Annotated in this window: 57 protein-coding genes and 2 pseudogenes; 26 read left to right on the plus strand and 33 right to left on the minus strand. The window is 62.0% G+C overall.

Translation table 11 applies throughout. The features are described from left to right. From B5E66_RS03730 to B5E66_RS03775, 10 genes are all read right to left on the minus strand, one after another. A partial coding sequence (locus tag B5E66_RS03730) for a TPM domain-containing protein (protein WP_087228845.1) occupies positions 1-754 on the minus strand: 754 nt, incomplete at its 3' end. Next, a complete protein-coding gene (locus B5E66_RS03735) occupies positions 751-1,473 on the minus strand; it encodes a LemA (RefSeq protein ID WP_087228848.1) in 723 nt (240 codons plus the stop codon). The genes B5E66_RS03730 and B5E66_RS03735, both read right to left, overlap by 4 nt. 1 nt (position 1,474) lies before the next feature. Next, positions 1,475-2,629, minus strand: coding sequence for a toxic anion resistance protein (locus tag B5E66_RS03740; protein ID WP_087228851.1), 1,155 nt, complete (start codon positions 2,627-2,629; stop codon positions 1,475-1,477). A 45-nt stretch (positions 2,630-2,674) separates the two neighbouring features. Beyond that, positions 2,675-3,298, minus strand: coding sequence for a 5-bromo-4-chloroindolyl phosphate hydrolysis family protein (locus tag B5E66_RS03745; protein ID WP_087228854.1), 624 nt, complete (start codon positions 3,296-3,298; stop codon positions 2,675-2,677). Positions 3,299-3,413: 115 nt separating this feature from the next. After that, on the minus strand, positions 3,414-3,899 hold the full coding sequence (locus B5E66_RS03750) for a DNA-deoxyinosine glycosylase (RefSeq protein ID WP_087228857.1): 486 nt from the start codon (positions 3,897-3,899) through the stop codon (positions 3,414-3,416). After that, positions 3,896-4,777, minus strand: coding sequence for an HAD family hydrolase (locus B5E66_RS03755; protein ID WP_087228860.1), 882 nt, complete (start codon positions 4,775-4,777; stop codon positions 3,896-3,898). The genes B5E66_RS03750 and B5E66_RS03755 overlap by 4 nt, the downstream gene beginning before the upstream one ends. Before the next feature lie 15 nt (positions 4,778-4,792). Further along, positions 4,793-5,563 (minus strand): tRNA threonylcarbamoyladenosine dehydratase, encoded by a 771-nt coding sequence (locus B5E66_RS03760; RefSeq protein WP_087228863.1) that lies wholly within the window; start codon positions 5,561-5,563, stop codon positions 4,793-4,795. Beyond that, positions 5,560-6,771 (minus strand): CCA tRNA nucleotidyltransferase, encoded by a 1,212-nt coding sequence (locus tag B5E66_RS03765; RefSeq protein WP_087228866.1) that lies wholly within the window; start codon positions 6,769-6,771, stop codon positions 5,560-5,562. The genes B5E66_RS03760 and B5E66_RS03765 overlap by 4 nt, the downstream gene beginning before the upstream one ends. Next, complete coding sequence (locus tag B5E66_RS03770; protein WP_087228869.1) at positions 6,768-7,682, minus strand: ribonuclease Z; 915 nt, start codon at positions 7,680-7,682, stop codon at positions 6,768-6,770. Before B5E66_RS03770 ends, B5E66_RS03765 begins: the two co-directional genes overlap by 4 nt. A 19-nt stretch (positions 7,683-7,701) precedes the next feature. After that, a complete protein-coding gene (locus B5E66_RS03775) occupies positions 7,702-8,184 on the minus strand; it encodes a YbaK/EbsC family protein (RefSeq protein ID WP_087228873.1) in 483 nt (160 codons plus the stop codon). Between the two features lie 440 nt (positions 8,185-8,624). On the opposite strand from B5E66_RS03775, the gene B5E66_RS03780 reads away from it, so the two are divergent. From B5E66_RS03780 to B5E66_RS03790, 3 genes are all read left to right on the plus strand, one after another. After that, positions 8,625-9,968: an MATE family efflux transporter gene (locus B5E66_RS03780; protein ID WP_087228876.1), complete on the plus strand. Its 1,344-nt coding sequence runs from the start codon at positions 8,625-8,627 to the stop codon at positions 9,966-9,968. Between the two features lie 41 nt (positions 9,969-10,009). After that, positions 10,010-10,630, plus strand: coding sequence for a cytidylate kinase-like family protein (locus B5E66_RS03785; RefSeq protein ID WP_087228879.1), 621 nt, complete (start codon positions 10,010-10,012; stop codon positions 10,628-10,630). 215 nt (positions 10,631-10,845) lie between these two features. Then, positions 10,846-11,406: an ECF transporter S component gene (locus tag B5E66_RS03790; protein WP_087228882.1), complete on the plus strand. Its 561-nt coding sequence runs from the start codon at positions 10,846-10,848 to the stop codon at positions 11,404-11,406. A 53-nt stretch (positions 11,407-11,459) separates the two neighbouring features. On the opposite strand, the gene B5E66_RS03795 is transcribed toward B5E66_RS03790, so the two are convergent. Continuing rightward, positions 11,460-12,353 carry a LysR family transcriptional regulator gene (locus B5E66_RS03795; protein ID WP_087228885.1) on the minus strand — a complete coding sequence of 298 codons (894 nt, stop codon included), beginning with the start codon at positions 12,351-12,353 and terminating at the stop codon, positions 11,460-11,462. A gap of 167 nt (positions 12,354-12,520) precedes the next feature. Between B5E66_RS03795 and B5E66_RS03800 the strand changes: the two genes are divergently transcribed. Both B5E66_RS03800 and B5E66_RS03805 read left to right on the plus strand, forming a co-directional pair. Beyond that, positions 12,521-12,757, plus strand: a complete 237-nt coding sequence (locus B5E66_RS03800; RefSeq protein WP_087228888.1) for a hypothetical protein — start codon at positions 12,521-12,523, stop codon at positions 12,755-12,757. A gap of 16 nt (positions 12,758-12,773) precedes the next feature. Next, on the plus strand, positions 12,774-13,769 hold the full coding sequence (locus tag B5E66_RS03805; RefSeq protein ID WP_087228892.1) for an alpha/beta hydrolase: 996 nt from the start codon (positions 12,774-12,776) through the stop codon (positions 13,767-13,769). A 47-nt stretch (positions 13,770-13,816) separates the two neighbouring features. On the opposite strand, the gene B5E66_RS03810 is transcribed toward B5E66_RS03805, so the two are convergent. Next, positions 13,817-15,172, minus strand: a complete 1,356-nt coding sequence (locus tag B5E66_RS03810) for an MATE family efflux transporter (RefSeq protein WP_087228895.1) — start codon at positions 15,170-15,172, stop codon at positions 13,817-13,819. Positions 15,173-15,536: 364 nt separating this feature from the next. On the opposite strand from B5E66_RS03810, the gene B5E66_RS03815 reads away from it, so the two are divergent. Together B5E66_RS03815 and B5E66_RS03820 are read left to right on the plus strand one after the other, a co-directional pair. After that, positions 15,537-16,154 (plus strand): flavodoxin family protein, encoded by a 618-nt coding sequence (locus B5E66_RS03815; protein ID WP_087228898.1) that lies wholly within the window; start codon positions 15,537-15,539, stop codon positions 16,152-16,154. A 120-nt stretch (positions 16,155-16,274) separates the two neighbouring features. Continuing rightward, entirely contained in the window at positions 16,275-17,207 is a 933-nt protein-coding gene (locus B5E66_RS03820) for a tRNA dihydrouridine synthase (RefSeq protein ID WP_087228901.1), read from the plus strand. Positions 17,208-17,259: 52 nt separating this feature from the next. On the opposite strand, the gene B5E66_RS03825 is transcribed toward B5E66_RS03820, so the two are convergent. Next, positions 17,260-17,505, minus strand: a complete 246-nt coding sequence (locus B5E66_RS03825; RefSeq protein WP_087228904.1) for an IreB family regulatory phosphoprotein — start codon at positions 17,503-17,505, stop codon at positions 17,260-17,262. A 173-nt stretch (positions 17,506-17,678) separates the two neighbouring features. On the opposite strand from B5E66_RS03825, the gene B5E66_RS03830 reads away from it, so the two are divergent. The 8 genes from B5E66_RS03830 (at position 17,679) to B5E66_RS03865 (ending at position 23,183) form a co-directional block, all read left to right on the plus strand. Then, complete coding sequence (locus tag B5E66_RS03830) at positions 17,679-18,086, plus strand: holo-ACP synthase (protein ID WP_087228907.1); 408 nt, start codon at positions 17,679-17,681, stop codon at positions 18,084-18,086. 155 nt (positions 18,087-18,241) lie between these two features. Further along, positions 18,242-18,595 carry a type II toxin-antitoxin system PemK/MazF family toxin gene (locus B5E66_RS03835; RefSeq protein ID WP_087228910.1) on the plus strand — a complete coding sequence of 118 codons (354 nt, stop codon included), beginning with the start codon at positions 18,242-18,244 and terminating at the stop codon, positions 18,593-18,595. Between the two features lie 409 nt (positions 18,596-19,004). Beyond that, positions 19,005-19,220: an ACGX-repeat peptide gene (acgA, locus tag B5E66_RS03840; protein ID WP_087228913.1), complete on the plus strand. Its 216-nt coding sequence runs from the start codon at positions 19,005-19,007 to the stop codon at positions 19,218-19,220. A 92-nt stretch (positions 19,221-19,312) separates the two neighbouring features. Further along, positions 19,313-20,353 (plus strand): radical SAM/SPASM domain protein, ACGX system, encoded by a 1,041-nt coding sequence (acgM, locus tag B5E66_RS03845; RefSeq protein ID WP_087228916.1) that lies wholly within the window; start codon positions 19,313-19,315, stop codon positions 20,351-20,353. Then, the gene (locus B5E66_RS03850; protein WP_087228919.1) at positions 20,350-20,937 is read left to right on the plus strand and encodes a nitroreductase family protein; all 588 of its coding nucleotides are present in this window, start codon (positions 20,350-20,352) and stop codon (positions 20,935-20,937) included. The genes acgM and B5E66_RS03850 overlap by 4 nt, the downstream gene beginning before the upstream one ends. 5 nt (positions 20,938-20,942) lie before the next feature. Next, positions 20,943-21,566 (plus strand): 4Fe-4S binding protein, encoded by a 624-nt coding sequence (locus B5E66_RS03855; protein WP_087228922.1) that lies wholly within the window; start codon positions 20,943-20,945, stop codon positions 21,564-21,566. Beyond that, positions 21,563-22,351, plus strand: coding sequence for a protein-ADP-ribose hydrolase (locus tag B5E66_RS03860; protein WP_087228925.1), 789 nt, complete (start codon positions 21,563-21,565; stop codon positions 22,349-22,351). The genes B5E66_RS03855 and B5E66_RS03860 overlap by 4 nt, the downstream gene beginning before the upstream one ends. Further along, positions 22,296-23,183: an SIR2 family NAD-dependent protein deacylase gene (locus tag B5E66_RS03865; RefSeq protein ID WP_143406923.1), complete on the plus strand. Its 888-nt coding sequence runs from the start codon at positions 22,296-22,298 to the stop codon at positions 23,181-23,183. The genes B5E66_RS03860 and B5E66_RS03865 overlap by 56 nt, the downstream gene beginning before the upstream one ends. A gap of 412 nt (positions 23,184-23,595) precedes the next feature. Here B5E66_RS03865 and B5E66_RS03870 read toward each other — a convergent pair. Further along, a pseudogene (locus B5E66_RS03870) lies at positions 23,596-23,895 on the minus strand (phospho-sugar mutase); the annotation flags it as partial. A gap of 33 nt (positions 23,896-23,928) precedes the next feature. Further along, positions 23,929-25,047, minus strand: coding sequence for a GDSL-type esterase/lipase family protein (locus B5E66_RS03875; RefSeq protein ID WP_087228931.1), 1,119 nt, complete (start codon positions 25,045-25,047; stop codon positions 23,929-23,931). 258 nt (positions 25,048-25,305) lie between these two features. Here B5E66_RS03875 and B5E66_RS03880 point away from each other — a divergent pair, with 258 nt between their 5' ends. The 9 genes and pseudogenes from B5E66_RS03880 (at position 25,306) to B5E66_RS03915 (ending at position 32,940) form a co-directional block, all read left to right on the plus strand. After that, positions 25,306-26,301, plus strand: coding sequence for a LacI family DNA-binding transcriptional regulator (locus tag B5E66_RS03880; protein WP_087228934.1), 996 nt, complete (start codon positions 25,306-25,308; stop codon positions 26,299-26,301). 271 nt (positions 26,302-26,572) lie between these two features. Next, a complete protein-coding gene (locus B5E66_RS03885; RefSeq protein WP_242958077.1) occupies positions 26,573-27,682 on the plus strand; it encodes an ABC transporter substrate-binding protein in 1,110 nt (369 codons plus the stop codon). A 143-nt stretch (positions 27,683-27,825) separates the two neighbouring features. Further along, positions 27,826-28,317 (plus strand): carbohydrate ABC transporter permease, encoded by a 492-nt coding sequence (locus B5E66_RS03890; RefSeq protein WP_342394993.1) that lies wholly within the window; start codon positions 27,826-27,828, stop codon positions 28,315-28,317. Positions 28,318-28,422: 105 nt separating this feature from the next. Next, positions 28,423-29,193 (plus strand): annotated as a pseudogene (locus B5E66_RS03895) (glycoside hydrolase family 130 protein); the annotation flags it as partial. A gap of 102 nt (positions 29,194-29,295) precedes the next feature. Next, positions 29,296-30,012 carry an AGE family epimerase/isomerase gene (locus B5E66_RS03900; RefSeq protein ID WP_087228938.1) on the plus strand — a complete coding sequence of 239 codons (717 nt, stop codon included), beginning with the start codon at positions 29,296-29,298 and terminating at the stop codon, positions 30,010-30,012. Continuing rightward, the gene (locus B5E66_RS03905; protein ID WP_087228941.1) at positions 29,999-31,573 is read left to right on the plus strand and encodes an alpha-galactosidase; all 1,575 of its coding nucleotides are present in this window, start codon (positions 29,999-30,001) and stop codon (positions 31,571-31,573) included. The genes B5E66_RS03900 and B5E66_RS03905 overlap by 14 nt, the downstream gene beginning before the upstream one ends. A gap of 268 nt (positions 31,574-31,841) precedes the next feature. After that, positions 31,842-32,207 (plus strand): hypothetical protein, encoded by a 366-nt coding sequence (locus tag B5E66_RS13075; RefSeq protein WP_158098315.1) that lies wholly within the window; start codon positions 31,842-31,844, stop codon positions 32,205-32,207. Between the two features lie 41 nt (positions 32,208-32,248). Beyond that, positions 32,249-32,428, plus strand: coding sequence for a hypothetical protein (locus B5E66_RS13080; RefSeq protein ID WP_158098316.1), 180 nt, complete (start codon positions 32,249-32,251; stop codon positions 32,426-32,428). Positions 32,429-32,448: 20 nt separating this feature from the next. Next, positions 32,449-32,940 carry a glycoside hydrolase family 113 gene (locus tag B5E66_RS03915; RefSeq protein WP_087228947.1) on the plus strand — a complete coding sequence of 164 codons (492 nt, stop codon included), beginning with the start codon at positions 32,449-32,451 and terminating at the stop codon, positions 32,938-32,940. 133 nt (positions 32,941-33,073) lie between these two features. Here B5E66_RS03915 and B5E66_RS03920 read toward each other — a convergent pair whose 3' ends face one another. The 13 genes from B5E66_RS03920 to B5E66_RS03990 form a co-directional block, all read right to left on the minus strand. Beyond that, a complete protein-coding gene (locus B5E66_RS03920; RefSeq protein WP_087228951.1) occupies positions 33,074-33,721 on the minus strand; it encodes a cytidylate kinase-like family protein in 648 nt (215 codons plus the stop codon). A 13-nt stretch (positions 33,722-33,734) separates the two neighbouring features. Next, on the minus strand, positions 33,735-35,192 hold the full coding sequence (locus B5E66_RS03925) for an amidohydrolase (protein ID WP_164474859.1): 1,458 nt from the start codon (positions 35,190-35,192) through the stop codon (positions 33,735-33,737). Positions 35,193-35,198: 6 nt separating this feature from the next. Beyond that, a complete protein-coding gene (locus tag B5E66_RS03930; protein ID WP_164474860.1) occupies positions 35,199-36,344 on the minus strand; it encodes a M20/M25/M40 family metallo-hydrolase in 1,146 nt (381 codons plus the stop codon). A 21-nt stretch (positions 36,345-36,365) separates the two neighbouring features. Further along, on the minus strand, positions 36,366-37,361 hold the full coding sequence (locus B5E66_RS03935) for an ABC transporter ATP-binding protein (protein WP_087228955.1): 996 nt from the start codon (positions 37,359-37,361) through the stop codon (positions 36,366-36,368). A 3-nt stretch (positions 37,362-37,364) separates the two neighbouring features. After that, positions 37,365-38,354, minus strand: coding sequence for an ABC transporter ATP-binding protein (locus tag B5E66_RS03940; RefSeq protein ID WP_087228958.1), 990 nt, complete (start codon positions 38,352-38,354; stop codon positions 37,365-37,367). A 12-nt stretch (positions 38,355-38,366) separates the two neighbouring features. Continuing rightward, positions 38,367-39,275 (minus strand): ABC transporter permease, encoded by a 909-nt coding sequence (locus tag B5E66_RS03945; protein WP_087228961.1) that lies wholly within the window; start codon positions 39,273-39,275, stop codon positions 38,367-38,369. 13 nt (positions 39,276-39,288) lie between these two features. Continuing rightward, positions 39,289-40,230, minus strand: coding sequence for an ABC transporter permease (locus B5E66_RS03950; RefSeq protein ID WP_087228965.1), 942 nt, complete (start codon positions 40,228-40,230; stop codon positions 39,289-39,291). An 84-nt stretch (positions 40,231-40,314) separates the two neighbouring features. Continuing rightward, complete coding sequence (locus B5E66_RS03955) at positions 40,315-41,967, minus strand: ABC transporter substrate-binding protein (protein WP_087228968.1); 1,653 nt, start codon at positions 41,965-41,967, stop codon at positions 40,315-40,317. A gap of 232 nt (positions 41,968-42,199) precedes the next feature. Further along, the gene (locus tag B5E66_RS03965) at positions 42,200-43,711 is read right to left on the minus strand and encodes a recombinase family protein (RefSeq protein ID WP_002575864.1); all 1,512 of its coding nucleotides are present in this window, start codon (positions 43,709-43,711) and stop codon (positions 42,200-42,202) included. A 94-nt stretch (positions 43,712-43,805) separates the two neighbouring features. Further along, entirely contained in the window at positions 43,806-43,997 is a 192-nt protein-coding gene (locus B5E66_RS03970; protein WP_321118048.1) for a hypothetical protein, read from the minus strand. 4 nt (positions 43,998-44,001) lie between these two features. Continuing rightward, on the minus strand, positions 44,002-44,946 hold the full coding sequence (mobV, locus tag B5E66_RS03975) for a MobV family relaxase (protein ID WP_002575862.1): 945 nt from the start codon (positions 44,944-44,946) through the stop codon (positions 44,002-44,004). Positions 44,947-45,119: 173 nt separating this feature from the next. Next, the gene (locus B5E66_RS03985) at positions 45,120-45,515 is read right to left on the minus strand and encodes a replication initiator protein A (protein WP_002575861.1); all 396 of its coding nucleotides are present in this window, start codon (positions 45,513-45,515) and stop codon (positions 45,120-45,122) included. A gap of 111 nt (positions 45,516-45,626) precedes the next feature. After that, positions 45,627-46,040, minus strand: coding sequence for a cysteine-rich VLP domain-containing protein (locus B5E66_RS03990; protein ID WP_002575860.1), 414 nt, complete (start codon positions 46,038-46,040; stop codon positions 45,627-45,629). Between the two features lie 228 nt (positions 46,041-46,268). Here B5E66_RS03990 and B5E66_RS03995 point away from each other — a divergent pair, with 228 nt between their 5' ends. Continuing rightward, positions 46,269-46,532: a hypothetical protein gene (locus B5E66_RS03995; protein WP_002575859.1), complete on the plus strand. Its 264-nt coding sequence runs from the start codon at positions 46,269-46,271 to the stop codon at positions 46,530-46,532. 78 nt (positions 46,533-46,610) lie between these two features. After that, a complete protein-coding gene (locus tag B5E66_RS04000; RefSeq protein WP_002575858.1) occupies positions 46,611-47,411 on the plus strand; it encodes a helix-turn-helix domain-containing protein in 801 nt (266 codons plus the stop codon). A gap of 80 nt (positions 47,412-47,491) precedes the next feature. Here B5E66_RS04000 and B5E66_RS04005 read toward each other — a convergent pair whose 3' ends face one another. The 5 genes from B5E66_RS04005 to B5E66_RS04040 all read right to left on the minus strand — a co-directional run bounded on the left by B5E66_RS04005 (position 47,492) and on the right by B5E66_RS04040 (position 55,109). Further along, positions 47,492-48,712 carry an MFS transporter gene (locus B5E66_RS04005; protein ID WP_002584949.1) on the minus strand — a complete coding sequence of 407 codons (1,221 nt, stop codon included), beginning with the start codon at positions 48,710-48,712 and terminating at the stop codon, positions 47,492-47,494. Positions 48,713-49,868: 1,156 nt separating this feature from the next. Beyond that, positions 49,869-50,801: an AEC family transporter gene (locus tag B5E66_RS04025; protein ID WP_087228972.1), complete on the minus strand. Its 933-nt coding sequence runs from the start codon at positions 50,799-50,801 to the stop codon at positions 49,869-49,871. 72 nt (positions 50,802-50,873) lie between these two features. After that, positions 50,874-51,743: a PRD domain-containing protein gene (locus B5E66_RS04030; RefSeq protein WP_087228975.1), complete on the minus strand. Its 870-nt coding sequence runs from the start codon at positions 51,741-51,743 to the stop codon at positions 50,874-50,876. Positions 51,744-51,783: 40 nt separating this feature from the next. Beyond that, positions 51,784-53,238, minus strand: coding sequence for a glycoside hydrolase family 1 protein (locus tag B5E66_RS04035; protein WP_087228978.1), 1,455 nt, complete (start codon positions 53,236-53,238; stop codon positions 51,784-51,786). Continuing rightward, positions 53,235-55,109, minus strand: a complete 1,875-nt coding sequence (locus B5E66_RS04040; RefSeq protein ID WP_242958078.1) for a beta-glucoside-specific PTS transporter subunit IIABC — start codon at positions 55,107-55,109, stop codon at positions 53,235-53,237. Before B5E66_RS04040 ends, B5E66_RS04035 begins: the two co-directional genes overlap by 4 nt. Between the last annotated feature and the right edge of the window lie 434 nt (positions 55,110-55,543).

Here is a 55,543-nt window from a genome sequence, read left to right on the forward strand (position 1 = left end):
GGCCGCGGCGGGGCGCCCGGGGCCCTCTGGGCGGCCGGGGCCCGCGGAAGTTGCTGCCCAGGCACCAGCCGAAGCAGAAGGGGAAGAAATTTCCCATCACGCTGCGGGCCACCATGATCACCGCCAGCAGAAAGATAAAGCCGAGCACGATCGCCCCAAAGGCCTCCGAGACCCGGGTCAGCAGGTCCGGTTCGGGGGCGGGGGCGCTGCCGTCCCCGGTCAGGCTGACCCCGTACACATCCGCGACGGCGTCGGCCACCGCCGCAGCACAGGTTTGGACCGCGCCGTCGTAATCTTTGGCGGCAAAGTCGCTCTCCATGGTCTGGGCCAGAGGGCTGGCCTGCCGCTCCACCGTGGTGTTGCGGAAGCCGTCCCCGTAGGTGAGGTAATAGTCGCCGTCGGCGTAAAGGGGGGACTCCATCACCAGCAGCAGAAGGATGCCGTTATCCTGGTCCTGATTCCCGACGCCCCAGGTGTTGAAGGCCTCCAGGGCGTATTCCTCGGTGGTGGCGCTGCCGGTGTAGTCCACCGTCAGCACCCCGATCTGAGCCCCCTGGCAGCTGGCTTCCAGCTGGCCGTTGAGCTGGTCGATGTACGCGGCGGTGTCATCCGACAGCACATTGGCCGCGTCCACCACGCACTGATCCGCCGGCAGGTCGGGCAGGCTGACGGCGGCACAGGCAGGCGCCGCCGCCCCTGCCGCCAGCACCAGGGCCAGGCCCCATGCAGCGGGCTTTTGCAGAAGTTTTTTCATCCGAACACCTCGATCTCATCCACACCGAACAGCCCCTTGAGCACACTGGCCCAGGGCCCGCCGGTTTCATTTTGATAGTCCATCACGGCCTGGTTGTAGTGCAGGCTGCCCAGGATGGTGCCGGCACTGTTGAACAGGCCATACTGGGTGCCCACCGCCCCCATATTCAGGGGGTCGTCGGCCAGGGCCTGCATCTCCCCGTACAGCAGGTCGATGGCACTGCCCAGCGCCTCGTTGGCCCGATACATCTCGGACATCCCGGCGCCGCCGCTGTCCAGAGCCTCCTGGCAGGCGGTAAATCCGTCCAGGGCCACCTGGGCCGCCGTCACCGCGCTGCTCTCCGCCCCCAGGCCGGGGGTGTTGAGGGCGCTGGTGATGACGTTGGCGGCGGTGTTGGCCCGCTCGGACAGTTCGTCGTTCAGGTTGTAGCCGTTGTCGCCCGGCGCGCCCACCGTGTACCAGCTTCTGGCTTCATGGTAGCGGCCCCGCAGCTTGACGCCGCCCAGGCCCGCCGCAGCCCCTGCCAGCACCGCCACTGCCAGCACCAGGGCGACGGCCCGGGTGCGCAGAGGGGCAGGCAGGGCCTTTTCCATTTTGGCCAGTTTTTTCTGCAAAGGGGTCAGAGCCGGAGCCGCAGTCTCCCGGGGAGCGCTGCGGTAACTGGAAGCGTCAAAGCCGCCGGGGGCCTGACGTCCGGGTTCAAAATCTGCATTTGCCATATCAGCCGCGGATCTCCATCATCTTTTGTTTCAGTTCGTCCTCGATGCGGGTCAGCTCCTGCTGGGCCGCCTGGCGCTTGGCCCGGCCCTCGGTCTGGATCTTGTTCAGCTCGTCCAGCGTCTCGATGAGGCTCTTGTTGGTCTGCTGCAGCGTCTCGATATCCACCACGCCGCGCTGGGACTCCCGGGCCGTCTCGATGGTGCCCATCTTGAGGGCCTCGGCGTTTTTCTTCAGCAGGTCGTTGGTCATGTTGGTCACCGCCCGCTCGGCCTCCATGGCCCGCTGGCTGTGGGCCAGGCCCAGAGCCAGCACCATCTGGTTCTTCCACAGGGGGATGGTGTTGACGATGGTGGACTGGATCTTCTCGGCCATCATGGTATTGTTGTTTTGCAGCAGCCGGATCTGGGGGCCCATCTGCAGGCTGATGTTGCGGGTCAGCTCCAGATCATAGAGCTTTTTCTCAAACCGCTCGCACTGATCGGCCAGGTCCCGGGCCGCCTGGGCGTCCTCGGGCAGGCCGCTGCGTTTGGCCTTGTCCATGGCCTGCTGCAGCTCCTGGGCCCGCACCTGCTCCAGCTTTTTCTTGCCCGCCAGGATATACATGGACAGCTCTTTGAAATAGGCCATGTTCAGCTCGTACATCTTGTCCAGCATGGCGATGTCCTTGAGCAGCTGCACCTGGTGGCCCTCCAGCATGGCCTGGATGTTCTCCACGTTGGTCTCGGCCTTGTTGTACTTGGTCTTGAGCTGGTCCAGCTGGTTGGACTTTTTCTTGAAGAAGCCAAAGATCCCCTTTTCCTCCTCGGCGGCGTCGAAGCTCTTCAGCTCGCCGATCAGGTCGGTGATCATCTCCCCCACCTCGCCCAAGTCTTTGGTGGACACCTTGGCCAGCGCCGCCTCCGAGAAGTCGCCGATCTTCTTCTGGCTGGCCGCGCCGTATTGCAGCACCTGCTGGCTGTTGGTGATGTCGATCTTCTCGGCGAAGTCGTCCACCATCTTCTGCTCCTCGGGGGTCAGGCGCACCTCCTGCTGGGGAGGCTGGGCCGGCTGCTGCTGTTCCTCCTGGGGGACGGCCAGGTCGGCCGCGGGGTCCAGCGTCAGGGAGGGGGTGGCGGGGGCGTCGAAGTCAAAGTTCAAAGTGTTGTTGTCTGCCATACAAGATTCGTCCTTTCTCAATGTTCATACCGCAGGTCAGGCCCTTTACAGGCCCTGGTTCTTCATCAGAGTCTCCAGCACCGCCAGGTCCGCCGACAGGTCCATGCTCTCCGAGGCATAGAGGGCGTCCAGCTGGTTCTCAAAGGCGGTGGCAATGGTGCCCACGTTCTTTTCCACCTGCGCCCGGACGGCAGCGGCGTTTTCGCCCCGCACCCCCTGGCGGGCCATGGCGGCGTACTGCTCCAGCACATGCACCGCGTCAGGCAGGTAATAGTTGGCGAAGCGGCGCACCTGCTTGGCCTTGGCGGGGGCGGCCTCCACCACCTCGATGATGGAGCGGCCCGCCTTTTCCATCCGGTCCATGGCGGCGGACAGCTCCGGGTCGGGCAGCGCGTCGTTGAGGGCGTGGAGGGTGTCCAGTTTCTGCTGGATGTCGGCCAGCATCTGGTCCACGTCCCCGCTGCCGGTGTGGAAGGGGACCTCCCGCAGGATGACCTGGGGCGGACAGACCCGCCTGGCCGCCAGGAACACGGCCGCTGCGCCGGCCAGCGCCACCGCCAATGCCCACAGTTTGTACACCGGCAGCAGCGCGCTGAGCACCAGCCCCGCCGCAGCCGCCGCATAAAATGGCAGGACGCTGGGCTTTTCGGTGCGGATGATCTTACTCATGGTCCTATCTCCTTTGGGGCAAAAAAGCCCTGTCAATACCATAATAAAGCCTTTTGGCAAAAACGCAAGGCCTTGGGCAAAGATTTTACAGGTTGGAAATGATTTTACACAGCCCTTACAAAAGGTACGGGCCCAGAGCCTCTCCCCAGGCCTCCCGCAGCCGGGCAAGGCTCCATGCGGCGTTGGCGGGGCTTGTGCTGGGCAGGCGCGCCGCCGGTATGCCGCTGACCGGCTGCATATACCGGACATACAGCCTGTGGGCCTGGGCCCCGTTGCAGAACACCGCCCGGATGGGGGCGCGGGCCAGCAGGGCCGCGATATCCTCGGGGACGGCGTCCCGGATGGAGGCATCCGACGCGCCCTGGATGGTGCAGCTGGCCAGCACATCCCACAGGGCCAGGCCGTGGCGCAGGATGATGCCGCGCTTGGCCTCGACGTCCTCCCGCCGGGGCGCCGGCTCGCCGGTCAGGGCGGCCAGCAGCGGCCAGAACCGGTTCTGGGGGTGGCCGTAATAGAACCCCATCTCCCAGCTTTTGGGGCTGGGCCAGCTGCCCAGGATCAGCGCCCGGCTTTGCGGGCCATACACAGGGGCGAAGCTCACGGGCGGAACACCCCTCCCCAGGCCGAACCCAGGTCGCAGCCGGAAGGCTCCGCCCGCGGTCCGTCGAACCACAGCTCCTCGATCAGGGCGGCCAGGCCGTCCTCCCGCACATCCCCGATGACGCGGTCGGCGGCGGCCAGGGCTGCGGGGCTGCCGTTGGCCATGCAGCAGCCCAGCCCTGCGGCCTGCAGCATCCCGATGTCGTTGTCCGAATCCCCGGCGGCCACCGCCTCCTCCAGGGACAGACCCATGGCGGCGCAGAGGCTGGCAAGGCCCGCCCCTTTATCGACGCCGTCCCGCACCACATCGTAGCAGCACCAGCCGTTGGCGTTCCGGCCGCCCACCCGCATCATGTGCAGCTTCAGGTGGCCATATTTGCGCTGGAAGGCCTCCACCGCCTCCTCCGGACAGACCATGAAGGCCGCGTGGGGCATATCGATCAGGTGGCGGTCCTGGTCTTCCCCGTCCACACAGGCCAGCCCCGGGCTGCCCATCTGTTCGTAGCGGCTGCGCAGGGCCTCATAGCCGCAGTAGGCATAGTACCCATCCCGGAAGTTGAATTGCAGCAGGTAGTCGTAGTCCTCGCAGAAGTCCACCAGCGCGTACATCTCCTCGTTGGTGAGGGGGCGCTCATAGACGGCGGCGCCGCTGCGGTCCACCACATAGGCGCCGTTGCAGGTGATGGCGTAGTCAAAGCGGATGGCCCCCAGCTGGCCCGGGTTTCTGACGGCGGGCCAGGCCCGCCCGGTGCTGAGGACGAACTTGCCCCCTGCGGCCTGCATCTTCCGCACGGCCGCCTCCACTGCGGGACGGGGGCGCTTTTCCCCGAAGGGGACAAGGGTGTTGTCGTAGTCGCTGGATAAGATCTTGTATTTCATGCTATCCTCACAGTGTCAGTCGTTGCGGCAGCCGGTCAGGTCGCAGACCACCTGTCCGGCGATGATCAGCCCCGCCGCCGAGGGCACAAAGGCATTGGAGCCGGGCGCCCTCTTTTTGGGCGCGCCGGGCCGGGCCGGGCTGCTGTCCGGCATCCCGGCGGGCATCGCCTCCTCCGGGCGGGGGGCCATGGGCGGTTCTTTGGAATAGACCACCTTCAGATGGTCGATGCCCCGCTTGCGGCATTCGGCGCGCATCACACGCGCCAGGGGGCACACCGACGTCTCGTACAGGTCCGCCACCTCAAAGCGGGTGGGGTCCAGCTTGTTGCCCGCCCCCATCGAACAGATGACCGGCACCCCGGCCGCCCTGGCCTGCATCACCAGGGCCAGTTTGCCGCTCACCGTGTCGATGGCGTCCACCACATAGCTGTACTGGGAAAAATCGAACTGGTCCGCCGTCTCGGGGGTGTAAAAGACCTTGTAGGTACGCACCTGGATATCCGGGTCGATGTCCCGGACCCGGGCGGCGGCGGCGTCCACCTTGTACTGTCCCAGGGTGGAGTGGGTAGCGATGATCTGGCGGTTGAGGTTGGACAGGCAGACCTTGTCGTCGTCGATCAGGTCCAGCGCGCCCACGCCGCTGCGGGCCAGGGCTTCCACCACATAGCCGCCCACGCCGCCCACCCCGAACACCGCCACGCGGGCGGCACGCAGGCGGTCGATGCCCTGCTGCCCCAGCAGCAGCCGGGTGCGGGAATATTGTTCTCTTGCAGTATCTGTCGTCATAGGTTCTCCTTCAGCCATCCCAGCAGCGGGTCGTGCTGGTTGGGCAGTTTTTCCTCGATCACCTGCTGCAGGGCGGCTTCCAGCAGACGGCCCACCCCGGGCCCCGGCCGGACCCCCAAAGCCAGCAGGTCTTTGCCGTTCACCGCCAGCTGCCCCACACGGCAGCAGGCCCCTTCCCGTTCCAGGCGGCGCACCTCCCCGGCCAGACGGGCAAAGCCCTCGTCCCCGGTCTGTCCCCGGCGCAGCGCCAGCAGCCGGCCGGCCCGCCGTGCGTCCATCCGGGCCAGCAGGCGGCGAGCCTGAAGGCGGAGCGGTTCACCGGTCAGAGGCAGGGCGCTGTCCGCCGCCAGGGCACACACCTCCTCCCCCTGGGCCCGGGAGCACCGCAGGGCGTTCACCGCCTGCCGCGCAGCCCCGGGGCCGGCGGGAGCCAGCAGGGCCGCCAGACGGACCAGAGGGTCGGGGGGCAAAGCGTCCACCACTGCCAGCGAGGCGGCATAGCGGGCCGGCTGCCCCGCCGTATCCAGCCAGGGCAGCACCTGTCCCAGGATCTCGGGGGGCATCCAGGAGCCGGGCTGCGGGGCCGCCAGCAGCTTGTACAGCTCCTGCCAGATCCGTTCGGCCGAGACGCAGTCCAGCCGGGCCCGCTCCGCTATGGCGGCCCTGCCGGTGGCGGGTTCGACGGCAAGCTGCTCCCGGGCGCCAAAGCGGTACAGCCGCAGGATGCGCAGCCCGTCCTCCTCAAAGCGGCGGACCGGGTCCCCCACCGCCCGCACCAGCCGGTGCACCAGCAGGTCCTCCCGGCCCCCAAAGGGATCGATCAGACCTTCGCCGGGGGCATAGGCCATGGCGTTGATGGTAAAATCCCGGCGGGCCAGATCCGCCTCCACCTCCCCCACAAAGGACACGCGGTCGGGGTGCCGCCCGTCGGAATAGCCCTCCTCCACCCGGAAGGTGGTCACTTCATACAGGCCTTCTCCCTGCCTGACGGTGACAGTGCCGTGCTGCAGCCCGGTGGGGATGCACCGCTCCGTCCCGAACAGCTCCATGGTCTGGCGGGGCCGGGCGCTGGTGCAGATGTCCCAGTCCTGGGGGGTGCGGCCTGCCAGGCTGTCCCGCACGCAGCCCCCCACCAGGTACGCCTTGTGGCCGGCCCGGCGCAGGACCTCCAGCACCTGCCCTGCCCCGGGGTCGATCCAAAGGGTCATGGCTCCGCCTCCTCAAAGCGCAGGGTGATGCTCTTGCCGTCCAGGCCGCACTCTGCCGCCGGGCAGATGGACTGCACCAGGGGCAGGAAGGCCTCCGGGTCCTCGATGCGGGGGGAATAATGGGCCAGCCACAGCCGCCGCACCCCCGCCCGGACGGCCAGCTCCGCACTCTGGCGGAAGGTGCTGTGGCCATATTTGGCGGCCTCGGAGGCCAGCTCGTCCTCCGCATAGGTGGCATCGCAGATCAGCAGGTCGGCGTCCCGGGCGGCGGCCTCCAGGGCAGGGCAGGGGGCGGTGTCCCCTGAGAACACCACCTTGATCCCCCGCCGGGCGGGTCCGCAGACCTGCTGGGGGACCACAGGGCCTCCGGGCAGCTGCACCGCTTTTCCCTGCTGCAGCTGCTTCCAGTATTTCAGCGGCACCCCCAGGGCTCTGGCTCTTGCAGGGTCGAACCGGCCCGCCCGGGGCAGCAGGAACTGGTATCCCTGGCTTGGCACCCGGTGCCGGGTGGGGATGGCGCGCACTTCGGCCCCGCCCTCGAACCACAGCCCGTCGGACCCCATCTCGGCCGGCAGCACCTGGTAGGGCAGCGGCCCCGCCAGTACCCGCATGACGGACCAGAACTGCTCCAGACCCCGGGGGCCGGTCAGCAGCAAAGGCCGGGTGCGCCCCTGGCAGCCGATGGTCTGCAGCAGGCCGGGCAGCCCGAACACATGGTCCCCGTGGTAGTGGGTCAGGCAGATGGCCTCCAGCCGGGACAGCCCCACACCCGCCCGCATGGCGGCGGCCTGGGTGCCCTCGCCGCAGTCGAACAGCAGGCTGTGCCCCTGCCAGGACAGCAGCGCCGCCGTCAAGGCGCGCTGGGGCAGCGGCATGGTAGCCGCCGTGCCCAGCAATGTCACCGTGACCATAGGGCCCCCTCCTCTCTTATCAGCCCTCTGCGGGCTGCCAGTTCTTGCAGACGTCCACCCAGGCAGTGCAGCCGGAGTACCGCTCCAGCTCGGGGATGGTCAGCTCGATGGCCGATTTGCTGCTGCCCGCCGCCGGGAACACCGTCTCGAACCGCTTGAGGGATTCATCCAGGTATACCTTGACCCCCGGGTTGACCCCAAAGGGGCACACTCCGCCCACCGCGTGGCCCACCAGCCGGGCGGCCTCGTCGGCGGTCAGCATCTTGGCCTTGGTGCCAAACTGCTGCTTGTATTTGTGGTTGTCCACCTTGGCGTCGCCGGCGGCCACGATCAGGATGGGTCCGCCGTCCACCATAAAGGACAGGGTCTTGGCGATGCGGCAGCCCTCGCACCCCAGCGCCTGGGCGGCCAGCTCCACCGTGGCGCTGGAGACATCGAACTCCAGAATGCGCCCATCCATGCCATAGGTCTTGAAATAGTCTCTTACACGCTCGATCGACATTGTCATTACCCCTCTGCTCAAATAAAAAAAGATGCGCGGCGCGCGCCGCGCCCGGTTCTACTATAATAGCATACCGGGCCAAAAAACGCCAGCCGGGCGCCCCTCCCGTTTGCCGCATCCCGCCGCGCTTGACTTTTGCCGGCCGCCTCTGCTATAATGGTCCCGGCGTGGATCTGAAATGTTCCCGGTACGGTCCGATTTTGCCCCGGACGGCCCGTTTGGCGCGCCTGCCGGCACACAGATACGCCCCGCTGCATCCAAACAGAATATGGCTCCATCGGAGGATCGTGTATCGCAATACACAATAGGGATACTGCATCCCTGATCGGATAAGATGACGAGTGCGCTCGGTTGTTGTTACGTTGTTGCAATGGCCGGGCGCTTTTTTTGCAGAGCGCTCCGCTGCGGGCCCACAGGAGAAAGGAGACTTTTCGCTTTTTATGGATTCTACCGCACTGTTTTCCAAAACGCCGCCCCTGAAACTGTTCTTCATCGCCTCCCTTCCGGGCGCGGTGGGCATGCTGGCCTCCTCGCTGTACCAGCTGATCGACGGCATTTTGGTGGGCAATTTTCTGGACTCCACCTCGTTTGCCGCCCTCAACCTGGCCATGCCCTTTGTCATCATCAATTTTTCCCTGGCCGACCTGGTGGGTGTGGGCTCGTCCGTGCCCATTTCGGTGGCCCTGGGCCAGAATGAACGGCAGAAAGCCAACAACATCTTCACCTGCGCCTGCTTTTTGATCGTGGGGGCCGGCGCGGTGATCGGCGCGGTCATGTTCGCGGCCGCCCCCTTCCTGATCGGGATGATGGGGGCAGAGGGCGAGTTTGCCACCCAGGCGGTACAGTACCTGCGCACCTACGCGCTGTGCTCTCCCTTCACCACCATCCTGTACGCTGTGGACAACTACCTGCGCATCTCGGGGTATATCCGGGGCAGCATGGCGCTCAACATCCTGATGTCGGTGCTGTGCGTCGGCTTTGAATTCCTGTTTTTGGGCGTGTTCGGCTGGGGCATCTGGGCCGCGGCCCTGGGCTCCTCGCTGGGTATGTTCATCTGCGTGCTGCTGGCCTTCATCCCCTTTGTGCGGGGCAAAGCCCTGCTGCACTTCTGCAAACCCCGGTTCGACCTGGACCTGCTGCGGCAGATCATCGCCTGCGGCAGCCCCAGCTTTTTGAACAACATCGCCGGACGTCTGACCTCCATCCTGATGAATCTTTTCCTGGTGCGCCTGGGAGGCGAGCTGGCGGTATCGGTGTACGGCGTGCTGATGTATGTGGACGGCTTCATCCAGCCCCTGATGTACGGTATGTGCGACTCGCTGCAGCCCGCCGTGGGCTACAACTGGGGCGCCCGGAAATACTCCCGGGTGCGGGCCATCGAGAAATGCTGCTTCACGGCGGCGGCCGTCATCTCCCTGTTGTCGGTGGTGGTCATCCGGCTGTTCCCGGTCCAGATCACCCATCTGTTCATCACCGGGGCTGACGGAGATGCCCTGGCCCTGTCGGTGGGGGCGCTGCAGGTGTTCAGCCTGACCTACCTGACCCGTTGGCTGTCCTTCGCCACCCAGAGCTATATGCTGGCGGTGGAAAAATCCCTGGCGGCCTCCATCATCTCGGTGTCCACAGCCCTGATCTTCCCGGTGATCCTGCTGGTCGTCCTGTGGCCTTTGGGTCTGGACGGCCTGTGGATCAACTTCCCCGCCACCGCCCTGCTGGCGGCGGCGCTGGCCCTGCTGACTTTGCGCCTGAACTGGTCCAGCCTGCACCAGCCCGACGCATCGTGAACGTCATCCAACCCTTTGAGCCATCCGAGGAGGCAAAGCGTATGAATCGCATCATCACCATCAGCCGCGAGTTTGGCAGCGGCGGGCGGGAGGTCGGCAAACGGCTGGCCGACGCTTTAGGCTGCGCCTACTACGACAGCGAGATCGAGGCGGGCCTGGCCCGGCAGATGAACCTGGACCAGGGCTACGTCGCCCGCGCCATCGGCAACGGCATCCTCACCAGCATCCCGCTCCACTTTGGACGCACCATCTCCAGCCCTTCCCTGTATAAACAGCAGGTGGATATCCTGGTGGAAAAGCAGAAGCTGCTCAAAGAGCTGGCCGCAGCCTCCGACTGCGTCATCGTGGGCCGGGCCGCCGACGTCATCCTGAGCGGCGACGCCCCCCTCAAGCTGTTCGTCTACGCGGACATGGACCACAAGGTGGCGCGCTGCCAGCAGTATGAGGAGGCCGACCACCTGTCCTCCCCCCGCCAGCTGGAGCGGGAGATCAAACGGGTGGACGCCCGCCGGGCCCAGTACCACCGTATGTTCTCCGATATGCGCTGGGGCGACAAGACAGGCTACCACCTGTGCATCAACACCACCGGCCTGGAGATCAAGCAGCTGATCCCCCACCTGGCGGGGTACGCCAAAACCTGGTTTGAACTGCGCCGGAAGTGACGCTGCGCCCGGGGTCCAAAAGGCCCCGGGTTTTTGTTGTGGTCCCAGATATGCACAAACCGCATGGCTGCATATTCTAAGGAAGTATTTGTTTTTTGGTCTGCCCTGTGTTATAGTTGCGTTGAAAAAAACGGGTTGCCTGCGGGCGGCGGCTCTGGTACAATAGCTCCGGCACCTGCCCCCGATCCAACCAGCTTAGTGAGGAGAGAATGTCTATGCACACCAAGATCAAAAACCTGACCCTCGCAGCCCTGTTCCTGGCACTGGGCCTCGTGCTGCCCTTCTTTACCGGGCAGATCCCCCAGATCGGCAGTATGCTGCTGCCCATGCACCTGCCTGTCTTTCTGTGCGGGCTGATCTGCGGCTGGCAGTACGGCGCGGCTGTGGGCTTTGTGGTGCCCCTGCTGCGGTCGGTGCTGTTTGGTATGCCGCCCCTGTTCCCCACCGCCACTTCCATGGCCTTTGAGCTGCTGACCTACGGCCTGGTGGTGGGCCTGCTGTACAGCCGGTCCCGCTGGCAGTGCGTCCGCGCCCTCTACCGCTGCCTCATCGCCGCCATGCTGGCAGGCCGGGCCGTGTGGGGCGTGGTACAGGCGGTGCTGCTGGGCGCCACCGGCAGCAGCCTGACCATGCAGGTCTTTATGGCCAGCGCCTTCCTCAACGCCATCCCGGGCATCATCGTACAGCTCATCCTGATCCCTGTTGTGATGCTGGCTCTCAACCGCACCGGCCTGGTGCCCTTCCGCAAAAGTCAGCCCGACGCCCGCAAGGTGTGATCCCTTTCCGGCGCACAAAAAGCCGGAGCCTTTTTAGAGGCTCCGGCCTTTTTTTATCCTTCTGCGGCCTGGCGCAGCCGCTCCAGAAACAGCTCGGCCGCCGGGGAAAACACCTGGTATTTCTTCCACACCACATTCAGCCCTGCGGCAAGCCGCGGCTGCAGGGGCCGAAAGCACAGGGCGCTTTCACAGGAGGTGTTGGCCAGCCCTTCCAGGGTGACGGCGCAGCCCACCCCCGCCTCCACCAGGATCGAGGCGTTGTAGAACAGGTTGTAGGTGGCGGCCACCTCCAGCTTGTCAAAATCCTCCCCGAACCACTCCAAAAAGGCGTTGCCCCCCGGCTGGGGGCTGATGGCCTGGCTGGACAGTAGCAAAGGCAGGCCCAGCAGATCCTGCTTTTCGAGGCTGGGCTTGGCGGCCAGCGGATGGGTCTTGGGAAGCGCCACCCCCCACACGTCCTGGGCGGGCAGGTCGAGGCAGTCGTATTTGTCGATGTTGGCGGGCTGGATCAGGATGCCGAAATCCAGCAGGCCCTTGTCCAGCCGGTCGGTCACATCCTGGGCGTTGCCGCTGTGCAGGTGGAAGCGGATGCCGGGGTATTCGGCCCGCAGCCCGTCGATCACCCCGGCGATGAGGCGGATGGCCTGGCTCTCCCCGCCCCCGATGTACACATCCCCGCTGACGGTGTCCTCCATCGCGGTGAACTCGGCCTCGGTCTTATCCACCATGGCCACGATCTCCTCGGCCCGCTTGCGCAGCAGCATCCCTTCGGGGGTCAGATCCACCCGGTGGCTGCGGCGTATCAGCAGGGGGTGCCCCAGGCTGTCCTCCAGGTCCTGGATCTGCCGGGACAGGGTGGGCTGGGTCAGGTGCAGGTAATTGGCGGCCCGGGTGATGCTGCCCTCCCGGGCCACTGCCAGAAAATAGCGCAGCGTCCGTATCTCCATGTCATGCGCCCTCCTTTGCTGATGTTCAGATCCAGTATACACCCGATCTGGTATGCCTGCCAAGCATTTCTTGCAATAAAAAGCAAGTATTTGCTATTTCGTTCCCCTTGGCCTACAATAGACTCAGCGGGGCGCTTCCCGGACATATTCTGAAGGAGGCATGGCAGATGAAAGCCATCACAGAGGACCGGGCCTTTCGCCTGGAGCGGAACCTGACCGACGCGGGCTGCAGCCGGGAGCTGATCGAACAGTTTTTCCAGCTGGAGCAGAGGGGCTGCCGCTGCCGGCAATACAGGCTGCTGGCGCGGCACAAGGCCGCCCTCCTGGAGGCGCTGCACCAGCTGGAATACCAGATCGACTGTCTGGACCACCTGGTCTATATCCTGCACAAAGAGGACGCATGAAACGGAGGTTTTTGCTATGACAGAAGAAAAGCTGCACCTGACCGAAGAATGGGACAAGACCTTTCCCCAAAGCGCCAAGGTGGACCACCGGAAGGTGACCTTCCACAACCGGTACGGCATCACCCTGGCCGCCGACCTCTACCAGCCCAAAGACGCCCAGGGCAGGATGCCCGCCATCGCGGTCTGCGGGCCCTTTGGCGCCGTCAAAGAGCAGGCCTCCGGTCTGTATGCCCAGACCATGGCCGAGCGGGGCTTTCTGACCATCGCCTTTGATCCCTCTTTCACCGGGGAGAGCGGCGGCCAGCCCCGGTATATGGCCTCCCCTGACATCAACACCGAGGACTTCCAGGCTGCCGTGGACTTTTTGTCGGTGCAGGACAACGTGGACCCCGACAAAATCGGCATCATCGGCATTTGCGGCTGGGGCGGCATGGCCCTGAACGCCGCCGCCCTGGACACCCGGATCAAGGCCACCGTGGCCTCCACCATGTATGACATGACGCGGGTGAACGCCAAAGGTTATTTTGACGCCGAGGACAGCGAAGCCGACCGCCACGCCAAGCGGGAGGCCCTCAACCGCCAGCGCACACAGGACTACCAAAGCGGCAGCTATGCCCTGGGCGGCGGCGTGGCGGACCCTCTGCCCGAGGATGCCCCCGCCTTTGTGAAGGACTACCACACCTACTACAAGACCCCCCGGGGCTACCATCCCCGGTCCCTCAACTCCAACGGCGGCTGGAATGTCACCGGTTGTATGTCCTTTATCAACCAGCCCATCCTGCAATACGCCAACGAGATCCGCAGCGCGGTGCTGGTCATCCACGGGGAAAAGGCGCACTCCTGCTACTTTGGCCGGGACGCCTTTGCCAACATGGTCAAGGGCAACGCCTACACGGCCAACAAGGAACTGCTGATCGTCCCAGGCGCGTCCCACATCGATCTGTACGACAACCTGGACGTCATCCCCTTTGACAAGATGGAGGCGTTCTTCTCCACCCATCTGCACGCATAAAAACAAGCCAGGCCCGGCGGGTCTGGCTTTCAGCGTATGAAACAGGTTCAGGTTTCGGTGTTTTCCATGGTCTGCCCGGAAAAGACTTTCCTGCGGCAGATGCCCCAGCTGACCGCTGCGGCCACCGCCTCGGTGACCCAGAAGGCGTGCCAGACGCCGCTGGCTCCCAGCACCCGGCTGAGCAGGAAGGCCGCCGGGATGATGAGCACCGCATACCGCAGCAGGGAGATGAGGAGGGAGGGACCGCCCATCCCCAGGCCTTCCAGGGCGCCGCAGGAGATCACCGACACCGACGAGATGATGAACCCGATGCTGATGATCCGCAGCGCCGTGCTGCCTGCGGCGATGGTCTCGGCATTTGTGGAGAACAGCCCGATCAGGCTGCCCGGCACCGCCCAGCACAGGACGGTGCCCGCCACCATGATGCCCGCCGACAGAGCCAGGCCGGTAAAGAAGATCCTGCGCACCCGGCCATACTCCCGGGCACCGTAGTTGTAGCCCACGATGGGGCGCATCCCCTGTACGATGCCGTTGGCGGGCAGATACAAAAAGGTCTGTAATTTGTAGTAGACCCCCAGCACCAGCACATATACCTGAGAATAGCCCGCCAGGATGATGTTCAGGCAGGAAATGAGCAGGGAGGGCAGGGCCAGGTTCAGGGTGGCAGGCACCCCCACTGCATACATTCTTTTGGTGATGGAGCGGTCCAGCATATCCCGGCCCGGCCGGATGCGGATGGGGATCCTGTGGGTCATATAGCACCCCAGATAGATGAGCAGACTGAGCACCTGACCGATGCCGGTGGCCAGGGCCGCGCCCTCAATGCCCATCTCCGGGAAGGGTCCCAGGCCAAAGATCAGCACCGGGTCCAGGATGATGTTGGCCACGCACCCGGACATCATGCACACCATGGTCAGCATCATCCTGCCGGTGGCCTGGAAGATCTTCTCCAGGGACATGGAGGCAGCGATCACCACCGAGAACAAAAAGGCGATGTTGGAATAGCGCACCCCCATATCCACGATGGCGGCATCCTGGGTGAACATCCGCAGGAAAGCGGGCATCACGGCGATGCACACCACCGTCAGCACCAGCCCGTGCAGGACGTTCCATACCACGCTCTGGGCGGCGGCGGCATTGGCCTTCCGGGTCTCCTGGGCTCCCAGGTGATAGGAGATCACTGCGTTGGCCCCCACCGAAAAGCCTATGGTCACCGCATTGATCAGGTTCTGGACGGGATACACCAGCGACAGGGCGGTCATGGCGTCCTCGCTGATCCGGGCCACATAGTAGCTGTCCACGATGTTGTACAGCGACGATACCATCATGGACAGCACCATCGGCAGCGACATGGACAGCACCAGCGGCAGGATCGGTCTTGTTTTCATAAAGCTCTGCTGCATAAGCGGTCTTCCGTTTTCTCCTTTCACGTTTCGCCCTCCCGCCGGGAAGGCACACATCAAAAAAAGCCATATACCTTCCTGTTTGATTCAGAAACAGGAAAATATATAGCTCTTGGGCGTTGTTATTGTAATATATCCGGGGCCGGTTGTCAATATCCAAAATGGCCCGGGCGCGCTTTCCTTTCCCGCTTCATTGTGCTATAATCAGATCAAACTGCTATGACAAAGGAGGCCGCTCCCATGCAAAAGACCATCCGCCTGCTCTATCCCGACCACCTGGCCGGAACCGTTCCGCCGTTCAACAGGCCCTGAGCCTGTTCTCCATACCGCTCTCTGAGCAAATCCGAAAAAAGAGGTGCAAACCATGAACGTTCTCATCATCAACGGCAGCCCCCGGGTAGGGGGCAATACATCCATCGCCCTGAAGGAAATGGAGCAGGTCTTTGCCCAGGAGGGCATCGAGACCGAGACCATCCAGGTGGGCGGCAAGGACATCCGGGGCTGCATCGCCTGCGGCACCTGCTTCACGCGGGGCAAGTGCGTCTTTGACGATCTGGTCAACCAGACGGCCCCCAAGTTTGAGGCCTGCGACGGACTGGTCATCGCATCCCCGGTCTATTATGCTTCGGCCAACGGCACCCTGATCTCTTTCCTGGACCGCCTGTTTTACAGCTGCCGCTTTGACAAGAGCATGAAGGTAGGGGCCAGCGTGGTGGTGGCCCGCCGGGGCGGCCTTTCCGCCACCTTTGACGAGCTGAACAAATACTTCACCATCGCAGGGATGCCGGTCGCCTCCAGCCAGTACTGGAACAGCGTCCATGGCCGCGCCCCCGGCGAGGCCGCCCAGGACGCCGAGGGCTTACAGACCATGCGCACCCTGGCGCGGAATATGTCCTTCCTCATCAAGAGCATCGCCCTGGGCAAGGAGAAATACGGCCTGCCCCAGAAGGAGCCCGCCCAGTTCACAAACTTCATCCGCTAAAGCGCGGCGCTTTTGCGGCATACTGAGCCCGCCCCACCCGGGGCGGGCTTTTTGCCGCCGCTTGACAAAGGGGGCCGCTTATGCTATTGTGTCGAGGAATAAGCCCAAAGGAGACATTTTATGCGCTATTACGCAGCCCCCATGGAGGGCCTCACCGATCTGGTGTGGCGGCAGGCCCATCAGCGCTATTTCGGCGGGGCCGACCGCTACTACGCCCCCTTCCTCTCGCCGCCCGAAAACCGGGTGCCCGTCAAAAAGAAGATGGCCGAGCTTCTGCCCCAGGCCAATCCCGGCGCGCCTTTGATCCCCCAGCTGCTTGCAAAGGACGGCAGCTGCGCCGCCTGGATGATCGGGGTGCTGCGGCAGATGGGCTACCGGGAGGTCAACCTGAACCTGGGCTGTCCTTCGGGCACCGTCACCGCCAAGGGCAAGGGGGCCGGGATGCTGCGGGATCTGGACGCCCTGGACCGCTTCCTGGACACCGTCTTTTCCGAGGCGGGCGGGCCCATTTCGGTCAAGACCCGCATCGGGGTGGAAAAGCCCGAGGAGTTCGGCCCCATCCTGGAGGTGTACGGCCGCTATCCCATCACTGAGCTGATCATCCATCCCCGGGTGATGCGCCAGCTCTACCGGGGCCAGGCTGACCGCGCCGCCTTTGAGGCCGCCCTGCCCGCCTGCAAAGCCCCTGTGTGCTACAACGGGGATCTGGCTTCCCCCGGGGAGCTGGCCGCCACCCAGGCCCGCTGGCCCGGCCTGTCGGGCCTGATGGCGGGCCGGGGCCTCATCGCTGACCCGGCGCTTTTCCGCAGGGCCCGGGGCGGTCCCCCTGCCTCCCGGCAGGAGCTGCAGGGGTACATGAACGACCTGTACGCCGGCTACACCGCCGCCTTTGGCAGCCCCCAGGCCGCCATCAGCCGGATGAAGGGGTTCTGGTCCTATACCATCGGCCTGTTCGAGGGGGCAGGCAAGCTGGAAAAGCAGCTGAAAAAGCTGCGCGACCCCTGGGAGTACGAGGTGGTGGCCTCCCAGATCTTTACTTTGCCCCTGCGCTAGGGCATAAAAAAACCACCGCCCTCTCGGGGCGGCGGATCGGATGCCGGTGGGGTCAGTCACCCAGGTAGCTGCGCAGCAGCGCCTGCAGCAAATCGTCCCGGTCCACTTTGCGGATCAGGGAGCGCGCACCATTGTGGGTGGTGATGTAGGTGGGGTCTTCCGACAGGATATAGCCCACCAGCTGGTTGACCGGGTTATAGCCCTTTTCTTTCAGCGCAGCATAGACCTGCTGCAATATCTCGCGGATCTGCTCGTCCTTTTCATCGTGGATCGAAAAAATAGCAGTAGGTTCACTCATAAACAATCCACTCCCTTCTGCCTTGTGAAAACAAGGCGCTGTGCGGCTGGGGCCCGCCGCATTCATGTACCTCTTATTCTACACGAATCAGGGGCAAACTTCAAGTACACGGGCAAATATTTACAAAACGGATACAAAAACAGCAGATGCAGCGCTGTTTTAAGGAGGTCATCATGATCTACGGCATCGGATGCGACCTGTGCGCCATCCCCCGGATGGAAAAAAGCCTGACCGGGCCCCATGGCGGGGCCTTTGTGCGGCGGGTGTTCGGCCCGGACGAACGGGAGGCTCTTGGCCTGTCGGAACAGACCGAGAGCCTGCCGGCCCGGCGGATAGCCAGTGCCGCCGCCAACTTTGCCGCCAAGGAAGCCTTTCTGAAAGCGGCCGGCACCGGGCTGGCCGGTCCCTTTGCCCTGGCCGAGATCCAGGCCGTGCGGCTGCCCTCGGGGGGGCCGGCCTACCGGTTTTCGGGCCGCACCGCCCAATGGGTGGCCCAGCGCCGCCTGACCGCCCATCTGACGCTGAGCCACGACGGCGGCATGGCCATGGCAGTCTGCCTGCTGGAGAGCAGCGATAACTGACCGGGGCCGCCGCATAGAATGGAACAACACCCGTGCATAACCCGCGGCCGGTCGGGGCATACTTCTGGTGTCCACCAAAGGGCTGCGGGCCGCTGGCACGCCGGCACATAGAGCGGCCAAGCACCGCGCCCCCCATACTGCAAGGAGGGAGTTCCATGGAGGTACACAGAGGAGAAGTTTTCTATGCCGACCTGTCGCCTGTGGTCGGCTCGGAGCAGGGCGGCGTCCGCCCTGTGCTGATCGTCCAGAACGAGATCGGCAACCGCCACAGCCCCACCGTGATCGCGGCGGCCATTACATCCCGGCTGGATAAGACCCGCCTGCCCACCCACATCAACATCCGTGCGGCGGACACCGGCCTGGCCAAGGACAGCGTGGTACTGCTGGAGCAGATCCGCACCCTTGACAAGCACCGCCTGCGCCAGCGGGCCGGGCAGATCACCCCCGAAGACCAAAAACGGGTCAACCAGGCCCTGGACGTCAGCCTTGGGCTGGACAGCGCCACCTGACCCCCAAAATGCCCCGCCCCGCCGGCGGGGCATTTTTGCGCCGCAAAAGCAGTCCTGACCGTACGCACCTGCCCGGTCGGGACTTTTTTGATGCGCCTGCCCAAAACGCGGTTTTCCGATCCGCCTTTACCGTGCCGCCCGGAATGTTCCAAAAAATTTTTTGCACCGGCGCGGCGGCCAAAAAGCCGCTGGCGGTCAAAAAGTTACCCGCAGGTAACCGTCCATTTGTTACCTCCCGGTAACTATGCCACAAAATTGTGCGTACTTTACAGTCCGGCAAAGCGGCATTAGAATGGAGCCGCAAAGGGAAGCGGACGGCCCCCGCTCCCTGCATCATCGGTGACCGCGCTTTGGCGTTCACATAACGATCCCGGGCCCCCCGCGGGCCCACGACAAGGAGGAGAACGATATGTCCTTGAAGAACCTGTTCCACAAAGAGACCGAGGGAAAGGCCGCTTCTGCCTGCGGCACCGCTTGCGGCGCCGGTGACAAGAAACCCACCGCCTGCGGCACTGCCTGCGGCGCCGGCGACAAGAAGCCCACCGCCTGCGGCACTGCCTGCGGCGCCGGTGACAAGAAGCCCACCGCCTGCGGCACTGCTTGCGGCGCCGGCGACAAGAAGTGATCTGACCCCGGGTCCCCGCGGTGCTTGCCCTGGCCCGCGGGGATCTTGCCTTATCCCCTGTTGGATCCCCCGCCCCGGAAGGAGAAGTTTCTATGGAGTATTTCGCATTTCAATGGCATATCACAGAGGCCTGCGACCAGCGGTGCCGTCACTGCTACATCTACGCTCTGGGCAGCCACGCCAAATTCAAGGAGATGGCGCTGGAGAACATGGTGACGGTGATCGAAAACTGCAAAGCCTTCTGCGAGAAGGCCGGCCGCCTGCCCTACCTCTACATTACAGGGGGCGACCCCATCCTGCACCCTCAGTTCTGGACGCTGCTCAAGATCCTCAAGCTCTCCGGGATCCCCTTTGCCCTGATGGGCAACCCCTTCCATCTGACGGCGGAAGTCTGCCGCAAGCTGAAAGACTGCGGCTGCCGAAAGTACCAGCTGTCCCTGGACGGCCTGCGCGAGACCCACGACGGCATCCGGCAGCAGCCGGGTTCCTATGACGCCACCATGGCGGCCATCCCCCTGCTGCGGCAGGCCGGCATCGATGTGGCCATCATGACCACCGTCTCCCGCTGGAACGTGCAGGACATCCCCCCGCTGGTGGACGAGGTGGTCCGGAACAAGGCCGATATCTTCGCCTTTGCACGTTACTGCCCGTCGCAGAAGGACCGGGACGTGTGCTGCTCCCCGGCGGAGTACCGCCATATGATGGAGCTGTGCTGGGAGAAATTCCAGAAATACGAGGCGGAAGGCTGCGAGACCACCTTCAACCTGAAAGACCACCTGTGGACGCTGTTTTTGTACGAGAAAGGGATCTTTGATCCCAAGGCCTACCCCGACGACGAATACGTTTACGACGGCTGCAACTGCGGCAACTGCCATATGACCATCCTGTCCGACGGGGCGGTCTACGCCTGCCGCCGGATGGAGAGCAAGGTGGGCAATGCCCTCACCGACGATCTGTACAGCCTGTTCACCGGCCCGGCCTTTGACAAATACCGTGTATACGAAAAGTTTGAGAAGTGCTCCCGGTGCGAGCTGCTGCGGTTCTGCCGGGGCTGCCCTGCGGTGGCGGCAGGCTACCACGGCAATATGTATGCGCCCGACCCCGAGTGCTGGAAGGAGGCAGACGTCCCATGACGGTACAGGAAGCGATCATCCGCAGACGTTCCATTCGCAAATACCAGGCCCGGCAGGTGCCCCGGGAGGATCTGGAAGCCATCCTTGCGGCGGGGCTGTACGCCCCCAACGCAGGGGGCGGCCAGCGGTCCATCCTCTGCGCCATCCGGGATCCTGAGCTGGCCGCCCGGCTGGGCCGGCTCAACCTGGCCCGGTTCGACCGCAGCCATCTGGAGGGGAATTACGTTTCCAGCGAGCAGCCCAGCGCCATCGACGACCCGTCCATCCGCAGCGGCTTTTACGGTGCGCCCACCGTATGCGTCATCTTTGGGCCGGAGCGATTCCTGTACAGCGTGCCGGACGCTTTCTGCTGCGCCTCCAGCATGGCGCTGGCCGCCTATGAGCGGGGGATCGCCTCCTGCATCGTCGCACGGGCCGAGGAGACCTTCGACACCCCGCTGGGCCGCAGCCTGATGCAGGAATGGGACATCCCCGAAGGATATACGGCCCGCTGCTTTGTGACACTGGGCTATGTGGAAGGGCCTTATCCCCAGCCCAAACCCCGGCGCCCGGGGCGGACCAGGATCATTGAACCAAAGGAGTGACCAAGATGGACGCGCAAACCTGTCTGAAAAAACTGAGCTATGTGGGGGTGCTCGCCTTTGCCACGGTGGATGAAACGGGCGGCCCCCAGGTGCGGAACATCAGCGCCATCCATTATGAACCGGACGCCTTGTATTTCTTCACCGCCCGGGGCAAGGACTTCTGCCGGGAGCTGCTGGCTTCCCCCAAGGTGCAGGTGCTGGGCTACACCATGTACAAAGAGATGATCCGCCTGTCGGGCACAGCCGAACCGGTGCCCGACGCAGAGCAGGCCGCATGGCGGGACCGCATCTTTGCGGAGCAGCCCTACCTGGCCAACGTCTACCCGGGGGCTACCCGGCAGATCGGCATCGTTTTCCGCATCCGGGATATGGACATCGAATATTTCAACCTGGGGGTCAGCCCCATCTTCCGCCAGAGCTACACCATCGGCGCGGGCCAGACAAAGCCCAAAGGCTACCGCGTCACCGACGCCTGCATCGGCTGCAAGCGGTGTGCGGCCCACTGCCCCCAGGGGTGCATCGACGTCACCCAAAAGCCGGCGGTCATCCGGCAGGAGCACTGCCTGCACTGCGGCGCCTGTTTTGAGGCGTGCCCGGTCGGGGCGGTGGAGAGGAGGGCGCCGCGATGACACAGGAGCAGCGCCTGGACATCCTTCTGGAGGCTCTGCTGCGCGAGCGGCCCGACCGCCAGGACATCCCCCGCCCCGCCGGCCCGCAGGAAAAGCGCCGGCTGCTGCGGGCCCTGATGAACGTCCGTCCGCCCTGGCCCCTCGACCCGGCCTTTCTGGAAGTGCAGGACGCCTTCCTCGCAGCCGAACGGGAGACCAAAGGGGTGGTGGAGGGAGACGCTTTGCCCGCCGCTCCGGCCGACCCGCGGCTGGCGCTCTGGCAGGGGGATATCACCCGGCTGCGGGCAGACGCCATCGTCAACGCTGCCAACAGCCATCTGCTGGGCTGTTTCGTGCCCTGTCACGGCTGCATCGACAACGCCATCCACTCGGCGGCGGGTCTGCAGCTGCGGGAAGCCTGCCGCCGCCTGATGGAGGCCCAGGGCGGCTGCGAACCCTGCGGCCGGGCCAAGCTGACCCCCGGCTACAACCTGCCCGCCTCTTATGTGCTGCACACAGTGGGCCCCATCGTCCAGGGGCGCGTGACCGGCCGGGACCGGGCCGCCCTGGCCGCCTGCTACCGGTCCTGCCTGGAATTGGCATCGGCCCACGGGCTGCACAGCGTGGCTTTCTGCTGCATTTCCACCGGTGAATTCCATTTTCCCAACCAGGAAGCCGCCCGCATCGCCGTCCGGACGGTGCGGCAGTACCTGGACCAGACCCACAGTTCCATCAGGAGGGTGATCTTCAATGTTTTCAAGGACATCGACGCAGACATCTACCGCAGCCTCCTTGACGCCGGTTGAGCGTCTGGCCCGTGCCCTGGACGCCGCCGACGCGGTGGTGGTCGGGGCCGGGGCCGGGCTGTCCGCCTCGGCGGGGATGACCTATGACGGCGAACGCTTCGAGCGGTTTTTCAGCGACTTCCGGCAAAAATACGGCATCCGGGATATGTATTCGGGGGGCTTTTATCCCTTTGACACCCTGGAAGAATACTGGGCTTTCTGGAGCCGCCTGATCCTCCTCAACCGCTACCAGAAAGCGCCCCTGCCGGTATACGATGACCTGCTGGCCCTGGTGCGGGGAAAGGATCACTTTGTCCTCACCACCAACGTGGACCACCAGTTCCAGTTGGCGGGCTTTTCCAAAGAGCGGCTGTTCTACACTCAGGGGGACTACGGCCTGTGGCAGTGCATGGAACCCTGCCATCCCAAGACATACGACAACGAGCAGGCCGTCCGGCAGATGGCCGCCGCCCAGAAGGAGATGAAGATCCCCACCGAGCTGATCCCCCGCTGCCCGGTCTGCGGCAAGCCCATGACCATGAATCTGCGGTCCGACAGCACCTTTGTACAGGACGAGGGCTGGTATGCCGCCGCCGGGCGGTATCAGGATTTTCTGCGCCGCCACAAGGGCAAACGGGTGCTGTTTCTGGAACTGGGCGTGGGCGGCAACACCCCCGCCATCATCAAGTACCCTTTCTGGCAGATGACCCTTCAAAACCGCAGGGCCACCTACGCCTGCATCAACCAAAACGAAGCCTACGCGCCCCCGCAGATCGCAGCCCGTTCCATCTGCATCCCCGCCGACATCGGCGACGCCCTGGCCGCCTGCCGGGAAGCATCGGGATGCGTCTGAAAAGTCCATATACGCCAAAAAGCGCCCCCGCCTTTCCCAAACGGAAAGACGGGGGCGTCAGACTGTCAAAAAAGTCCTGTCCAGCCGACATGTGCGGATGGACAGGACACATACAGGGAAATTTAGCGCTGAGAGTGTGCGAGGCCGCAAGGCCGAGTGCGCGGTTCAGCGCTAAATTTTGTCCCCAGGGACTGCGAAGCTGAGGCGCGTCCTGCGGACGAAACAGCCGAAGCGGAGCAGGGGCAGCGGTCTGCCTTTTGCAAGCCCGCTGCGACGGGCGCAGCAAAAGCAGGGAACCGCAACCACCAGGGGGAAAGAATTTCTGACCTGCGCAGCAGGCAGAAATGGGTTCCCCCTAAAGCGTGTCGTTTTTCGACACGCTCGTCCGCGTGCCGCAAAAACAACGCGCGGCTTTTATCCCTGCATCATCGCAGCGGCGGCTGTCGTGGGCGATGGCCACCTTTTTGGGCAGGCCGCTGGCGTTCAGGTAGTCGGCCAGGCCCTGGGTGGCGCGGCGGATGGTGTAAATGTTCATCCGGTTGGTGCCGGCGCCGATGACCCCGCGCAGGCCGCCGGTGCCAAAGGCCAGGTCACGGTAAAAGCGGTCGGTCACCCCGTCGGGGTCGCTGCGGACCGCCTCCAGTTCTGCGGTGAGGTCCGGGTCCTCCACTGCACGGGCCAGCCAGAGGTCGAGAGTGGACTGATACTGCATCATGATAGCTCCTTTCAACATGATCCTGTATATTCATAAGGGAAAGCGCTGCTTTCCAGACGGCAGGATACTGCGCAGCCGTTCCGTCAGCACCTGGGCGGCCTGGCGGTGGCAGGCTGCGCCGGGGTGCTGGCGTGCGCCCATGGTGTCCGGCCCGGCGGCGGGCAGGGCAAGGTAGCACATCCGGCTGTCCCCGCACTCGGCGCGGGCGCGGTCCACAGCGGCGCGCAGCACCCGGCCCATCCGCCCCTCGCCCAGCATCCCGAACGCCCACACGATCCAGGCATCCGGATTGCGGGCCCGCACCTTTTTCAGCGCGTCCACCGCGGCCTGTTCCAGCTCGGCCAGGTGTTCGGGGGTGGGACGCTGGGCGAAGGTCCTGCCGGTCACGGGGTCAGTCCAGGGCGGGTTGCCCATGGCGCCGTCATCGTTGGTGCCAAGGTTGAGGATCACCGCGTCGGCCTTCCAGCTGTCAAAGCGGTAGGGCTGCTGCGCCCCCAACGCCTCGTTGTGCGGTCCGGCCGCCAGCCCGCAGACGGTGTCGTAGTAATCCATCACCCGTCGGCGGGGGTCGTTGTCCCAGCTGGACAGCAGACCCCAGCCGCTCTGGCTCACGATCCGCCACTCAGCCTGGAGGGCGTCGGCGGTCATCCGGGCATAGTGGTTGACCGCGCTGAAGAACGGCGCGACCCAGTCCTCCTCACAGACTGCGCCGATGGCTCCCTCCCCGCTGGTGATGCTGTTGCCCACAAACTCCAGCCGGTATGCAGGCTCCGGCAGGGGCAAAAACGTGCCCTCCTCAAAGGCCAGGGCCTCGATCAGCAAAAAGTGATCCGGGTCGTCGTGCATGGCCTGCACGTCCTTCAGCACCCGGACGTGCTTGGGCACCCCGGGGGTCATGCCCCGGAACAGGGTGACGCGGCTGCGGCCCGCCTGCACCGGGAACCGGGCGATCCATGCGCCGTTCAGCTCCACGCTGATCCAGGGTTCATATAAGGTAAAGCCTGCATCCAGGCAAAGGGCCAGCTCACTGCCGGTGAACAGGCACTCGATGCCGCAGGCGGTGTAAAAACAAGGGACGGGACCCTGGCTCACCGGCTGGCGGCCAAGCAGCCGCACGGCGGGCAGGGAACGGATCGGTGCTGCCGTCATAGAAAGCCTCCATATTTACCTAAAAAATTAGAAAATTTACTTTGCAGCTATAGCTTATCACATTTAGCTTATCGTTTCAATAGTTTTTTCTTAAATTCAATCAAAACCCAAACAAATTTAACAGCCATTGACGTTGCCGCCCAGTGCTGTTATACTTTACTTTAACTAATAACTTCCGTGGTATCTTTCCTGAGAGTCCGCAGAGGCTTTGGGTCGACCGTCCATTTTCAGGTGCAAACGACAGAAAAGAGGAATCTTATGGCAAAGCGAGTGCGCATGGCGGATATTGCAGAGAAGCTGGGCATCAGCATCGTATCCGTCAGCAAAGGGCTGGCCGGCAAAGACGGCGTCAGCGAGGAAATGCGCGAGAAGATCCTGGAGACAGCCAAGGAGATGGGCTATCTCCCGCCGGCCAAGTCCACGGCGGCGCAGCGCAGCATCAACATCGGCATCCTGGTGGCCGACCGCCACTTTGGGGACAATACCTTTTATGCCAATCTCTATCGCTCCCTGGTCAGCCACTGCAACCGGCTGAAATACCAGTGTATGCTGGAGATCGTCATGCCCCATGCGGAGGACGGCTGTGTCCTGCCGCTGATTTTGGCGGGCGGCAGCGTGGACGCGCTGGTATTCATGGGCGAGTTCCATCGCAGCTACCTTGCCGCCATGCTCAAAAACAATCTTCCCTTCGTCTTTTTGGACTTCTATGACGATGTCATTGCCGGCGACAGCGTCCAGAGCGACAACGTCAGCGGCAGCTTCCAGATCACCGAACACCTGCTCCAGTCCGGCTGTCGGAAGATCGCCTTTGTGGGCAGCGTGCGGGCCACAAGCTCGATCATGGACCGGTATCTGGGCTACTGCCGCGCCCTGCTGCAGGCCGGCATCGAACCGCGGGCCGACTGGCGGCTGGAGGACCGCGACGCCGACGGCAGCTGGATCCCCCTGTGTCTGCCCAAGGAGATGCCGGACGGCTTTGTGTGCAATTGCGACGAGGTAGCCTTCAACCTGGTGGAAAAGCTCAAAAAGGAGGGCTACCGCATCCCCGAGGATATCGCCGTGACCGGCTACGACGACCACCGCTTCTCCACCATCTGCACCCCCCAGCTGACCAGCTACCGGGTGGACGTGGACGGGATGGCCAACGCCGCCGTGACCCTGCTGGCCCGCAAACTGAACGGCAAGACCATCCCCGCGCCCATCACCCTGGTGCCCGGCACCATCGTATACCGGGACTCCACCCTGACTAAATAAATTAACTTTTCTTTTTCCATCCATGCAGGCAAACATTTGGTTTGCCTGCTTTTTTTGTGCGCCTCCTCCCTGGACGTTGCAGGATAACCAAATTTTAGGCTAAATTATAGGTTATTGCGCCGAATTATTAGCTTATATATTGACTTTAAGTTAGCTAAATACTATACCGAGCATGCAGACAGATCGGTGCGGGCAGCCGTCCGCACCCATCACCCGGGTGGAGGGAACACGCCCTTCATCCAGCTTTTCATCCAAAAAAGGAGGACACACCATGCGAAAGATCAATCGTCGTAATTTCCTGAAGGCTGCAGGCGTCCTGTCGGCTGCAGTGGCCGGCAGTCTGCTGGCCGGCTGCGGTGGTTCGGACACCGGCGCAGGAGCTGCCGCCAGCGATCTGTCCGCCTACAACGAGCTGACCGTCGGCACCGACCACACCGACCTGATCCAGGACGGAACCTTCGACGGCTATGTGGCCGAGTTCCAGAAGCTGTACCCCAACATCACCATCGAGTACGAGGGGATCACCGACTACGCCGGCGACATGACCACCCGTCTGACCTCGCAGGAGTGGGGCGAAGTCTGCATGATCCCCACCACCATTCCCCTGGCCGAGCTGTCGGATTACTTCTATCCCCTGTGCAATCTGAGCGGCATCCAGGAGGACTACAACTTCGCCGCCAACCGCGCCTTTGGCGGCAAGGTGTATGGCATCCCCTCCACCGGCAACGCCCAGGGCGTCATCTACAACAAGCGCGTCTTTGAGGAGGCCGGCATCACTTCCATCCCCAAGACTCCCACCGAGTTCCTGGACGCGCTGCAGAAGATCCGGGACTACGATCCCAGCATCGACCCCCTGTACACCAACTACGCGGCCGGCTGGACCATGAGCGCATGGGACGCCTACATCGGCGGCGGCGCCACCGGCGACCCCGACTGGATGGGCATCGTCATGCCCCAGACCGTGGACCCCTTCTCTCCCGGCGTGCCCACCGGCGACCCCGAGAGCGGTCCCTACGCCGTCTACAATATCCTGTATGAGGCCGTCAAGCGCGGCCTGACCGAGGCCGACCCCACCACCACCGACTGGGAGGGCAGCAAGACCCGCATGAACAACGGCGAGATCGGTGTCATGGTGCTGGGCAGCTGGGCCATCGTGCAGGTGCAGGATGCCGGGCCCAACCCCGATGATATCGGCTACATGCCTTTCCCCATCACCGTCAACGGCACCCAGTACGCCAGCGCCGGCTCGGACTACTGCTACGGCATCAACCTGTACTCCAGCGATGACAACAAGCTGGCCGCCATGCTGTACATCAAGTGGCTGACCGAGTCCAGCAACTTCGCCTACGACCAGGGCGGCGTGCCCGTGCTCAAGAGCTAGGAGTACCCCGACACCCTGGCCGCCTTCGACGGCATTCAGCTGCTGGAGGACACCACCGCGCCCGACGAGATCGCAGACCTGGCCACCAACGTCCAGCAGGAGGCTGAGCTGATGCTCAACGCCGACCAGACCCACGTGATTTCGTGCTGGACACCCTGCTGAGCTGGGTGGGCTTCAACGTCGATACCCTTCCCTACTGGCTGCGGGATGAATCCATCAACAACATCGTCCTGGTGGCCTGCTCGCTGTGGAAATACATGGGCCAGAACATCGTCATGTTCATCGGCGCCATCGCATCGGTGGACCCCACCCTCTACGAGGCCGCTGAGATCGACGGCGCCAACTCCTGGCACCGCTTCAAGGACATCATCCTGCCTTCCATCAGCACCATCGTGGTCCTGAACCTGATCATCTCGGTGTCGGGCGCCCTGTCCGCCTTCGAGATGCCCTACGTCGTCACAGGCGGCGGCTTCAACACCTCGACCTACTTTGTCATCATGGACAAGATCGCCCACACCGACCAGAAGGTCGGCCTGGCCTCGGCCATGGCTGTGGTGCTGCTGGCCCTGATCATCTTCCTGCTGTGCCAGGACCAGATCTACAGCGGCATGGCTGCCGGTGCAGTCAAGGGCTGATCCTTCCGCATTTCCCATTTTTTCGTTATCTCCTTCATCGAAGCCCGGCCTCCTGCCCCGCAAGGAAGCGGGAGGCCGGCGCCGGGGAGGAGCTCAGGAGGCTTTATGAGCAAAACCATTCTTTACTGCGATGCCCTGCCGGGCATCCCCTGGCAGGACAAGCCCGCCGGGACCGAACTGCCGTTGTGGCGCTACACCGACAACCCCGTCATCCGCCGCAACCCCCTGCCCGGCGTGGCCCGCATCTTCAACAGCGCGGTGGTCCCCTTTGAGGAGGGTTTCATCGGCGTGTTCCGCGGCGAGCAGACCAACGGCATCCCCTTCATCTACCTGGGCCGCAGCGCCGACGGCATCCACTGGACGTTCGACCGGGACAAGATCCCCTTTGTGAACGAAAAGGGCGAGTCCTTCATGCCGCCCTATGCTTACGATCCCCGCCTGGTCAAGGTGGAGGATACCTACTACATCATCTGGTGCCAGGATTTCTACGGCGCTTCCATCGGCATCGCCCGGACGCAGGACTTCAAGACCTTCACCCGTGTGGAAAACCCCTTCGTCCCCTTCAACCGCAACGCGGTGCTGTTCCCCCGCAAGATCAACGGGATGTTCACCCTGCTCAGCCGCCCCTCCGACTCGGGCCATACCCCCTTCGGCGACATCTTCCTCAGCCAGAGCCCGGACATGGAGTTCTGGGGCCGCCACCGCCATGTGATGGGCAAAAGCGGCAACTGGTGGGAGAACCTGAAGATCGGCGGCGGCGCCGCCCCCATCGAGACCAGCGACGGCTGGCTGCTGTTCTACCACGGCGTCACCGGCACCTGCAACGGCTATGTCTACTCCATCGGCGGCGCCATCCTGGACCGCGACGAGACCAGCTGCGCAGACCGCGAACTGGGACTGCGCTGAATACGACAGCCCGGCGCCCGCTCCGGCTTTTGCCCGGGGCAGGCGCCTGTGTGAAAAAGGAGGGTTTTCTTCATGCCACGCATCAAGCAGGCGGCGCAGGAGATGCTGAACGACGTCATCCTGCCCTTCTGGATGTCCCTCAAAGACCCGGTCCACGGCGGCTTTTACGGCCTGGTGGACTTTGACCTCCGGGTGGACAAGACCGCCGAAAAGGGCTGCATCCTCAACAGCCGCATCCTGGACATCTACGCCACCAGGGTCTATTCCCCCGCGCTGCACCGGCAGCTGGTCTTTTTTGACCAGTACTACCAGTCCATCATCGACCTATACAGCTACGGCCACGACATCGAGTCCAGCTGGCTGATCGACTGGGGCTGCGCCCTGCTGGGCGACGAGGCGCTGACCGCCCGGATCGCGGCCATCGACTCGGACCTGGCCCGCAGCGTGTACCGGCACGCCTACCGCGGCTCCTCCCTTCTCAACGAGTGTGAGCGCGGGGTGGACGACACCACCCGCGTCTGGTGGGTGCAGGCCGAGGCCGTGCTGGGTTTTGTAAACGAATACGAAAAATCCGGCGGGCAGGAATATGCCGCCGCTGCCGCCCAGATCTGGCACTACATCACCGACAAGCTGGTGGACAAGCGCCCCGGCGGCGAGTGGTTCTGGTCGGTGGATGAAAGCAGCCAGCCGGCCAGCCGCCAGCCCATTGTGGAACCGTGGAAATGCCCCTACCACAACGGGCGTATGTGTATGGAACTGATCAGGAGGGACCCCCATGTCGAAGTCTGAGCTGCACCCCGAATACCTGCGCCAGAAGGCCCTGCAAGAGGCGCTTCTGGCCCGCAAGAACCACAAGTCCGACTGGTACAACGGCATCTACGACCGGTGGGAACATCCGGTCCTCACCCGCGAGCACATCCCCCTGGAGTGGCGGTTCGACCTTGACCCCGCCGCAAACCCCTATTTTATGGAGCGGCTGGGCGTGAACGCGGTGTTCAACGCCGGCGCCATCGAGCTGGACGGCAAGTTCTATCTGGTGGCCCGGGTGGAGGGCAACGACCGCAAGAGCTTCTTTGCGGTGGCCGAGAGCAGCAGCCCGGTGGACGGCTTCCGCTTCTGGGATAAGCCCATCGAGCTGCCCGACACCTGTCCCGAGGAGACCAACGTCTACGATATGCGGCTGACCAAACACGAGGACGGCTGGATCTACGGCGTGTTCTGCTCCGAGAGCAAGGACACCTCCAACCCCGACCTGTCCGCCGCCGCGGGCCGGCAGGCGGACATCGACCTGTTCGTGCTGGACGACGGCTGGTTCAAGGGGCGCAGCGACACCACCTCCAGCCTGGGGGACTGGACCGCAGACCGGAACAAGCTGCCCGGCGGCCTGCCCGAGCTGTGCGCCAGACTGAACGATATGGACATGGAGCTGGGCCTCTGGGTCGAGCCGGAGGCAGTCAGCCCCGACAGCGACCTGTACCGGGCCCATCCGGACTGGGCCCTCGCGGTTCCGGGACGCCGGCCTGTCCAGATCCGCCATCAGTACACCCTGGACCTCAGCCGCCCGGATGTGGTGGACGGCATCTGGCAGCAGCTGGAGCAGGTGCTGCGCAGCTGTCCCATCCGGTATCTGAAATGGGACATGAACCGCGCCCTGGCCGATGTTTACAGCACGGCCCTGCCGGCTGCACGTCAGGGGGAAGTCTACCACCGCTATGTGCTGGGTCTGTACGAGCTGCAGCGGCGTCTGGCCGAGACCTTCCCCGACCTGCTGCTGGAAAACTGCGCCGGCGGCGGCGCCCGCTTTGACTGCGGTATGCTATACTACAGCCCCCAGATCTGGTGCAGCGACAACACCGACGCCCGGGCCCGGCTGACCATCCAATACGGCACCAGCCTGTTTTATCCCGGCTGTGTCGTGGGGGCCCACTTCTCGGCGGTGCCCAACCACTGCAGCGGCCATGTCTCCACCATCGAAGCGCGGATGGCCGCAGCCCTCTCGGGGACCTTCGGCTTTGAGCTGGACCTGACCGCCTGCACCCCGGAGGAGCTGGAAGCCCTGCGCCCCTATGTAGCCTGGTACCGGGAACATGGCGGGCTGGTGCGCAGCGGCGACCTCTACCGCCTGTGCCCGCCCGACCCCGGTTCCCTGGGCGCAGCCTGGATGATCGCCGCACCCGACGGCAGCGAGGCCGCCGTCTTTGCGGTGGGGGATGTGCTGGGCGGCGCCCATGGGCCCGCCGGAACCAACAACCTGCCCCGTCTGCCCTTGCAGGGTCTGGACCCCGCGGCCGTCTACCAGTTCGAGGCTGAATGCGCCGCCTACCAGGCCAGCGTGGACGACTGGAACTAGCGGATCGCCGCCCGCCGCGCCGCCGACCCGGATGTGAGCTGGACCGTCCTGAACGCCGACTGCGGCCTGTATCCCTGGCCGCCGCCGGCCGGGCGCACCGGCTTCCAGCGGCCGGGCAACCTGTTTGAGAGTATGCTGCGCCGCATCTGCCCCTATGGCATCCGCGGCTTCTGGTACTACCAGGGCGAGCAGGACGAGGAGTGGCCCCGGGACTACCGGGCCGAGCTGACGCAGCTGGTCCGCTGCTGGCGGAACTGCTGGGGCGACTTTGAAGGGCCGGCGGCTCGCCCTGCTGGCGCTGGAGACGGTGTATGGCCAGCCGGTGGCGGGCCGTTCGCCCCAGCTGCTGAAGGCCCGGCGGGGTCCCGGCCCGGGACAGGTCCTGCTCCACTTTGCCCATGCCGCCGGCGGGATGCAGGTGCAGGGCGGCGGCGTACAGCTGGCTGGCGCCGACGGCATTTTTCGGGACGCCCGGGCCGTCCCGGACGGCCCCGACCGGATCCTGGCGGACTGCGGCGCCCTTCGACACCCCTGTGCCGTCCGCTACGCCTGGTACAATTACGGCCCCGCCGGCCTTTACGGCGGCACGGGCCTGCCCGCGGCGCCCTTCGGGCCCCAAACACTCAACGATTGACCCGGGGCGCGTCCCCATACGCCCCGACGGGAAGGATTGCCATGAAAAACAGACACCTGAACGATTCTCCCTTTTTCCGATTCATGAGTTTTGCCGGAGACGTGTTCCTGCTGCATCTGTGCTGGCTGCTGGGCTGTGTGCTTGTGATCACGGCCGGGGCGTCCACCACGGCGGCCTTCGCGCTGCGGCCCGCCTTTGCCCAACTGGAACAACAGCATTGAACGCTGGAGGATCTTGATCTATGCAGCAAATCCACGCCATCAATTTCGCACCCTTCGCCCCCCGGGGGGCTTTTGCCGGCCCGGAAGCCGCCGGTGAACTGTGCCGGATGCAGGAGCTGACCGGGGCAGATACCATCATTTTCTGTCCCGGCGCGGTCCAGGCCGCCCCCTTTGTGGAGGAGATCGACTTCACCGGACGGCACACCACCTCCGACCAGGAGCTGCTCGCCATGACGCAGCTTGCCCACAGCCGGGGGATGCGTGTTTTCTGGAAGCCCACCGTCAACTGTCTGGACGGCACATGGCGGGCGCGCATCAGCTTTTTTGACCACGACGTCCCCTGCGAGACCAAATGGTCCGGCTGGTTTGCGTCCTACCAGGCATTCCAAATGCATTTTGCGGCCCTGGCCCAGAATGAAGGCATAGCGAACGCGCAGCCAATCTGCGCGGGCCCCTTGCGCCGGCAGGTGCGAGTACCAGCCTCCAGGCACAGCCCCTGCCGGGCGCCATAAAATCGGGACGGCTGTCCGCCGCACACAAACGTGCAGCGGGCGGCCGTTCCTTTTTGCGCCCGTCCGTGCAAAAAAGCCCCGGAACGTTCGTTCCAGGGCTTTCGCGGCGCCGGGCAGTACCGGCGTCTGAAAATCACGTTGCCGCCGCAGGGGGCGTGACCCCGAGCTTTTGGTACAGCGCGTCCTTGATGACCGCCACACAGGCCTCCCAGCCAAGGCGGCTGGGGTTCAGCGTCAGGTCGTAGTTGACGGGGTTTGTCCAGTTGCTGCCGCCGGTATGGTACTTGTAGTATGCTGCGCGGTAGCGGTCGGTCTTGGCGATGTAGGCGTCGGCCTCGCTGGCCGTGACCCCCATCCGCTGCATGATCCGTTCGCGGCAATAGGGGCGGGGCGCCTCCACATAGATGCTGAGGACATTGGTCCGGTCCCGCAGCACATAGTCGGCCGCCTTGCCCACAATGACGCAGCTCTCGGTATCGGCCAGCTCCCGGATGATCCTGGCCTCGTACTGGTAAACGTAGTCGTCGGAGGTAAAGCGCCCGGTCTGGGGATAGGGCAGAAGCCGCTGGGGCAGCCGGTGCAGCAGCGCGCCCAGATAGCCGCGGCGCAGCTGCTCGTCGCTTTTGGCAAAATCCTGCTCCGGCTCGCCGGCCATCTGGCTGGCCAGGGTCAGGATGCGGTTTTCATAGCAGTGGATCCCCAGATCCTCCGCCAATCGGATGCCCATCTGCTTGCCGCCGGAGCCAAAGCCGCGGGCAATGGTAATGACATACTTTTCCATAAAGACACCCCTTTCAGCGCCTGCCCAGAGAAGAAATGGCCCGGGGCCGGACCTCCCCGGGGATGGGGAGATAGCTGCGGCCTTCCAGCGCGTCCTGCCAGGCCCGGCGGGCTTTGGCCAGCTTCTCCGGGTGCTGCATCAGCCGGATGGCGGTCTGCCCCAGGACCTTGCCGCAGTAGCACATATACTTGTGGGCCACGGAACCCTTGCCCTGGGCCACGATCTGCCAGGTGTGGCCGCCGCTGCCGGGAGCCCAGGTGGCAGTATAGATCTGCGCGGTGGGGCACTGCCAGCTCACATCCCCCACGTCGGTGGAGCCGCCCCCAACCGGAGGCACAGCCAGCGGCTGATACGGCAGAGGCTGGCCGTGGAAAGGCTCCCCCATGCGGGCCTGGACGGCGGCACGGTCCTCCGGCTTTTCCAGCCAGTTCAGGGCCCTTTGCAGGGCCTCGTTTTTGTCCGCGCCGCTGCTGGCGGTGATGCGTTCCATAAAGCGCAGCTCCTCCCCGGTCAGGGCGGGGGCAGGGATCTGCCCGAAGGACGCGGCCAGCTCCTGTTCCAGGGGGATGTTGGGGATCAGCTCGGCGCAGGTCTTGATGAGTTCCCAGCTCACACTGGTCTCCGTCGCCATGGCCATCCCCCGGGCGATGAGGTTGACCCGCTGGAACAGCTCCTGGGCCTGTTCGGTGCGGGGAGCCCGGATGAGGTACAGCGCCGATGCATGGGACTGCACCACATTGGGGGAAAAGCCTCCGCCGTCCAGGATGGCATAGTGGATCCGGGCGTCGTCGATCATGTGTTCCCGCAAAAAGTTGACCCCCACGTTCATCAATTCCAAAGCGTCCAGCGCACTGCGGCCTTTTTCGGGGCAACCGGCCGCATGGGCGGCCACCCCCTCAAAGGTGTACAGCACCTGGATATTGGCCAAAGAGACGTTCTGCATCACATGGGTGGCCTCGGCCGGGTGCCAGCTGAGGGCACAGTCCAGCTGCCCGAAAATGCCGCTGCGGGCCATGAAAGCCTTGCCGCTGCCCCCTTCCTCGCCGGGACAGCCATAATAGAGGACGGTGCCGGCCGCGCCGGTGCGCTGCAGGTACTGCTTGACCGCCAGGGCGGCCGCCAGCGCGCCCACCCCCAGCAGGTTGTGGCCGCAGCCGTGGCCGTTGCCCCCCGGCTCCAGGGGACAGGGTTCGGCCACGCCCGCCTTCTGGCTCAGCCCGCTCAGGGCGTCGAACTCCCCCAGCAGGCCGATGACCGGACGGCCGCTGCCGTACCGGGCGGTGAACGCCGTGGGGATATCGGCCACCCCCCGGGTGACCGCAAAGCCTTCTTTCTCCAGATAGTCCGCCAGCAGCCCGGCCGAGACGAACTCGGTGAAGGCCGTTTCGGGGTGGTCCCACACACTGTCGGCCAGGTCGCCCAGCTCCCCGGCTTTCCGGTCGATGATCTTCAGATCCTGGTATTCTTCCATGGCGGTTCACACCTCCTGGCCAAAATAGGGCAGAATGCAGGCAAAGGCGCAGCGGTATCCCTTGACAAGGCTGTCGATCTCCACGTATTCCTCCCGGGTGTGGGCGCCTGCGCCCTCCACCATGCCCACGCACACCGCAGGGATGCCCAGAGAAAGCGGGATGTTGCAGTCGGTGCTGCCGGCGTGGAGAGCGGGATTGACCCCGCTGTACGCTTCGATGGCAGCGCCGATGCGGCGGGCGAGGCCGGCCAGCTGTCCGGGGTCCACCGGGCCGCTGCAGGGCCGCTGGCCCAGCAGCTCCACACGGACGGCGACTCCCTTGGCCCGGTATGCCTCCACCACCGCCTCAAAGTGGCGGCGCATCGAATCCAGGTCCCGGGCGCTGTCGCTGCGGTATTCATACAGCATCTCCGCCTGCTGGGCGATGGTATTGACGCTGGTCCCTCCCTGGATGATGCCCACGTTGTAGGTGGTGCGGGTCTTGGTCACCGGGGGCTTGAGCTGGTAGAGTTCACCGATCATGGAGGCCAGATAGGCGATGGCGTTCCGGTTGCCAAAGCTTCCGAAACTGTGGCCCCCTTCGGTGAGGATCTCCACCCGGTAGCGCTCGCTGCCCACGGCGTCGGTGCACAGGCCCTCGAAATAGCCGTCGAAGGAGCAGAACTCCGCGATCCGGCCGGCGTAGCTTTTGCAGATCTGGCGGCTCCCCTTCAGGTTGCCCAGGCCCTCCTCGCCGGCGTTGGCCACAAAGACAAAGCCCTTGCCTCCCGCCGGCTGCAGCCCTTGGGCCAGCACATACCTGGCTGCCAGCAGCAACGCCACCAGGTTGGCGGTGTCGTCCCCAATGCCGGGGCAGAATATCCTGCCGTCCTCCACTTTCAGGGACAGGGGCGTGGTGTCAGGGAACACCACGTCCATATGGGCCATAAAGACGGTGACGGGGTTGGAATCGGTGACGCCGATGGGGCACACCACATTGAGGGCCTGGTCAATAAAAGCCTGGGGCGCGCCGTTCTGGTGGAACCAGTCGCACACGAACTTGGCCCGCTGCTCCTCGTGGTTGCTGGGCGCAGGGATCTGTGCCAGCCGGGTCAGCAGGTCATAGCCGTATGGGCGCTCCGCCTCGATATAATCCAGGATCTCCTGTTTCATGCTGGGCTCCTTTCTGATGGTTCAGACCTTCATGGCCTGGGGCATTTCGTATTTCAGGCAGGCCACCCGGTGCCCGGGGGCCGCCTCCAGGGTCTGGGGCGGGATCTGGCCGCAGGCCTCGGCGGCATACGGGCAGCGGGTGTGGAAGGGGCAGCCCCGGGGCGGATCGATGGGGGACGGGATCTCCCCTTTCAGGTGGATGCGGTGGGCAGAGGCATGGGGATTTGTGTCCGGCACAGCGCTCAGCAAAGCCTCGGTGTAAGGGTGCATGGGATGGGCGAACAGTTCGTCCGCGGAGGCTTCCTCCACCAGATGCCCCAGATACATCACCCCGATGCGGTCCGAGATGTAGCGCACCACGCTGATGTCGTGGGCGATGAACAGATAGCTCAGGTCGTTTTCATCCCGCAGCTGCTTGAGCAGGTTGATGACCTGGGCCTGGATGGACACATCCAGCGCGGACACCGGCTCGTCGCATACGATCAGTTCGGGCTGCAGGATCAGCGCCCGGGCGATGCCCACCCGCTGGCGCTGCCCGCCGGAAAATTCATGGGGATACCGGTAGAAGTGTTCCGGCCGCAGGCCCACCCGGCGCAGGGTCTCCAGGGCGGCACTCATCTGCTTGTCCCGGTCCCTCTCCCCGTGGATCTCCAGCACCTCCATCAAGATATCGCCCACCCGCTTGTGGGGGTTCAGGCTGGTATAGGGGTCCTGGAAGATCATCTGCACCTTGCGCCGTGTGGGGCGCAGGGCTTTCATGCCGGTGTGGGTCACGTCCTGGCCCAGCAGCTCCAGTGTGCCGCCGGTGGGCTCCAGCAGGCGGATCAGGGTGCGTCCAAAGGTGGATTTGCCGCAGCCCGACTCCCCCACCAGGCCGTAGATCTCCCCCTTGCGCACCTCCAGGCTGATGCCGTCCACCGCCTTGACCTGATTCACCACCCGGCCCAGGGCGCTGCGCACCGGAAAATAGGTGCGCAGCTGCCGGGTACGGATCACAACATTTTTGGATTCATGCATGGTTCATTCCTCCCTGGCGCACATCCAGCAGCGCACCCAGTGGCCCGGCGCCGCTTCCTGCAGCTGGGGCATAGCGGTACGGCACCGCTCCGACACATGGGGGCAGCGCTGGGCAAAGCGGCAGCAGCCCTGAGGCACCTGATTCAGCAGAGGCACCGTCCCCTCAATGGAGTACAACGGCTTGGCACGGTCGCCGTCCAGCCGGGGGATGGAGTGGATCAGCCCCCAGGTGTAGGGGTGGCGCGGATCGTCAAAAATGGCGGCTTTGTCGGCCTGCTCCACGATCTGCCCCAGATACATCACCGCTACCCTGTCGCAGGTCTCGGCCACCACCCCCAGGTCATGGGTGATCAGCATGACGCTCATCCCCAGCTTTTGGTTCAGTTCCCGGATCAGGTCCATGATCTGGGCCTGCACCGTCACATCCAGGGCGGTGGTGGGCTCGTCGGCGATCAGCAGCTCCGGCTTGCAGGCCAGGGCAATGGCGATCATCACCCGCTGGCGCATCCCGCCCGAAAGTTCGTGGGGGTACTGCATCACCCGGCGTTCGGGGGCGGGAATGTTGACCAGCTTGAGCAGTTCCACCGCCTTTTCCATGGCCTGCCTGCGGGCAAGGCCCTGGTGGATCATCAGGGGTTCACAGAGCTGATCGCCCACCGTAAAGACCGGGTTCAGGCTGGAAAGGGCGTCCTGAAAGATCATCGAGATCCGGCTGCCCCGCACCTTGTGCATCTCTTTGGGCGAGAGGGCCAGCAGGTCCTCCCCGTCCAGGCGGATGCGGCCCTCATAGTGCACATCCCGTTTTTCATCGTACAGCCGCAGGATGCTCTGGCTGGTGACGCTTTTGCCGCAGCCCGACTCTCCCACCAGCCCCAGGATCTCCCCCTGGGCCACCGAAAAGCTGACGCCGTCCACCGCCTTGAGCCACCCTTGCCGGGTGCGGAAGCTGGTGGAAAGGGAATCCACCTGCAGGGTCGTTCCTTTTTCGCTCATAGCGCTTCCTCCTCAATGCGACATGGGGTCCAGCAGGTCCCGCACGCCGTCGCCAAACAGGTTGAACCCCAGCACCGCCAGCGCGGTAAAAACGCCGGGATACAGAATCAGCCACCAGGCGGTGTAGACGTAGGTGCGGCCCTGGCTGAGGATGCTGCCCCAGCTGGGCTCGGGCACCGGCACGCCCGCTCCCAGAAAGCTGAGGGCGGCCTCGCTGAGGATGGCGCTGGCAAACACAAAGGTCATCTGCACAATGACCGGCGAAAGGGTGTTGGGCATGATGTGCTTCCACAGGATGCGGGTGGGCGAAGCCCCCAGGCATACCATGGCCTCCACATAGGTCTGCTCCCGGGCCGCGAGAGCCGAGGAACGCACCATCCGGGCCAGGCTGGGGGTGCTGACCACCATCAGGCTGATGATCACGTTGCGGACGCTGGGGCCCAGCACCGCCATCAGGCAGATGGCCAGCAGGGTGGACGGGATCGCCTTCAGGCCGTCGCAGATCCGCATCAGCACCGCGTCCAACACCTTGTTGTAGCAGGAATACAGGCCGATCAGCAGTCCCATGGCCCCGGCCAGCACGCTGACCGAGAAGCCCACGAACAGAGAGATGCGGGTCCCGTAGATCACCCGGGCAAACACGTCCCGGCCCAGATCGTCGGTGCCGAACCAGTGCCCGGCGCCGGGGGGCTGCAGCCGCTGGGAGACGGCGTTGGTGTAGGGGTCGGTGCCGGACAGCCCGGTGAGCAGGGGCGCCGCCAGAGCGACCAGCACCAGCAGCACCACCAGCGCAAGCCCCACCACCGAGGCGCGGTTTTTCAAAAAGGCATGGATGCGCAGGCTGCGCTGCTCCCCTTCCAGCCGCCTGCGCAGGGCCTTCAGCTCGGCCGAGCCGGCCGTATAGGTCTTTGTGGCTTCCATTCTTGTCCTCCCTTCAGCTGACCCGGATGCGCGGGTCGATCAGGCCGTACAGCAGGTCTGTCAGCAGGTTGATGAGCACGTTGATGAGGGCCACCAGCAGCACCACCGCCTGGATCACCTCATAGTCCCGGCGTCCTATGGAGTTGACGATGAGCTGGCCCAGCCCCGGGACCCCGAACACCGTCTCCACCACTGCGGCGCCCGACAAGGCCCCGATGAAGCTCTGCCCGATGACGGTGACGATGTTCACCAGCGCGTTGCGGAAGGCGTGCTTCCCGACCAGGGCCGCCTCGCTGACTCCCTTGGCTTTGGCCATCCGGATGTAGTCGCTGTTGAGCACCTCCAGCATACTGGAGCGGGTCATCCGCATCATCAGGGCGGTGTACATAAAGCCCAGGGCCACAGCCGGCATGGCGATGGAGCGCAAATGGGCCGCCGCGCCCCCTGACCAGGGGGTATAGCCCGACACCGGCAGCCACCGCAGCTGCACCGAGAACAGCATCATCAGCCCCAGCCCCAGCAGGAAGCTGGGCACCGATACCCCTGCCAGGGCAAACACCGACACAAAACCGTCGGCAAGGCTGCCGCGCTTGCGGGCGGCCAGCATCCCCAGGGGCAGGGCAATGGCCAAACTGATCAGCATGGCGAACAGGGCTACGTTGATGGTGGGCAGGAAGTGCTCCCGGATCATATTGGCCACCGTGTCGCCGGTGGTGCTGGTGCCAAGGTCTCCCTGCAAAATGCCGCCGATCCAGCGGAAATACTGGATGTAGAGCGGGTCGTTCAGGCCCATCTGCTCCTCCAGGGCCGCGATGTCCTCCATCGAGGCCTCGCTGCCCAGCATGGCGGCGGCGGGGCTGCCCGGGGCAAGGTGAACCAGCGCGAACACCACAAGGGAGACGATGAACAAAATCGGCAGGACCGAAAGCAGGCGTTTTGCGATATACTTCTTCATTTCCACTCTCCTCTGAACAAAACAGGGCGCCGGGCCCGGAAAAGGCAGCGCCCTGTTTTTCGGGGTCAAGCTGTGCTGGCAGGCTTACAATTCGACATAGGCGTTCCAGATGTAGACGCCGTTGCCCATATACAGCCCCTTGACCTTGTTGGTGCACGCATAGGAGACGATATAGTGTCCCACGCTGATGCAGGGCAGGTACTGCCAGCTGTACTCCTGCAGTTCGTTCCAGATCTCCAGGGCGTCCTCCCGGACGGTGGCGTTGTTGAACTCGTCCAGCAGCTGGGCGGTGCGCTCATCGTTGGTCCAGCCGGGATAGGTGGGTCCGAAATAGGATTTCAGGCTGGGCAGGGGCACCGCCGCAAAGCTGGTGATGTAGATGTCAAAGGCCGACGGATCGGTGCGGTAGCCGGTGAAGGTGGCCCAGTCCACCGTGGTCAGCTGGGCGTCCATCCCGATGGAGGTCAGCTCATCCTGCAGCACGAGGCCGATGTTGTTGTAGTTGTTCAGGGTGGGGGCCAGGATGGTGAAGGTCTCGCCGTTGTAGCCGGCGCTCTCCAGATAGGAGGCGGCCAGGTCGGGGTCCCGCAGGTCGTAGTATTCGCTGCCGGCGTCGGTGACCCAGTAGGCGTTCAGGTCGTCCATATAGCAGCTGCCCAGCTGGTAGTCGCTGCCAAAGGCGGCGGCCATCAGGTCATCGCAGTTGGCGACGGCGTTGACGGCGCTGCGGATATCCTGGCTGCTGGCGATGCTGCTGGGGTCCTTGTTGAACACCATGCAGACGGTGCCGGCCTGCTCCTCCATCACCTGGTAATTGGGGTCCCCCTCCAGCATGGGTTTGTTGTCGCTGGAAATGCTGATGACGTCATAGGTGCCCGCCTGCAGCCCCGCCAGCTGGGTGGAAAGCTCGGCCACCTTGTCGTAGTAGATGGTCTTGGTGTAGGCGTGCTTGTAGCCGCCCCAGCCGTCCATGATCTCCTCGGTGGTGCCCTGGAGGTAGTAGGGGCAGTAGTCGTCAAACCGCTCCAGCTGGACGTACTGGTCCTGCCGCCACTCTACGAACCGGTAGGGTCCGGTGCCGATGTACTGGTTCAGGTAGCCGTTCTCGTCCTCGTCGGCGCAGCAGGCGGCGGTGGTGATGATGGCAGGCTGGCTGCCGCCGGCCATCATGTCGGGCAGGGTCAGCAGGGAGCTCTCCGCCGTGATGGTGACGGTGTTTTCGTCCACAGCCTCAAACAGGCTGTCCCCCACCATCTCGCCGGCGTTGCTGTAAGCGCCGGTCCAGCGGTTGAGACTGGCCACCACGTCATCCGCCGTCATGACGGTACCGTCGTGGAAATTGACCCCCTGCCGCAGGTGGAAGGTGAGGGTGTGGCCGTCCTCGCTCAGCTCGTAGCTCTCACACAGCTCGGGGATGACCTCCGAGTTGGCGTTCAGGGTGACCAGCTTTTCCCACACCGTGCCGGAAAAGATCTGCCGCGCCACCAGGGTGGTGGTCTTGTGCACATCGTAGCTGGCGGCCTCCTGGGAGACGGCAAAGTGAAGGGTGTCCTTGATCTGGGTGGTGTCCACCGGGCCGGAAGCCGCCGAAGAAGCGCCGCCGGAGACTGCGGAGGCCGCCGTGGATGCGGAGTCGGAGCCGCCGCAGCCGCTCAGGACCCCCATGGCGCCGACTGCCAGGCCGGCGACGCCTGCCGCACGCAGGAAGGAACGGCGTGTGATCTTTTTCTTCATCATGTATTACTCCCCTCTTTTGGTATGCTGTCCCATCGGCAAAGCAAAGAAAAAAGGACACAGCAATGACTTTTCAACGTCATTGTTGTGTCCTTGTGTTTCTCTGTGCCACCGCGGAGCGCCTTACCGGGCTGCCCCGCCGGGTTTCTTGGGTCATTTGCAGTTTAGCACAATGAAAAGTACAGTTTACAAGGGACTACACAGGGTAGGTATCTGACGGGAGGGGTGCCGCCAGTCAGATTTTCCATGTGATGTTCAAGCTGTCGCTTGTGGCGGCTATGGTGGTGATCATCAAATCCACCACACGCCGCTTGTCATCAAAAGATACATTCTCCCAGGTATCGAGGTAGCCGGAAATCTGGCTGACCTGTTCCGGGCTGATGGCCTCCACAGTCAACTCCGCTATCCTTGCCAGAAGTTCCTGCTTGCGCCCGTCCAGTTCCGCTATCTTCACATTCACATAGGAGAACAGGACATTGTTTGCCCCCGTCAGACTGTCCACCAGCTTTTCAATCTCGCTGTCTACATGGGCAAGTTCCACTTGCAGGGCGGTGATTTTCGGGTTTGCCTTTGCCGCTTTCTTTTTTCCTGTCAGCGTCTTGTAGCTTGCCAGCTTCTTTACCATCTGCTGATAAACAACCGCTTCCAGTTCCGAAGTGATGATTTTCCCACAGCCAGGACAGCTTTTATTGTCCAGCCGTTTCGTGCAGCGGAGATACTGTTTGCCGGAGGGATTGTAGATACTCATAAGAGCATACCCGCAATTCCCGCACTTGATTTTTCCTGCCAGCCATGTGTGGGTGGCTTTCCGGGCAGACTGGATTTTCATGTTGTTCATCAGCTTCTTGCGGCAGGTCAGCCAGGTGTCGGAGGGGACGATACCCTCATGGGGAGCCAGTACCAGCATTTGGTCTTTTAAGTCGTTTTTCTTGCTGGCCTTTACATCTCGCCCTTGATACAGATAGCAGCCGTTCATGCCCGTAAAATCGGCAACGTCATTGACAATGACTGTACCTTGACTTTTGAAAAATTCGTACACATCAAGGTCTGCCTGCACATAGACAGGATTGCGTAACATCTGCGCCAGCGTGGGGCGTATCAGCTCTTTGCCATGGAACAAAATCCCCTGTTCGGCAAAGTACCGGGTAATGTCCCCGTAGGAAGTTGTGGGCTGGGCGTACATCTCAAACATCAGCCGGATATTGGCCGCTTCCTCCGGGTTTACCACCAGCTTCTTTGTGTTGATACCGTCCATCTTGATAGGCTCCGTATGGAAGCCGTAAGGGGCTTTCCCGCCCATCTTAAAGCCCCGCTGACTGCGGGAGTAGTAAGCGTCCGTTACCCGCTTCTGTATCGTTTCCCGTTCAAGCTGGGCGAACACGATACAGATATTCAGCATGGCCCGTCCCATCGGCGTGGAGGTATCAAACTTTTCCGTAGAGGACACAAACTCCACATTGTACTGCTGGAACAGCTCCATCATGTTGGCAAAGTCCAGAATGGAACGGCTGATACGGTCGAGCTTGTAAACCACGACCTTTGCAATCAAGCCCCGCTTGATGTCCCGCACCAGTTCTTGAAACTTCGGACGGTCTGTGTTCTTGCCGCTGTACCCTTTGTCTGTGTATTCCTTGCAGTTACCGCCTTTCAACTCGTATTTGCAAAATTCAATCTGGCTTTCAATGGAAATGCTGTCCTTTTTGTCTACCGATTGTCTTGCATAGATTGCGTCTATCCGATTGTTCATATTGTCGCTCCTTTTCTTAAAAAAGAAACGGAGCTGCTGACAGTTCTATTATACCGCCAGCAGCCCCGCAAATCAATGATGGGTTTGGAAAACCTTATGTCCCGGCTTCCTCACTCTCCCGCTTGTCGGCGTACTTGCGGAACACCTCATAAAGCTGCTGTTCCAGTTCCCGGCGTTTGGCTGCTTCCTGTTCCGGCGTGAACACCGGGGAGAGATTTTCCAGTGTGATTTCCTTTCCCTGAAAAGTCACGATTTCGATTTCCTTTTTGTATCTGATATTACTTATAAGATCACCTTTCCTTTCCATGCTGCCGCTGTTGCCGTTTCAGTTCCGCTAAAATCTCCGGCGGGATACGGTCAACCAGCCGCCGCATATCGTCCAGTTCGCTTTTTAACTTCGCCCGTTCCATCGTGTCATTCATCTTGCCTTTTTCGCTGGCCTTTGCCCTGACTTCCAGCTTTTCATTTTCCGCTAACAAGTCATTGATTGTGACCTTGTATTTTTTCAGTTGCCCGGAGAAGTTCTCCATCTGCGGAAACCACTTTTTCAGCATGGAGAGGGCTTCCTCTTTCTTCTTTCCGGCGTTCAGCGGGGTAATGCCGGAGAGAACCGCTTCAATGGCCCTCGCCTGTTTGGAGAGGTTGACCGCCTGTTTGAACAGCCGGGTGGGGATATGCTTCCGGCCCGTCTTGCTGGCGCTTTCCCCACGCTCCAGGTCGGGGTACTGCTCCACCATACAGGCGTGAAAATCGTCCTGCCACTTCGTCAGATTGGCCCGGTTGCCGATAATTTCTTTGGCGCACAGGCGGTTGTCCTTTGTCAGCGGCACAAAGACCAAGTGCAGATGGGGCGTTTTTTCATCCATGTGTACCATAGCCGAAACGATGTTCTCCCGGCCCACCCGGTCAATGAGGAAGTCCGCCGCCCTCTGGAAGTAGGCCGCTATCTCCTTTGGGGACTTGCCCTTGAAAAACTCCGGGCTGGCGGTAATCAGCGTGTCCACAAACCGAGTGCTGTCCTTGCGGGTGCGGCATCTGGCCTGCTCGATGCGGCTCTGAATGAAATGGTAGTAGCGGCCATCCGGCTTGACGATGTGGAAATTGTACTTGCTCCGGCTGGTGTCAATGTCCGGGTTGCTGGCGTACTGCTCCTTTTTCCGTTCATGGTGGGCTTCCAGCGGCCCCGCCGGGTGGCCCTTGTGCTTCTCAAATCGCAAAATTGCGTGTTGTGCCATTGAACTCCTTTCCCCATTCCATTCCTTTCCGGCGGGTTTTCCCGCCGAAAATATCTCTGATAGGATTGGAATGGAATGAATGTAAATAGATGGTTTTAATCTCTGTATTTCTATATACCGTCAGATTTCCGTACTTCAAGAGGATTGATTTTCGTACTCGCCAAGTACGGTTTTCAGCCCTCCGGCGTACCATAACCGGATTTCTTGAAGTCGGTGTTTGGAACCGCTTCATAGGATTTCGGGTAAATGCGGTTGGGTTTTCCACAGCCCTGTTTCTGGATTTCCACCAGCCCCGCATACTGCAACTCCCGCAGGGTGTTGACCGCTTTCTGCCGCCCGCAGCGGAGCAAAGCGACCACCTCGCAGATGGGGTAGTACAGGTAGACCCGCCCGTACTCGTCCGCCCAGCCGTTCTTCCGGGACAACTCCGCCCGGCGCAGGACAAAGGCATACAGCACCTTCGCTTCGTTGCTCAAGGGCTGGAATGTGGGTGCTTCAAAAAGGAAATTGGGGAGCCGGGTGAAACTGAACGCCTTTTCCGGCTGGTGAATATAAATCGTGTTTGTCATAGCGTGTTTTGTGGACGGTTAGAGGCCCGTTTTCCGGGGCGAATGATAAATGATACCAGCCGCCCCGGTTGAGGGCTTGCGGAGCCTTGCAAATCAAGGCTTTTCCCGCTCTTAACTGTCCACAGCAGACCTCCTTTTCCGTTCACTTTCTGTTTTCTGCCGCCTGTGAACTCTGGCGGCGCAGTCCGGGCAGTATTTGCCCCGGTTGGACTTCGGGACGAACACACCGCCGCACTCCGCACAGCGTTTCAAGTCCCTGTCCCGGTAAATCTCCGCTTCCAGCGTCCTGTCCAGCGGCAAGACCGCCCAGCGGAACCACTTGCAGCAGACGGAGAACGAAATCATCTGCGGACAGGCGCAGGTGTCGCCATCGTCCAGCGCAAGGCAGTTTCCGTCCTCGCAGTTGCAGCACTCCCGGCGTATCAGGCCGCTGGCTCGTCTCTTCTGGGGCGGGGTTATGCGGTAGGGGGAGCCGTCCGGCCTGTGTTCCAGCGGCGGCAGGTGTTGATAGGGTCTTTTGCTCATGCGTCCCTCCGTTTTCTTTGGCGTGTTCTGTTTCCAAGGTGCTTGTCCATCGATGAACTATCCCAAGTCTACACCTTTTTGACCGCCTGTGCCGTATATCCAAGAGGTAGGAAATCAGCCTGAAAAACTCCCTATTTCCACGCTCTCGGATTTGTGATATAATCAAAAAAAGATAAAAGACAAATTCAGGTTTCTGGTCTTCTTGCACAAAATAAAGGAGGAGCTATTATGCAAATTGTTTATATTCCAAGCGAATCAATGTCTGTTCAAGGTAAAAAAGATGAAATCTATAAAAGATATGGGAAAGACTGGAATATTAGAGAACAGGGAGGAGGTAACGGAAATTGGTTGTTGACCAGAAAAAGTGATGTGCTTGTAGATGGAAAAAGTTATCGTACTTTTGTACTTGAACACTACGGTAAATCCAAGCTGACAGCGAAGCTTGTTGATAAATTTCGTGAAGATGTAGCAAATGGTAAAATAAAACTGTAAATGCCTATGCCGTTATGCTATGAGCATAGTACATAGCATAACGGCTTCTCTTTCGTTGAGCTAGCAAGGAGGGTGAATATGTCTTTATCCATACAAGAGCGATTAAAAGACCTACGTGTGGAGCGTGGCTTGACGCTGGGGCAGCTTGCGGAGCAGACCGGGCTTTCCAAGTCTGCGCTGGGCAGTTACGAAACGGAAGACTTCAAGGACATCAGCCACTATGCCCTTATCCGGCTGGCGAAGTTTTACGGTGTGACCGCTGATTATCTGCTGGGGCTGTCTGAAATGAAAAATCACCCAAACGCCGATCTTGCAGACCTGCGTTTGAGTGATGAAATGATTGACCTGCTGAAAAGCGGGAGGATAGACAATACCCTGCTGTGTGAGCTGGCGGCGCACCCGGATTTCCCCCGGCTGATGGCTGACCTTGAAATCTATGTGAACGGAACGGCACTGAAACAGGCGCAGGGTGCAAACGCCATAGTGGACACGATGAGCGCAACTGTTATAAAAAAGCATAATCCTGGCATGAGTGATACGCAGTTAAGACAGCTTATCACCGCCCATATTGATGAGGACGAGTTTTGCCGCTATGTGATACAACGGGACATAAACGGGATTGCCCTTGCTCTGCGGGAAACACACAAGGACGATTTTTTCAGCGTCCCAGAGGATAACCCGCTAAAAGAAATGCTGGAAACTGCTGGTGAAATCGTCAGCCAGGACAGCGACACGGAACAAGCGTACTTGGCGTTTATCTGCAAACGGCTCAAGCTGAATTTTAGGAAGCTGTCAGTAGAAGAACGGAAGTGGCTGAAAAAGATTGCGGAAAAATCCGACTTGCTGAAGAATCCAAAACCGCAGAGAGGACGAAGATAAAAAATGCCTGAACGGCGGTTCTGGTTTTTCAGAACCACCATCCAGGCATTTTGTTTAGTAATAGAAAAAGGTGCAGTTGATTATTGCGTATTGTCAATCTCTCTCAAACCGGGTAGTAAAAATACGGCAAGCGCAACGATGATAATGCCAATTCCGCAAATGACAAACCATTTCTCAACTCCCAGCCGCTCCGCCAGAGGCCCGGAAATGACAAGGCCAAACGGCATGGCGAGGGAAGCGGCGCTTGTCAGTAGAGAAAAAACTCTCCCCAGATATTCTGGTTTGACCGTTTCTTGAAAAATCGCATTTTGCACACCGTAAAATGGAGCGGAAATTCCCATAACAGTACAGCACACAACAAAGACAAGAAATGCGTCTGGCGGCAAAAGCCCGGAGAGCATATTGCTAACGCCCATCAGGAGAACGGAAAGACCGATGGTGTACCGCCGTTTCTTAAAACCGCCCCAAATGCTCAGAATGACTCCGCCAAGCAGCATACCAACCGCAAAAGCAATTTCAGCGGCAGAGGCATGGGCCGGTGTTCCTTTGAAGTATGACATACAGATGAGAGGAAAAAGCGTACTGATTGGCATATAAAAGAACATATAAATTACACCAATCCAGAGCAGAGCAAAGAGGCCCCTGTTTTGCTTTAATACCACATACCCCTCTTTCATATCCTGTAAAAACTGTTGTCTTTTCGTTTCTGGACATAGTTCAGGCGTTGGTATGGACGAAATCGCAACAGTCACACAGGCAAGGATTGCACCCACAATATCTAACAATATAATTGCATTAAGAGGCCAAACAGCATATAAAAACGCTGCGGCAGCTGGACTGATAATCGCACTTACTGCTTGCATGGTCTGCGTGTAACCAGCGCATTTTGTAAGTTCCTCTTTTGGCACAATCATAGGTGTTGCTGCGCTGAATGCTGGAGAATGAAAAGCAGTTCCCGCACTTCGGATTAACAGGACAACCATAATAGACCATACGGGCAATTCCATGTAAAACGCCACCAGCGCCAGAATACCGCCAGCGGCGGCAATTATCAAATCCGCACCAATCATTACGCTTTTACGGCTGTGCCGGTCAACAAAAGCACCTGCAAACGGGCCTAAACAGGCTTGCGGCAAAAATCCAATCAGTGTTGCCGCCGTCAATATGATTGCAGAATTAGTTTTCGCAACCAAATAAAAGATAATGGCCATTTGCAAAATACCGCTGCTAATAAAGGATATTGCTTGTCCGGCAAGAAGTGTAAAATAAGTTTTTCTCCATGAATTGTTGTTTTGGGTCATAATGCGAACCTCCTTTTTTATTGCATTGTTCCTTTGTTTCTGCAATAAAAAGCAGGCGTTGTCCCACAGAGAGGGCAGACGCCTGCATAACAACAAAGCACGAAAAAACACCACGATACAGTTCAAAGACTGCTCGTGTCAAACCTACGTGTTCCTTTGCATACGCACGCAAAAAAAGCCCACCATCATGTGGAAAGGTACTTCTACTTTTTATTGCTTATTAGCGTACACAAATTAACACACGTAAGCCTCCTTCCAATCTCAAACTGTCGCACAGTATAACACACATCCGATAGACTTGTCAACCATTTTTAACCTTGTTTTCCATCTTGTTTTTCCATCTCTTACGGGCAGTAGCAAAGCCAGGCGAGCCAGTCAACGGTCAAGATGAACGGCGCTTTCAGCGCCGCCGTTGACAGTCTCGCCCGTCTTTGCTAATGGGTAATCAAGGCGGGAAAGCCATTTTAGGGCTTTCCCGCCCATTTCAATTTTGGGAGAAGAAAGGCCCCAAAATGAACGAGTGCGGCCAAACACTTTTAGGGATTGGCCACCTTGTCCACCCATCCAGCGGGGCGGCGGGGAACGGTCAAGGCCGGGCGTCAGCCCATTCATTTCAGCCTTGACGGTTTCCTGCCGTCCTGCTACTTTTCCCGGAGTGTGGCCACACATCTGGTCACGGTGTCCAGAGCTTTGGGACTTTTTGTCCCATAGGCCGGGGGCGGAGGACGAGGGACGGGGGCTTTCATAATACGCCCTGTCTGCTGCTGAAATCAGCCCTTTGTTTCCGGCTTACCAGCCCCAAACAAAGCCCTGCTTTCCTGCCGCGTCAAATGCCCTTGCCCTCCCCGGCGGCAACGGTATTTTCAGGGCAACGCCGACAGAGCGTATAACACACTACACTTTGCTCCGCAAAGTCGTGTGCCAAATGGGGCGCTGCCCCCTTTGGAAACCCCCGCAACAAACAGGTGCTATGCACCCAGCCGGGAGCATAGCGCCGTTTGTTGTCAGCAGCCCGTTTCACGGTCTGCGTGTAGTTCCTTGTAAACTGACCTAAGCTGCATTGTAAATAGTCAAGCTGCCAAAGATCGCAAGCTTTCTTTCAATTTTTTATCAAAACGCCACAAAACTTCATTTTATTCACTCCGAGCCGCCCTTCTCATATCACCCAATCGAACACAGCCAGCATGAGGGGCATGGTAACGATGGACAGCAGCGTGGACATGACGTACAGCGCGCTGGACTTGCCGGCATCCTGGCCATAGAGCTGGACCATCGAGGTGATGGTGGTGCACGCCGGGGTGATGGCCGCCAGGTACACCGTCATCAGGATGGCGCGGCCGTCGGGCAGCAGCGCCGCCATCCCCGTCGCCCACAACAGGACCAGCGCTGCCAGCGGGTAGACCACCAGCCGCAAGGCAGCGGTGAGGTAATAGCGCGGGGTGCACACCAGCTGCCGCAGGGGCGACTCGGCAATGGCCATACCGGCCAGCAGCATTCCCAAAGGCCCCATCAAAGCGCCCATGTCATCCATCGCGCCGGACAGGACGGCCGGCAAAGGGATGCGGCCGGCGTACAGCACCGCGCCCGCCGCGATGGACAGCAGGTTGACGTTGGTGAGGATGGCTTTCCAGCTCAGTGCGCCTGCCCCGCGCAGGATCATGCTTCCATGGGTCCACAGCAGCACCAGCTGCACGATGATAAAGGCACAGGAATAGATCACATACTCCTGCCCCAGCAGCGCCTGTACCAGCGGGATGACCAGCGCCCCGGCGTTGCTGTAGATGGCGGTGGCCCGCTCGATGGCGTCCAGGCCCAAAAAGCGGCGCAGCAGCCCTGTCAGCACCAGGAACAGCAGGTGGATGGCGGCGGCCGCCGCGAAGGATACGGCCAGCCCCGCGCGGATGGCGGGCGTGTCCTCGATCTGGAAGGCGTCGATGATGACGCAGGGGATCACGAGATAGACCAGGATCACCGACAGCACCTTGCTGTCGGCCGCCCGCAGCAGCCCGGCGCGGACCAGCACAAAGCCGGCCAGCAGGATCAGGAACAGCTGGGCGATCTCGTGGGCGAGCAAAAGGGAGATCTGCATGAAAGATACCTCCGATCACACAAAAGGGAGGCGCCAGGCAGCGCCTCCCTTTGATGCAGGTAGTTGGACGGCTCAACGGGCAGGATCCTCGCCTTCCGTGTTGTCACGGGCACTTTTCGCAAGGCGGGCAATGTGCAAAGCGAGGTAGGCTGTCTCCTCGTTGGGGATGAAGATGTTGTACTTGCGCAGCAGATAGGTGCGGATCCGCTCGGCGCAGTCCGTGGCAGCGGGGTATCCCTGCTGCATCTGGCGGAACAAAAAGTCGTCGTCGCTGTCCATCAGCTTGCCCGAGAAAAACCGGTCCGCAAAAAATTGCAGGTGGCTGATGAAGCGGGTGTAGTGGATGCTCTCGGTGTCGAGATGGGTGTGCATCCGGTAGGTGACGATATTGGTCAGCTCCCCGATCAGGCGGGCAGCCTGCATGGCGTCACCTCCCGCGCCTCCGTCCATTCGGGCGTTGACGATGTGGAAGGCGATGTTCCCCGCTTCCTCCTCGGGCAGCGAGACGTTCAGCAGCTGGCAGGCCCGCTGCAGTCCCCGCAGCCCCACCTCATACTCGTGCCTGTAAAAGTGCTTCAGCTCCCACAGCACCCGGTTGGTCACCGTGATGCCCAGCCGCTGGCGCTCCACCGCAAAGTGAAGGTGATCGGTGAGCATCAGGTAGATGTGGGGAGACAGCTTGACGCCGAGGACTGCCTCCGCATCGGCAACGATGTCCTGGGTCAATTCGAGGAAAACCGGAGGGATGGAGGAAAACAGCTCGATCATGGGCTGGGCGTCCGGGTTGGACAGGGGGATGAACACCCGGTCGGAGGGCTGCCGGTCGATGACCTGGCCGGGGCGGCGGCCATAGCCGATCCCCTTGCCCAGCAGGATGGACTCCTCACCGCTGTCGTCCTGCACCAGGACAACGCTGCTGTTCAGCACCTTGCTGATCCGCATACCGCCCGCCTCCTTTCCCGGTAAGAATCCTGTGCCGGCTTCAATCCAGATCCTCGCCGTTGGAGGCGATGACCTTCTTGTACCAGTAGAAACTGTCCTTGCGGCTGCGCGCCAGGGTGCCGTTGCCCATATCGTCCTGGTCCACATAGATGAAGCCATAGCGCTTGCTCATCTGGTTGGTGGAGGCCGAGATCAGGTCGATGGGAGCCCAGCTGGTGTAGCCCCACATCTCGACGCCCTCGTCGATGGCCTTGCCCATCTCGCTGATGTGCTGGCGGAAGTAATCGACGCGGTAGGGGTCGTGGATGGAGCCGTCCGGCTCGACGGTGTCTTTGGCGCCGATCCCGTTCTCCACCACCATCAGGGGCTTGCGGTAGCGGTCGTACAGCTCGATCAGGCTGTAACGCAGGCCCTTGGGGTCGATCTGCCACCCCCAGTCGCTGGCGGGCAGGTAGGGATTCTTGACGCCGAGCACGGTGTTGCCGGGGGTGCGCTCGGCATTGGGGTCCACCGATTCGGTCATCGTCATGTAGTAGCTGCAGGAGACAAAGTCCACGCAGCCCGCCTTGAGGATGGCGTCATCCCCCGGCTCGGTGTGCAGGCAGATCCCCTTGCGCTCGAACATCTTGAGGATCAGGCGGGGATACTCGCCCCAGACGTGAACGTCGGCGTAGAAAAGGTTCTCCAGATTTTTGGCCTGGGTAGCCAGCTCGTCGTCGGGGTTGCAGGTACGGGCGTAGGTGGTCAGCTTGGTCAGCATACAGCCCACCTTGCTGCCGGGGATGATCTCGTGGCAGTCCTTGACCACCAGGGCGCTGGCCACCAGCTGGTGGTGCAGAGCCTGGTAGCAGACTTCCAGCAGTTTCTCCTCCGGGAAACGGCTGGGGATGACGCCGGCCGTGGTAAAGGGGTGGCGGATGATGCTGTCCACCTCGTTGAAGGTCAGCCAGTACTTGACGTCGTTCTTATACCGCTCAAAGCAGGCATGGCAGAAGCGAGTGAAGCAGTCGATCACCCTGCGGTCGTACCAGCCGTTGTACTTGACGGCAAGGGCCAGAGGCATCTCATAGTGGCTGAGGGTGACCAGCGGTTCGATGCCGAGGCGGTGCATCTCAGCGAACAGGTCGCTGTAGAACTGCAGGCCGGCTTCGTTGGGCTCCGTCTCCTCGCCGGTGGGGAAGATGCGGGTCCACGCGATGGACACCCGCAGCATGGTGAAGCCCATCTCGGCAAACAGGGCCAGGTCCTCTTTGTAATGGTGGTAAAAGTCGATGCCGCGGCGCTTGGGATAATAGGTGTCGTCGGGGTCGGCCATGGCGGCGGCGATCAGCTCGTCGTTGACGGCCATGTGGGCGGCGTAGTCCTTGACATCGGTTTTGGGCTTATAGGTGGCGACATCGGCCACGCTGGGCCCTTTGCCGCCCTCCTTCCAGGCGCCCTCCACCTGATTGGCAGCCAGGGCGCCGCCCCAGAAAAATCCTTTGGGAAAACTCATTGTGCAGCCTCCAGTTTCAACAGGGCGGCCCCGGGCACGACCGCGCCGTCGGCCACCGGTTTGACGGCAAAGCGGTCGCCGTTGGTGACGATGATGGGGGTGGTGGTGTCGAAGCCGGCCGCCTTGATCGCGTCGATGTCAAACTTCATCAGCAGCTGCCCCTTCTTGACGGTGTCGCCGTTTTTGACCTGGGGAACAAAGCCCTTGCCCTCGAGCTTGACGGTGTCCATGCCGATGTGCATCAGCAGCTCCACGCCGGCGTCGGTGGTCATCGAGATGGCGTGCTTGGAGTCAAAGACCGACTCGATCGTGCCGTCGGCGGGGGCATACAGCTCGCCCTTGGCGGGGACCACTGCAATACCGTCGCCCAGGATCTTCTGGGAAAAGACCTCATCCTTGACGCTGGTCAAAGGGATGGCGCTGCCTTCGAGAGGGCTGTAAACGGCGGTGTCGGCGTTCTTCGCGGAACCGGAAACAGCGCCGCCGGCGGAGGCGGAAGCAGCGGGAGCGCTCTCCTCGTCCTTATAGAGGATCAGGGTGAGGACGAAGGCCGCAACGAGGGAGATGACAAAGGCGACGCAGGCCCAGATGAAGTTCATGCTGTTTGCGGAATCGATGTACATGGCCATGCTGGCAATGCCGGGGCCGACGGCCGCGAAAGCCTTGATGCCCATGATGCCGATGAACAAACCGCCGATGAAGCTGGAAATGGTGACCGAGAGCATCACCTTCTTGTGCTGGAGGGTGACGCCGTACAGGGCAGGCTCGGTGATGCCGAACAGGCCCGAGATGCCGGCCGAGATGGCCGTGGAGCGCAGGTTTTCATCTTTGGTCTTGAGGGCCACGGCCAGACAGGCGCTGCCTTCCGAGATATTGTGGGCCAGAGAGGCGGGCAGGTAGAGCATATCGAAGCCAGGGTCGGCCAGAGACGAGACGGCGTAAGGAACCAGAGCCTTGTGCATGCCCAGCGAAACCATGTAGGGCAGGATGGCAGCCACCAGGGCCACGGCCAGCCAGCCGAGGGTGTTGTACAGACCCAGAATGGCGGCGGTGAGCAGCGAGCCGATGTTATAGCCCAGAGGTCCGAGCAGCAGCAGACCGACCGGGAAAGCCACCGCAAAGCAGAACATGGGTACGAAGAAAACGCGGATGGCCTTGGGGCACCATTTGTTGCACCATTTTTCAAGGATGGCCATGAAGATGACGATCAGGATGGAGGGGAAGACCTGGCCGGTGTATCCGATGTTCTGGATGGGCAGGCCAAAGAAGTGCGCGCCCCCTTCGGTGGCGAGCAGGGTGGATGTGGCGGGGGAGATCATGGCCGCAGCCAGAGCGACTGCCACCAGCTTGTTGCAGCCAAACTTGGTGGCAGTGGTAAAGGCCACCAGCACCGGCAGATAGTACAGCGCGGCGTCGGCCACATTGTAGAACACCTGGTAGACCACATCGGTGGATGTGAGGATGCCGAAGCTGGTGAAGATGGTCAGGATGGCTTTCAGCACGCCGGCGCCGGCAATGGCGGGAACCAGCGGCTGGAAGATGCCGACCATGTAATCCAGGATCAGATTGCCGATGTTCTTTTTGCCGGCGGCAGCAGCCGGAGCGGCGGACGGCGCAGCGTTGAAGCTGCCCAGCTTGACCAGCTCGTCATACACCTCGATGACGTCGTTGCCGATGACCACCTGACACTGCGGCCCGCCTGCGATGACGCCCATGACGCCGGACGTCTTTTTGAGAGCTGCAACGTCTGCCTTGGCCGGGTCGGCCAGGGTGAACCGCAGCCGGGTGGAGCAGTGCTCCAGATGGGTCACATTTTTGTCGCCGCCGACCAGACGCAGAACGTCCGCAGCGGTCTGCTTATAGTTTTTCACAGAAAACGAACCTCCTTGTTCAAAACAGCGTTCCCCTGTCGTTTGGCCAAAACGACAAAAGAAAAAGACCCAACAGAACACTGCATCCAGCCTTCCCACCTGTAAGAATGCAATGGATGGGAAAGCCCGCATGTTCCGTCAGATCCTGCCTGCATGACCAGTGACATGTCCAACCGGTAACTTATGGAGTCATTATAGCAAAACCCCGGAGAAAACTCAATCTTCAACTCCTACAAAATTAAGATGCCAATTTTGTACGTTTTTTGAATTTCAGAAGCGCCGCAAAAGACAGACCGCTGCCCCTGCTCCAGCTCGGCTGCTCCTGCCGCAGGCAACGCCTCGCTTGCGCAGCAGTACAGGACGCGGACTGGGTGCGCCTCTGCGATGCCTGCGCCGATGCCTGCGCAAAACAAAAACCCGGGGCCTGCGGCCTC

This window comes from Faecalibacterium sp. An121 (assembly GCF_002160915.1).
Taxonomy (GTDB): domain Bacteria; phylum Bacillota; class Clostridia; order Oscillospirales; family Ruminococcaceae; genus Faecalibacterium; species Faecalibacterium avium.

Excerpts from the sequence above, each read along its gene's own strand:
- mobV (WP_002575862.1), bottom strand. The coding sequence starts at position 44,946 with ATGGCACAACACGCAATTTTGCGATTTGAGAAGCACAAGGGCCACCCG.
- B5E66_RS03755 (WP_087228860.1), bottom strand. The coding sequence starts at position 4,777 with ATGAAATACAAGATCTTATCCAGCGACTACGACAACACCCTTGTCCCC.
- B5E66_RS03850 (WP_087228919.1), top strand. The coding sequence starts at position 20,350 with ATGACGGTACAGGAAGCGATCATCCGCAGACGTTCCATTCGCAAATAC.
- B5E66_RS03830 (WP_087228907.1), top strand. The coding sequence starts at position 17,679 with ATGATCTACGGCATCGGATGCGACCTGTGCGCCATCCCCCGGATGGAA.
- B5E66_RS03785 (WP_087228879.1), top strand. The coding sequence starts at position 10,010 with ATGAATCGCATCATCACCATCAGCCGCGAGTTTGGCAGCGGCGGGCGG.
- B5E66_RS03905 (WP_087228941.1), top strand. The coding sequence starts at position 29,999 with ATGTCGAAGTCTGAGCTGCACCCCGAATACCTGCGCCAGAAGGCCCTG.
- acgM (WP_087228916.1), top strand. The coding sequence starts at position 19,313 with ATGGAGTATTTCGCATTTCAATGGCATATCACAGAGGCCTGCGACCAG.
- B5E66_RS03765 (WP_087228866.1), bottom strand. The coding sequence starts at position 6,771 with ATGACCCTTTGGATCGACCCCGGGGCAGGGCAGGTGCTGGAGGTCCTG.
- B5E66_RS03930 (WP_164474860.1), bottom strand. The coding sequence starts at position 36,344 with ATGAAACAGGAGATCCTGGATTATATCGAGGCGGAGCGCCCATACGGC.
- B5E66_RS03950 (WP_087228965.1), bottom strand. The coding sequence starts at position 40,230 with ATGAAGAAGTATATCGCAAAACGCCTGCTTTCGGTCCTGCCGATTTTG.
- B5E66_RS03735 (WP_087228848.1), bottom strand. The coding sequence starts at position 1,473 with ATGGCAAATGCAGATTTTGAACCCGGACGTCAGGCCCCCGGCGGCTTT.
- acgA (WP_087228913.1), top strand. The coding sequence starts at position 19,005 with ATGTCCTTGAAGAACCTGTTCCACAAAGAGACCGAGGGAAAGGCCGCT.
- B5E66_RS13080 (WP_158098316.1), top strand. The coding sequence starts at position 32,249 with ATGAAAAACAGACACCTGAACGATTCTCCCTTTTTCCGATTCATGAGT.
- B5E66_RS03995 (WP_002575859.1), top strand. The coding sequence starts at position 46,269 with ATGCAAATTGTTTATATTCCAAGCGAATCAATGTCTGTTCAAGGTAAA.
- B5E66_RS03790 (WP_087228882.1), top strand. The coding sequence starts at position 10,846 with ATGCACACCAAGATCAAAAACCTGACCCTCGCAGCCCTGTTCCTGGCA.
- B5E66_RS03945 (WP_087228961.1), bottom strand. The coding sequence starts at position 39,275 with ATGGAAGCCACAAAGACCTATACGGCCGGCTCGGCCGAGCTGAAGGCC.
- B5E66_RS03805 (WP_087228892.1), top strand. The coding sequence starts at position 12,774 with ATGACAGAAGAAAAGCTGCACCTGACCGAAGAATGGGACAAGACCTTT.
- B5E66_RS03780 (WP_087228876.1), top strand. The coding sequence starts at position 8,625 with ATGGATTCTACCGCACTGTTTTCCAAAACGCCGCCCCTGAAACTGTTC.
- B5E66_RS03825 (WP_087228904.1), bottom strand. The coding sequence starts at position 17,505 with ATGAGTGAACCTACTGCTATTTTTTCGATCCACGATGAAAAGGACGAG.
- B5E66_RS04005 (WP_002584949.1), bottom strand. The coding sequence starts at position 48,712 with ATGACCCAAAACAACAATTCATGGAGAAAAACTTATTTTACACTTCTT.
- B5E66_RS03915 (WP_087228947.1), top strand. The coding sequence starts at position 32,449 with ATGCAGCAAATCCACGCCATCAATTTCGCACCCTTCGCCCCCCGGGGG.
- B5E66_RS03865 (WP_143406923.1), top strand. The coding sequence starts at position 22,296 with ATGTTTTCAAGGACATCGACGCAGACATCTACCGCAGCCTCCTTGACG.
- B5E66_RS03820 (WP_087228901.1), top strand. The coding sequence starts at position 16,275 with ATGCGCTATTACGCAGCCCCCATGGAGGGCCTCACCGATCTGGTGTGG.
- B5E66_RS03860 (WP_087228925.1), top strand. The coding sequence starts at position 21,563 with ATGACACAGGAGCAGCGCCTGGACATCCTTCTGGAGGCTCTGCTGCGC.
- B5E66_RS03935 (WP_087228955.1), bottom strand. The coding sequence starts at position 37,361 with ATGCATGAATCCAAAAATGTTGTGATCCGTACCCGGCAGCTGCGCACC.
- B5E66_RS03770 (WP_087228869.1), bottom strand. The coding sequence starts at position 7,682 with ATGGTCACGGTGACATTGCTGGGCACGGCGGCTACCATGCCGCTGCCC.
- B5E66_RS03740 (WP_087228851.1), bottom strand. The coding sequence starts at position 2,629 with ATGGCAGACAACAACACTTTGAACTTTGACTTCGACGCCCCCGCCACC.
- B5E66_RS04035 (WP_087228978.1), bottom strand. The coding sequence starts at position 53,238 with ATGAGTTTTCCCAAAGGATTTTTCTGGGGCGGCGCCCTGGCTGCCAAT.
- B5E66_RS03855 (WP_087228922.1), top strand. The coding sequence starts at position 20,943 with ATGGACGCGCAAACCTGTCTGAAAAAACTGAGCTATGTGGGGGTGCTC.
- B5E66_RS03835 (WP_087228910.1), top strand. The coding sequence starts at position 18,242 with ATGGAGGTACACAGAGGAGAAGTTTTCTATGCCGACCTGTCGCCTGTG.
- B5E66_RS03885 (WP_242958077.1), top strand. The coding sequence starts at position 26,573 with ATGCGAAAGATCAATCGTCGTAATTTCCTGAAGGCTGCAGGCGTCCTG.
- B5E66_RS03920 (WP_087228951.1), bottom strand. The coding sequence starts at position 33,721 with ATGGAAAAGTATGTCATTACCATTGCCCGCGGCTTTGGCTCCGGCGGC.
- B5E66_RS03940 (WP_087228958.1), bottom strand. The coding sequence starts at position 38,354 with ATGAGCGAAAAAGGAACGACCCTGCAGGTGGATTCCCTTTCCACCAGC.
- B5E66_RS03990 (WP_002575860.1), bottom strand. The coding sequence starts at position 46,040 with ATGAGCAAAAGACCCTATCAACACCTGCCGCCGCTGGAACACAGGCCG.
- B5E66_RS03795 (WP_087228885.1), bottom strand. The coding sequence starts at position 12,353 with ATGGAGATACGGACGCTGCGCTATTTTCTGGCAGTGGCCCGGGAGGGC.
- B5E66_RS04000 (WP_002575858.1), top strand. The coding sequence starts at position 46,611 with ATGTCTTTATCCATACAAGAGCGATTAAAAGACCTACGTGTGGAGCGT.
- B5E66_RS03810 (WP_087228895.1), bottom strand. The coding sequence starts at position 15,172 with ATGCAGCAGAGCTTTATGAAAACAAGACCGATCCTGCCGCTGGTGCTG.
- B5E66_RS04025 (WP_087228972.1), bottom strand. The coding sequence starts at position 50,801 with ATGCAGATCTCCCTTTTGCTCGCCCACGAGATCGCCCAGCTGTTCCTG.
- B5E66_RS03760 (WP_087228863.1), bottom strand. The coding sequence starts at position 5,563 with ATGACGACAGATACTGCAAGAGAACAATATTCCCGCACCCGGCTGCTG.
- B5E66_RS03985 (WP_002575861.1), bottom strand. The coding sequence starts at position 45,515 with ATGACAAACACGATTTATATTCACCAGCCGGAAAAGGCGTTCAGTTTC.
- B5E66_RS03875 (WP_087228931.1), bottom strand. The coding sequence starts at position 25,047 with ATGACGGCAGCACCGATCCGTTCCCTGCCCGCCGTGCGGCTGCTTGGC.
- B5E66_RS03965 (WP_002575864.1), bottom strand. The coding sequence starts at position 43,711 with ATGAACAATCGGATAGACGCAATCTATGCAAGACAATCGGTAGACAAA.
- B5E66_RS03925 (WP_164474859.1), bottom strand. The coding sequence starts at position 35,192 with ATGGAAGAATACCAGGATCTGAAGATCATCGACCGGAAAGCCGGGGAG.
- B5E66_RS03745 (WP_087228854.1), bottom strand. The coding sequence starts at position 3,298 with ATGAGTAAGATCATCCGCACCGAAAAGCCCAGCGTCCTGCCATTTTAT.
- B5E66_RS03815 (WP_087228898.1), top strand. The coding sequence starts at position 15,537 with ATGAACGTTCTCATCATCAACGGCAGCCCCCGGGTAGGGGGCAATACA.
- B5E66_RS03775 (WP_087228873.1), bottom strand. The coding sequence starts at position 8,184 with ATGTCGATCGAGCGTGTAAGAGACTATTTCAAGACCTATGGCATGGAT.
- B5E66_RS03900 (WP_087228938.1), top strand. The coding sequence starts at position 29,296 with ATGCCACGCATCAAGCAGGCGGCGCAGGAGATGCTGAACGACGTCATC.
- B5E66_RS03800 (WP_087228888.1), top strand. The coding sequence starts at position 12,521 with ATGAAAGCCATCACAGAGGACCGGGCCTTTCGCCTGGAGCGGAACCTG.
- B5E66_RS04030 (WP_087228975.1), bottom strand. The coding sequence starts at position 51,743 with ATGCGGATCAGCAAGGTGCTGAACAGCAGCGTTGTCCTGGTGCAGGAC.
- B5E66_RS03955 (WP_087228968.1), bottom strand. The coding sequence starts at position 41,967 with ATGATGAAGAAAAAGATCACACGCCGTTCCTTCCTGCGTGCGGCAGGC.
- B5E66_RS03880 (WP_087228934.1), top strand. The coding sequence starts at position 25,306 with ATGGCAAAGCGAGTGCGCATGGCGGATATTGCAGAGAAGCTGGGCATC.